Origin of the sequence: Actinomadura hibisca NBRC 15177 (genome assembly GCF_001552635.1) — a bacterium.
In the GTDB taxonomy this organism is placed as follows: Bacteria; Actinomycetota; Actinomycetes; order Streptosporangiales; family Streptosporangiaceae; genus Spirillospora; species Spirillospora hibisca.
Genome location: NZ_BCRO01000078.1, coordinates 1 through 57671, shown reverse-complemented (window position 1 = coordinate 57671; position 57671 = coordinate 1). Strand labels below are relative to the sequence as shown.

47 protein-coding genes (1 of these 47 running past the window's edge) are annotated in these 57671 nt (G+C 73.0%); 27 read left to right on the top strand and 20 right to left on the bottom strand.

Going from position 1 to position 57671, the window contains the following annotated elements:
- The 11 genes from sufB to AH6_RS31730 form a co-directional block, all read right to left on the bottom strand.
- Positions 1–1227 carry the 5' portion of a Fe-S cluster assembly protein SufB gene (gene sufB / locus AH6_RS31780; protein ID WP_067487571.1) on the bottom strand. The gene continues 186 nt to the left of window position 1, outside the view, so 1227 of the gene's 1413 nt are visible here — the first part of the coding sequence; it begins with the start codon at positions 1225–1227; the stop codon falls past the left edge of the window.
- Positions 1224–2003 (bottom strand): helix-turn-helix transcriptional regulator, encoded by a 780-nt coding sequence (locus AH6_RS31775; protein ID WP_083983666.1) that lies wholly within the window; start codon positions 2001–2003, stop codon positions 1224–1226. Before AH6_RS31775 ends, sufB begins: the two co-directional genes overlap by 4 nt.
- Before the next feature lie 80 nt (positions 2004–2083).
- Positions 2084–3556, bottom strand: coding sequence for an amino acid permease (locus AH6_RS31770; RefSeq protein ID WP_083983665.1), 1473 nt, complete (start codon positions 3554–3556; stop codon positions 2084–2086).
- Positions 3556–4476: a universal stress protein gene (locus AH6_RS31765; protein ID WP_067487569.1), complete on the bottom strand. Its 921-nt coding sequence runs from the start codon at positions 4474–4476 to the stop codon at positions 3556–3558. Before AH6_RS31765 ends, AH6_RS31770 begins: the two co-directional genes overlap by 1 nt.
- Positions 4473–5870: an amino acid permease gene (locus tag AH6_RS31760; RefSeq protein WP_373861830.1), complete on the bottom strand. Its 1398-nt coding sequence runs from the start codon at positions 5868–5870 to the stop codon at positions 4473–4475. The genes AH6_RS31765 and AH6_RS31760 overlap by 4 nt, the downstream gene beginning before the upstream one ends.
- Positions 5871–6169: 299 nt before the next feature.
- Positions 6170–7105: a carbamate kinase gene (gene arcC, locus AH6_RS31755; RefSeq protein WP_067487565.1), complete on the bottom strand. Its 936-nt coding sequence runs from the start codon at positions 7103–7105 to the stop codon at positions 6170–6172.
- A gap of 27 nt (positions 7106–7132) precedes the next feature.
- The gene (gene argF, locus AH6_RS31750; protein WP_067487563.1) at positions 7133–8134 is read right to left on the bottom strand and encodes an ornithine carbamoyltransferase; all 1002 of its coding nucleotides are present in this window, start codon (positions 8132–8134) and stop codon (positions 7133–7135) included.
- Between the two features lie 56 nt (positions 8135–8190).
- A complete protein-coding gene (locus AH6_RS31745; protein WP_067487562.1) occupies positions 8191–9432 on the bottom strand; it encodes an arginine deiminase in 1242 nt (413 codons plus the stop codon).
- 127 nt (positions 9433–9559) lie between these two features.
- Complete coding sequence (locus tag AH6_RS31740; protein ID WP_083983664.1) at positions 9560–11110, bottom strand: amino acid permease; 1551 nt, start codon at positions 11108–11110, stop codon at positions 9560–9562.
- 395 nt (positions 11111–11505) lie between these two features.
- Positions 11506–11811 carry a DUF3040 domain-containing protein gene (locus AH6_RS31735; RefSeq protein ID WP_067487561.1) on the bottom strand — a complete coding sequence of 102 codons (306 nt, stop codon included), beginning with the start codon at positions 11809–11811 and terminating at the stop codon, positions 11506–11508.
- Positions 11812–11935: 124 nt separating this feature from the next.
- Complete coding sequence (locus AH6_RS31730; RefSeq protein ID WP_067487597.1) at positions 11936–12847, bottom strand: F0F1 ATP synthase subunit gamma; 912 nt, start codon at positions 12845–12847, stop codon at positions 11936–11938.
- A gap of 156 nt (positions 12848–13003) precedes the next feature.
- Between AH6_RS31730 and AH6_RS31725 the strand changes: the two genes are divergently transcribed.
- The 5 genes from AH6_RS31725 (at position 13004) to polX (ending at position 18326) form a co-directional block, all read left to right on the top strand.
- Positions 13004–13930 (top strand): ABC transporter ATP-binding protein, encoded by a 927-nt coding sequence (locus AH6_RS31725; RefSeq protein ID WP_067487559.1) that lies wholly within the window; start codon positions 13004–13006, stop codon positions 13928–13930.
- 56 nt (positions 13931–13986) lie between these two features.
- Positions 13987–14703, top strand: a complete 717-nt coding sequence (locus tag AH6_RS31720; RefSeq protein WP_067487595.1) for an ABC transporter permease — start codon at positions 13987–13989, stop codon at positions 14701–14703.
- Positions 14704–14706: 3 nt separating this feature from the next.
- Complete coding sequence (locus AH6_RS31715; RefSeq protein ID WP_067487557.1) at positions 14707–15642, top strand: EamA family transporter; 936 nt, start codon at positions 14707–14709, stop codon at positions 15640–15642.
- A 70-nt stretch (positions 15643–15712) separates the two neighbouring features.
- Entirely contained in the window at positions 15713–16555 is an 843-nt protein-coding gene (prcB, locus tag AH6_RS31710) for a proteasome subunit beta (RefSeq protein ID WP_067487555.1), read from the top strand.
- A 49-nt stretch (positions 16556–16604) separates the two neighbouring features.
- Positions 16605–18326, top strand: a complete 1722-nt coding sequence (gene polX / locus AH6_RS31705; RefSeq protein WP_067487553.1) for a DNA polymerase/3'-5' exonuclease PolX — start codon at positions 16605–16607, stop codon at positions 18324–18326.
- A gap of 21 nt (positions 18327–18347) precedes the next feature.
- Here polX and AH6_RS31700 read toward each other — a convergent pair whose 3' ends face one another.
- The 3 genes from AH6_RS31700 to AH6_RS31690 all read right to left on the bottom strand — a co-directional run bounded on the left by AH6_RS31700 (position 18348) and on the right by AH6_RS31690 (position 21698).
- Positions 18348–19349 carry a COX15/CtaA family protein gene (locus AH6_RS31700; RefSeq protein WP_067487551.1) on the bottom strand — a complete coding sequence of 334 codons (1002 nt, stop codon included), beginning with the start codon at positions 19347–19349 and terminating at the stop codon, positions 18348–18350.
- A gap of 70 nt (positions 19350–19419) precedes the next feature.
- Positions 19420–20631 carry a PrsW family intramembrane metalloprotease gene (locus AH6_RS31695; RefSeq protein WP_067487549.1) on the bottom strand — a complete coding sequence of 404 codons (1212 nt, stop codon included), beginning with the start codon at positions 20629–20631 and terminating at the stop codon, positions 19420–19422.
- 89 nt (positions 20632–20720) lie between these two features.
- Complete coding sequence (locus AH6_RS31690; RefSeq protein WP_373861829.1) at positions 20721–21698, bottom strand: heme o synthase; 978 nt, start codon at positions 21696–21698, stop codon at positions 20721–20723.
- 708 nt (positions 21699–22406) lie between these two features.
- Between AH6_RS31690 and tkt the strand changes: the two genes are divergently transcribed.
- The 9 genes from tkt to AH6_RS31645 all read left to right on the top strand — a co-directional run bounded on the left by tkt (position 22407) and on the right by AH6_RS31645 (position 35770).
- Positions 22407–24536 carry a transketolase gene (tkt, locus tag AH6_RS31685; RefSeq protein WP_067487547.1) on the top strand — a complete coding sequence of 710 codons (2130 nt, stop codon included), beginning with the start codon at positions 22407–22409 and terminating at the stop codon, positions 24534–24536.
- A gap of 61 nt (positions 24537–24597) precedes the next feature.
- Positions 24598–25743, top strand: a complete 1146-nt coding sequence (gene tal, locus AH6_RS31680; RefSeq protein WP_067487545.1) for a transaldolase — start codon at positions 24598–24600, stop codon at positions 25741–25743.
- Complete coding sequence (locus tag AH6_RS31675; RefSeq protein ID WP_083983662.1) at positions 25740–27407, top strand: phosphoglucose isomerase-related protein; 1668 nt, start codon at positions 25740–25742, stop codon at positions 27405–27407. The genes tal and AH6_RS31675 overlap by 4 nt, the downstream gene beginning before the upstream one ends.
- Before the next feature lie 147 nt (positions 27408–27554).
- Positions 27555–29231, top strand: coding sequence for a phosphoheptose isomerase (locus AH6_RS31670; RefSeq protein ID WP_083983661.1), 1677 nt, complete (start codon positions 27555–27557; stop codon positions 29229–29231).
- 42 nt (positions 29232–29273) lie between these two features.
- Positions 29274–30950, top strand: coding sequence for a hypothetical protein (locus AH6_RS31665; protein ID WP_067487541.1), 1677 nt, complete (start codon positions 29274–29276; stop codon positions 30948–30950).
- A gap of 67 nt (positions 30951–31017) precedes the next feature.
- Complete coding sequence (gene zwf / locus AH6_RS31660; protein WP_067487539.1) at positions 31018–32550, top strand: glucose-6-phosphate dehydrogenase; 1533 nt, start codon at positions 31018–31020, stop codon at positions 32548–32550.
- Positions 32550–33650 carry a glucose-6-phosphate dehydrogenase assembly protein OpcA gene (locus AH6_RS31655; protein WP_067487538.1) on the top strand — a complete coding sequence of 367 codons (1101 nt, stop codon included), beginning with the start codon at positions 32550–32552 and terminating at the stop codon, positions 33648–33650. Before zwf ends, AH6_RS31655 begins: the two co-directional genes overlap by 1 nt.
- A complete protein-coding gene (pgl, locus tag AH6_RS31650) occupies positions 33647–34420 on the top strand; it encodes a 6-phosphogluconolactonase (protein WP_067487537.1) in 774 nt (257 codons plus the stop codon). Before AH6_RS31655 ends, pgl begins: the two co-directional genes overlap by 4 nt.
- 162 nt (positions 34421–34582) lie before the next feature.
- Positions 34583–35770 carry a L,D-transpeptidase gene (locus AH6_RS31645; RefSeq protein ID WP_245679548.1) on the top strand — a complete coding sequence of 396 codons (1188 nt, stop codon included), beginning with the start codon at positions 34583–34585 and terminating at the stop codon, positions 35768–35770.
- A 13-nt stretch (positions 35771–35783) separates the two neighbouring features.
- Here the strand turns inward: AH6_RS31645 and AH6_RS31640 are convergent, their stop codons facing one another.
- Complete coding sequence (locus AH6_RS31640) at positions 35784–37307, bottom strand: alpha/beta hydrolase (protein WP_067487535.1); 1524 nt, start codon at positions 37305–37307, stop codon at positions 35784–35786.
- An 8-nt stretch (positions 37308–37315) separates the two neighbouring features.
- Positions 37316–38425 carry a serine hydrolase domain-containing protein gene (locus tag AH6_RS31635; RefSeq protein WP_083983660.1) on the bottom strand — a complete coding sequence of 370 codons (1110 nt, stop codon included), beginning with the start codon at positions 38423–38425 and terminating at the stop codon, positions 37316–37318.
- 191 nt (positions 38426–38616) lie between these two features.
- Between AH6_RS31635 and AH6_RS31630 the strand changes: the two genes are divergently transcribed.
- The gene (locus AH6_RS31630) at positions 38617–39804 is read left to right on the top strand and encodes a histidine kinase (protein ID WP_157431848.1); all 1188 of its coding nucleotides are present in this window, start codon (positions 38617–38619) and stop codon (positions 39802–39804) included.
- An 18-nt stretch (positions 39805–39822) separates the two neighbouring features.
- On the opposite strand, the gene AH6_RS31625 is transcribed toward AH6_RS31630, so the two are convergent.
- On the bottom strand, positions 39823–41520 hold the full coding sequence (locus AH6_RS31625) for an adenine deaminase C-terminal domain-containing protein (protein ID WP_245679547.1): 1698 nt from the start codon (positions 41518–41520) through the stop codon (positions 39823–39825).
- A 13-nt stretch (positions 41521–41533) separates the two neighbouring features.
- A complete protein-coding gene (locus AH6_RS31620; protein ID WP_067487532.1) occupies positions 41534–42862 on the bottom strand; it encodes an NCS2 family permease in 1329 nt (442 codons plus the stop codon).
- 88 nt (positions 42863–42950) lie between these two features.
- Between AH6_RS31620 and AH6_RS31615 the strand changes: the two genes are divergently transcribed.
- The 5 genes from AH6_RS31615 to AH6_RS31595 all read left to right on the top strand — a co-directional run bounded on the left by AH6_RS31615 (position 42951) and on the right by AH6_RS31595 (position 47841).
- The gene (locus AH6_RS31615; RefSeq protein WP_169807949.1) at positions 42951–43931 is read left to right on the top strand and encodes a LacI family DNA-binding transcriptional regulator; all 981 of its coding nucleotides are present in this window, start codon (positions 42951–42953) and stop codon (positions 43929–43931) included.
- A gap of 9 nt (positions 43932–43940) precedes the next feature.
- Positions 43941–44609 (top strand): response regulator transcription factor, encoded by a 669-nt coding sequence (locus AH6_RS31610; RefSeq protein ID WP_067487529.1) that lies wholly within the window; start codon positions 43941–43943, stop codon positions 44607–44609.
- Between the two features lie 44 nt (positions 44610–44653).
- Positions 44654–46048, top strand: a complete 1395-nt coding sequence (locus AH6_RS31605; protein WP_218005980.1) for an amino acid permease — start codon at positions 44654–44656, stop codon at positions 46046–46048.
- Positions 46049–46123: 75 nt separating this feature from the next.
- A complete protein-coding gene (locus tag AH6_RS31600) occupies positions 46124–47044 on the top strand; it encodes an ABC transporter ATP-binding protein (protein WP_067487526.1) in 921 nt (306 codons plus the stop codon).
- Positions 47041–47841 carry an ABC transporter permease subunit gene (locus AH6_RS31595; protein WP_067487523.1) on the top strand — a complete coding sequence of 267 codons (801 nt, stop codon included), beginning with the start codon at positions 47041–47043 and terminating at the stop codon, positions 47839–47841. Before AH6_RS31600 ends, AH6_RS31595 begins: the two co-directional genes overlap by 4 nt.
- Here the strand turns inward: AH6_RS31595 and AH6_RS31590 are convergent.
- Complete coding sequence (locus AH6_RS31590) at positions 47810–49255, bottom strand: MDR family MFS transporter (protein ID WP_067487522.1); 1446 nt, start codon at positions 49253–49255, stop codon at positions 47810–47812. The genes AH6_RS31595 and AH6_RS31590 overlap by 32 nt on opposite strands.
- An 86-nt stretch (positions 49256–49341) precedes the next feature.
- Here AH6_RS31590 and AH6_RS31585 point away from each other — a divergent pair, with 86 nt between their 5' ends.
- From AH6_RS31585 to AH6_RS31575, 3 genes are read left to right on the top strand one after another with little or no spacing between them, the layout of a single operon-like run.
- Positions 49342–49800 (top strand): MarR family winged helix-turn-helix transcriptional regulator, encoded by a 459-nt coding sequence (locus AH6_RS31585; protein WP_067487520.1) that lies wholly within the window; start codon positions 49342–49344, stop codon positions 49798–49800.
- A gap of 44 nt (positions 49801–49844) precedes the next feature.
- Entirely contained in the window at positions 49845–50753 is a 909-nt protein-coding gene (locus AH6_RS31580; RefSeq protein ID WP_067487517.1) for an alpha/beta fold hydrolase, read from the top strand.
- 23 nt (positions 50754–50776) lie between these two features.
- The gene (locus AH6_RS31575) at positions 50777–51364 is read left to right on the top strand and encodes a HEAT repeat domain-containing protein (RefSeq protein ID WP_245679546.1); all 588 of its coding nucleotides are present in this window, start codon (positions 50777–50779) and stop codon (positions 51362–51364) included.
- A gap of 13 nt (positions 51365–51377) precedes the next feature.
- Here AH6_RS31575 and AH6_RS31570 read toward each other — a convergent pair whose 3' ends face one another.
- Positions 51378–51956: a TetR/AcrR family transcriptional regulator gene (locus AH6_RS31570; RefSeq protein WP_067487514.1), complete on the bottom strand. Its 579-nt coding sequence runs from the start codon at positions 51954–51956 to the stop codon at positions 51378–51380.
- A 96-nt stretch (positions 51957–52052) separates the two neighbouring features.
- Between AH6_RS31570 and AH6_RS31565 the strand changes: the two genes are divergently transcribed.
- The 4 genes from AH6_RS31565 (at position 52053) to AH6_RS31550 (ending at position 57554) form a co-directional block, all read left to right on the top strand.
- Entirely contained in the window at positions 52053–53486 is a 1434-nt protein-coding gene (locus AH6_RS31565) for an MFS transporter (protein WP_067487505.1), read from the top strand.
- Positions 53487–53555: 69 nt separating this feature from the next.
- Positions 53556–54512, top strand: a complete 957-nt coding sequence (locus tag AH6_RS31560) for a TIGR03885 family FMN-dependent LLM class oxidoreductase (protein ID WP_067487503.1) — start codon at positions 53556–53558, stop codon at positions 54510–54512.
- Positions 54509–56329, top strand: a complete 1821-nt coding sequence (locus AH6_RS31555; RefSeq protein WP_067487500.1) for a glycoside hydrolase family 15 protein — start codon at positions 54509–54511, stop codon at positions 56327–56329. Before AH6_RS31560 ends, AH6_RS31555 begins: the two co-directional genes overlap by 4 nt.
- Positions 56330–56450: 121 nt before the next feature.
- On the top strand, positions 56451–57554 hold the full coding sequence (locus tag AH6_RS31550) for a serine hydrolase domain-containing protein (RefSeq protein WP_067487498.1): 1104 nt from the start codon (positions 56451–56453) through the stop codon (positions 57552–57554).
- The last annotated feature ends 117 nt before the right edge of the window (positions 57555–57671 follow it).

Here is a 57671-nt window from a genome sequence, read left to right as displayed (position 1 = left end):
CTCGTGGCCCATCTCCACGTCGTCCTCGCGGACGTCCACGTAGGGGTAGGTGTCGGACCGGCTGATCTGGTCGACCAGCAGCGCGTCGCACTTGACGGTGGACTTGCTGTGGGTGGCGCCCTCCTGGACCTGGACCAGGCCCCGGTAGGAGGTGCGGCCGCCGCCGCGCGCCACCGACTTCGACACCACCGTGGAGGAGGTGTTGGGGGCGGCGTGCACCATCTTGGCGCCCGCGTCCTGGTGCTGGCCCTCGCCGGCGAACGCGATCGACAGCGTCTCGCCCTTGGCGTGCTCGCCGAGCAGGTAGACCGCCGGGTACTTCATGGTGACCTTGGAGCCGATGTTGCCGTCGACCCACTCCATGGTGGCGCCCTCGTAGGCCACCGCGCGCTTGGTCACCAGGTTGTAGACGTTGTTGGACCAGTTCTGGATGGTGGTGTAGCGGACGCGGGCGTCCTTCTTCACCACGATCTCCACCACGGCCGAGTGCAGCGAGTCCGACTTGTAGATCGGCGCGGTGCAGCCCTCGACGTAGTGCACGTAGGAGCCCTCGTCGGCGATGATGAGGGTGCGCTCGAACTGGCCCATGTTCTCGGTGTTGATCCGGAAGTAGGCCTGGAGCGGGATCTCCACGTGCACGCCCGGCGGCACGTAGATGAACGAGCCGCCCGACCACACCGAGGTGTTGAGCGCGGCGAACTTGTTGTCGCCGACCGGGATCACCGAGCCGAAGTACTCCTGGAAGATCTCCGGGTGCTCGCGCAGCCCGGTGTCGGTGTCCAGGAAGATGACGCCCTTCTCCTCAAGGTCCTCGCGGATCTTGTGGTAGACCACCTCGGACTCGTACTGGGCGGCCACGCCGGCGACCAGGCGCTGCTTCTCGGCCTCGGGGATGCCCAGCTTGTCGTAGGTGTTCTTGATGTCCTCGGGCAGGTCCTCCCAGGAGGCGGCCTGCTTCTCGGTGGAGCGCACGAAGTACTTGATGTTGTCGAACTTGATCTCCGACAGGTCCGAGCCCCAGGACGGCATCGGCTTCTTGTCGAACAGCCGCAGCCCCTTGAGGCGCAGGTCGAGCATCCACTCAGGCTCGTTCTTCTTGGCCGAGATGTCGCGCACGACGTCCTCGTTCAGGCCGCGGCGGGCCGAGGCCCCCGCGCTGTCGGAGTCGGCCCAGCCGAACTTGTACCTGTCGAGCCCTTCCAGCTCAGGGTGGGCTGCAGTAGTCATTGGGACGTCCTCCCGGACTCCTCGTTATCAGCGGTGTTCTGTCCGTCGGCCGGCGTTCCCTGGCACAGGGAGCGCGAGCTGACGTGGGTGGTGCAGACGCCGTCGCCGTGGGCGATGGTGGCCAGCCGCTGGACCGGCAGGCCCAGCAGGCGGCTGAACGCCTCGGTCTCGGCCTCGCACAGCTGCGGGAACTCCGCGGCGACGTGCGCGACCGGGCAGTGGTGCTGGCAGAGCTGCTCTCCGCCGCCCTGCTGGGGGGCCTTGGCGGCGGCGGCCGCGTAGCCGTCGCCCGACAGCGCCTCGGCCAGCGTGCGGACCCGCTGGTGGGGCGGGGCCGCCTGGACGACCGGGTGGTAGCGTCGCTCCAGGTCGGCGATCTGGCGCCGGGCGAACTCGGCGACCGCCTGCTCGCCCGCCGTCTCGGCAAGGAAGCGCAGGGCGCTGCTGGCGAGGTCGTCATAGGCGTGCACGAACGCGCTGCGCCCGGCGTCGGTGATGGCGAACCACTTGGCCGGCCGGCCGCGCCCGCGCTGGGTCTGCGGCCGGGCCCGCCGGACTTCGATCATGCCGTCGGCGAGCAGCGCGTCCAGGTGGCGGCGGATGGCGGCGGGGGTGAGCCCGACGCGGTCCCCCAGGGCGGAGGCGGTGATCGGGCCGCGTTCGAGAATGAGCCGGGCGACGCGCGCGCGGGTGTCCCGCTCGCCCTTGCCCGTCCCCGACGGCACGCCGGCGGGCCGCGCGGAGGCGGCCGAGGCGCTGGTCGGGTTCTCGCTCACGTTTTTCACAACGTCAGTGTGCCGTAATTCCTTCCCGGCTACCAACCGAATCCCGATGTCGTGCCTCACGTAGGCAAGGCTTACCTAACCTGCGGTTTCACCGTCCCGGAGGCCCCGCCGCGAACGTTCCGGCCGCCTGCCCGGACCACCGCTCGCCAGCGCATCCACACGTATACCGGAATCCCGGCCAGCACGAGCAGGACTCCCTGATAGACCGCCGCGTATCCGGCCCCGGCCACCAGCCAGAGCGTGAATGCCACCGCGACCAGCGCGATGATCACGTCGCGGGCGAGCCTGGCGGTGGACACCGGCCGTCCCTCCGGCCCCCGGTCGGTCAGCAGCCACAACAGCTGGGCGGCGGCGGAGAAGATGTAGGGGACGGCGGCGGTGAAGGTGGTCAGCAGCGCCAGCGCGGTGAAGGCCGACTGGAGGCCGCCGGTGTAGTTGGCCAGGGTGAGCAGCGAGGCCAGCGCGCCGGAGACCACCAGCCCGGCCCACGGCGCGCCGCGCCGGTTGACGGCCCGGAAGATTTCCGGGAACAGCCCGTCGCGCGCGGCGGCGTACGGCATCCGGGCGCTGACCAGGGTCCAGCCGACCAGGGTGCCCGCGCCGGAGATCACCGCGGCGGCGGCCAGCACGGTCCCGGCGGCCTGCCCGCCGCCGAAGATCGCGCGGGCGGCGTCGGCGTAGGGCGCGGTGGAGCGGGCCAGGTCGCCGTGCGGGACCAGCCCGAACACCGCGACCGTGCCCAGCAGGTACACCACCGCCGACACCAGGGTGCCGATCACGGTGGCGCGCATGACGTTGCGGCGCGGCTCGTGCACCTCCTCGGCGGCGACGGCGGCCGACTCCACGCCGAGGAAGCTGAACATCAGCACCGCGCCCGCGGCGGTCAGGGAGCCGAGGGCGTCGCCACCGTCGGCGACGAACGGCCCGAAGTTCTCGGCCCTGACGAAGAACAGCCCGACCACCGCCACCAGCACCAGCGGGACGAACTTCAGCACGGTGGTCACCACCGCGATCATGCCCGCGCCGCGCACCCCGGCCAGGTTGGCCAGCACCGCCAGCCACAACGCGCCCACGGTGACCGCGAGCGCCCGGCCGGTGCCGGGCAGCGGCACCAGCACGTTGACGTACCCGGCCCAGGCCACCACCAAGGCGGCGTTGCTGGCCCAGGCGGTGATCCAGTACGACCAGGCGGTGAGGAAGCCGGGCAGCTCGCCGAACGCCTCGCGCGCGTAGACGTAGGGGCCGCCGGTGTCGGGCAGCCGCTGCGCCAGCCAGCCGAACACGACCGCCAGCAGGATCGAGCAGGCGCCGATCACCGCGAACGCCACGATCCCGATCGTGCCGAAGCCCGCCACCGCCGCCGGGAGCTGGAACACCCCGACACCGATGACGTTGCCCATCACCAGCGCGGTGGCGGCGACCAGGCCGAGCCGGGCGGGCACCGGCGGTGGCGGCGCGACGGTCGGCGGCACGGGCCCGGCCCCGGGCGAGGCCCCAGACGAGGATCCGGGCGGCGCGCCGGACGCGGGGTCGGCGTGCGACATCAGGACACGACGTGGCCGCGCGGCAGCACCACGACCGGGCAGGGCGAGGCGCGCACCATCTTGCCGGAGCTCTCGCCGAGGAACACCTTGCGCAGCGGGCCGTCCTGGCTGGACATGACCGCCAGCACCTCGCCCGGCAACATGTCCACGTTGCCCAGCGTCTTGGCGATGCCCGAGCCCTGCACGGCCTCGGTGGTGACCTCGCCCTCGGCGGGGTCCAGCAGCCCGGCGGCGTGCCGGAGGTCCTTCTGCGCCTGCTCGAACTGGCGCTCCACGACGTCGTCGGCGCGCAGGAACTTGGCGGGCAGGCCCGGGGGCCGCAGCACCAGGGTGACCAGCCGCATGGGCAGGCCCAGCGAGGCGGCGATGTGGGAGGCCGACACCAGCGCGCCCTCCACGTCGCGGCGCCGCCAGTAGGCGACGGTCAGGCGCTCGAACTTCTTCGGCGCGTGCTCGGCGTAGCCGCGCGGGGCCAGCATGACCGGCACCGGCGAGCCGTGCAGGAGCTGGTCGGCGGTGCTGCCGATGGCGATGCGGTCGCGGCGGCCACGCGGTGCGGACCCCACGATGATCATGCCGGCGCCGGTCTCCTTGGCGACCTCGATCAGGCCGCGCCCGCTGCCGCGGTGGGCGTGCACCTCGAACGCCATGTTCTTGCGGGCCACCTTGAGCTCGGCCAGCTTCTCCCCCGCCTGCTCCAGCGCGGCGGCCGACTGCTCCTTGAGGTAGGTGACCCATTCGGCGTCCACCGAGCCAGGGCCGCGCGCGGGCCAGGCCGGCGGGTGGACGTTGGCCACCGTCAGCGGGGCCTTGGCGGTGCGCGCGACCAGGCTCGCCAGGGCCAGCGCGTCGTCGCCGCGGTCGTCGGGCGAGTACCCGACCAGCACGCGCAGCTGGCGCGGCGGGCTGGTGTCGCTCATCGGTGCTCCTTCGCGGTCGGTCCGGGACGGCCCGCCAGCCGGGAGTGGCGGTGGCCGTAGGCGAAGTAGGCCGCCAGCCCGGCCGCGGTCCAGATCAGGAAGACGATCCAGGTGATGGTGTCGAGGCCGTACATGAGGTAGATGCAGAACGCCACGCCCAGCACGGGGGTGACGGGGAACAGCGGCGTGCGGAAGCTGCGCGGCAGTTCGGGCTTGGTGCGGCGCAGCACGATCACGCCCAGGTTGACCAGCGCGAACGCGAACAGCGTGCCGATGCTGGTGGCCTCGGCGAGCTGGCCGAGCGGCACCACCGCCGCCAGCAGCGACACGAAGGTCGCCACGATCAGGGTGTTGGCGACCGGCACCGAGGTCCGGCCGACCTTCTCGAAGATCTTGGGGATGAGGCCGTCGCGCGACATCGCGAACAGGATGCGCGTCTGGCCGTACAGCACGGTCAGCACGACGGTGCCCATGGAGATGACGACGCCGAACGACAGGATCAGCGCGGGCCAGGTGGAGTCGCCGGTGGCGAGGTTCAGCACGTCGGCGAGCGAGGTCTGGGAGTCGAAGTCCTGCCAGGGCATGACGCCGACGGCCGCGACCCCGACCAGCACGTAGATGACGGTGACGATCAGCAGCGACAGCAGGATGGCCAGCGGCAGGTCGCGCTTGGGGTTCTTGGCCTCCTCGCCGGCGGTGGAGGCGGCGTCGAAGCCGATGTAGGAGAAGAACACCTTGGACCCGGCGGCGCTGATGCCCGCGAAGCCCATCGGCGCGAAGTCGGAGAAGTTGCCGGATCGGAAGGCGGTGAAGGCCACCACGCAGAAGAACCCGAGCACCGCCATCTTCAGGAACACCATGATGGTGTTGGCGGTGGCGCTCTCGGAGGTGCCGCGCAGCAGCAGCAGGGTGGCCAGCAGCACGATCGCGACGGCGGGCAGGTTGACGATGCCGCCTTCACTGCCGGGCGAGTTGCTGATGGCGTCGGGCATCCGGAAGCCGAACGCCGCGTTGAAGAACTCGTTGAGGTAGCCGCCCCAACTGGAGGCGACCGCCGACACCGACACCGCGTACTCCAGCAGCAGGCACCAGCCGCAGACCCACGCGACCAGCTCGCCCATGGTGGCGTAGGTGTAGGAGTAGGAGGAGCCCGAGACCGGGATGGTGCCGGCCAGCTCGGCGTACGACAGCGCCGAGAACAGGGCGGTGACGGCGGCGAGCACGAAGCCCAGCACCACCGCCGGGCCCGCGACCGGGACCGCCTGCCCCAGCACGAAGAAGATGCCGGTGCCCAGGGTCGCGCCGACGCTGAACAGGGTGAGCTGGAGCAGCCCCATGGTGCGTTTCAGCTCACCGCCCTCGCCCTGGCCGCCCTCGTCGGCGATCCGGCCCACGGGTTTGGTCCTGACCAAGCTCCGCAGGAACGAGGGCGATGAGCCGGACGGCTCGGATGCGGTGCTCGCCTGCACGGTGTGTCTCCCTGTTCCGGTCGGGTGCTAGAGGATGGCCGGGCCCGCCGGGCCCGGAGGCGTTCGGTCAGAGCGACGGCGGGCGGGGCGGGTCGCCCCGCCCGCCGGTCGGCCGTTCCGGTGTCCCGCGTACGGCTACCCGTGATCGTCGTTTCGATGCCCGCGGCGGCCGGGCGGCGCGCCGGGTGTCGCAGCGGGCGTCACATCGTGGGTCGCGCGGGGCGTCACAACGTGCTGGCCAGCGGCCAGGTCGCGTTCGGCGTGACGATGGTCCCGGCGGTGCCCTCCAGGATCTGCACGCACTGGTCCAGGCGGCCGATGGCCGCCATGTCGCCGGTGCGCTCGACGTAGCCCGCGACCGCCTCGACCTTGGGCCCCATGGACCCGGCCGGGAAGTCCTCGTCGCGCAGCTCCCACGGGGTGGTGTGCTTGATCTCCTCCTGCCGCGGCGTGCCGAAGTGGCGCATGACGCGCGGCACGTCGGTCAGGATGAGGAAGGCGTCGGCCTCCAGCGTCTCGGCCAGCATCGAGGCGGTCATGTCCTTGTCGATGACGGCCTCGACGCCTTCGAGCTGGCCGACGTCGTTGCGCACGACCGGGATGCCGCCGCCGCCCGCGCACACCACCACGGTGCCGTTGCGGACCATGGTGCGGATCAGCCGGGTCTCGATGACGCGCTGCGGCATCGGCGAGGGCACCACGCGGCGCCAGTGCTCGCCGTCGGGCTTGACCGTCCAGCCGTACTCCTGCGCCAGCTTCTCGGCCTCGTCCCTGGTGTAGACCTGCCCGACGAACTTGGTCGGGTCGGCGAACGCGGGGTCCACCGCCGACACCAGCGTCTGGTTGATCATCGAGATGACCTGGCGGCCGGGCAGGGCGTTCTGCAACGCCTGCAACATCCAGTACCCGATCATGCCCTGGGTCTCGGCGCCGATGGTGTCCAGCGGGTAGGGCCGCGACAGGTTGGGGTCGTTGATGCTCTCCAGCGCCAGCACCCCGACCTGCGGGCCGTTCCCGTGCGTGATGATCAGCTCGTGCCGTTCGGCCAGCGGCGCCAGCGACTTGACCGCGGTCATGACGTTGGCGCGCTGGATGTCGGCGTCGGGCTTGTCGCCGCGCCGCATCAGCGCGTTGCCCCCGAGCGCGACGACTACGCGCATCCTCTGCTCTCCTCCCGCCGCCATCGGTCAGGCCAGCGTCGCGACCATGACGGCCTTGATCGTGTGCATGCGGTTCTCGGCCTCGTCGAACACGATCGAGGCGTCGGACTCGAAGACCTCGTCGGTGACCTCCAGGGCGTCCAGGCCGGTCTTCTCGAAGATCTGCTCGCCGACCTTGGTGTTCCGGTCGTGGAAGGCCGGCAGGCAGTGCATGAACTTGACGTCGGGGTTGCCGGTCGCCTTCAGCACCTTGCTGTTGACCTGGTACTTCTTCAGCAGCTTGATGCGCTCGTCCCAGACCTCCGGCGGCTCGCCCATGGAGACCCACACGTCGGTGAGCACGAAGTCGGCGCCCTTGACGCCCTCGTTCACCTTGTCGGTGATGGTGATCGTCGCGCCGGTGCGGGCGGCGATCTCGCGGGCGGGCTTGACCACGGCGTCCTGGTCGGGCCACAGGCTCTTGGGGCCGACGATCCGCACGTCCATGCCCATCAGCGCGCCCGCGACCACGTAGGAGTGGCCCATGTTGTTGCGGGCGTCGCCGAGGTAGGCGAAGGTCACCTGGCTGAGCGGCTTGTCGGTGTGCTCGCGCATGGTGAGGATGTCGGCCAGCATCTGGGTGGGGTGCCACTCGTCGGTCAGGCCGTTCCACACCGGCACGCCGGAGTACTCGGCGAGCTCCTCCACCAGGTGCTGCGCCGAGCCGCGGTACTCGATGCCGTCGAACATGCGGCCCAGCACGCGGGCGGTGTCCTTCATCGACTCCTTGTGGCCGATCTGCGAGCCGCTCGGGTCGAGGTAGGTGACGTGCGCGCCCTGGTCGTGCGCGGCGACCTCGAACGCGCAGCGGGTGCGGGTGGAGGTCTTCTCGAAGATCAGGGCGATGTTCTTGCCGACCATGCGCGGCACCTCGGTGCCGGCGTACTTGGCCGCCTTGAGCTCGGCGGCCAGGTCGACCAGGAACGTGAACTCCTTGGGCGTGAAGTCCAGCTCCTTGAGGAAGCTGCGCCCGCGCAGGTTGAATGCCATCGGTTCGTCGTCTCTCTCGTTCTAGGGGTGGTCGCGGCCCGGTTCTCGAGGCCCGGTCAGGCCTCGCGCTCCAGCGGGCAGCTCATGCAGCGGGGCCCGCCCCGGCCGCGGCCGAGCTCGCTGCCGCGGATGGTGATGACCTCCACGCCGTTGTCGCGCAGGAAGTTGTTGGTGGTGGTGTTGCGCTCGTAGGCGACGACGACGCCCGGCTCGACGGCCAGCACGTTGGAGCCGTCGTCCCACTGCTCGCGCTCGGCGGCGAACACGTCCTGGGTCGGGGTGAGCACGTCGATGTCGTCCAGGTCCAGCGCGCCCGCGATGGCCTTGTGCATGTCCTCGGGAGCGTGCTCGCTGATCTTCAGCTCCTTGTCGTTGTCGCCCGGCTCGACGGTGAACGACGGGAGCATGCCCATGCCCGCGTACTTGGTGAAGCGGCCGTGGTCCACCATCGTCATCACGGTGTCCAGGTGCATGAACGCGCGCTTCTGCGGCATGCGCAGCGCCACGATCTTCTTGCAGGACTCCTGCTCGAACATGGCCTTGGCGAGCATCTCCACCGCCTGCGGCTGGGTGCGCTCGCTCATGCCGACCAGCACCGAGCCCTTGCCGATGACCAGCACGTCGCCGCCCTCGATGGTGGCGGGGGCCATCGCGGTGCCCGCGTTCCACACGTGGAAGCCGTCGTCCTGCGGCCTGTCGTAGCCGTCGGCGAACAGCGGGTGGAACTTGTAGATCGCCTCGTAGTTCACCGTCTCGCGCATGCGGGCCTTCATCTTCATCGCGTTGATGGAGACGCCGTTGTAGACCCAGCACGAGGTGTCGCGGGTGAACAGGTGGTTGGGCAGCGGCGGCAGGATGAAGTCGTCCATGCCGATGGCCGAGAACGCGATCGACTTGGGCTCGGCGATGCGCTCCAGCAGCTCGCGCTTGGTGATGCCGCCGATGAGGAACGAGCCCAGCTCGCGCAGGTCCATCGAGTCGAAGCCGTTGCGGATCGCGTCGGTGGACAGCGGGCCGAAGAACTTGGGGTCGATGACGTAGTCGAGGATGTGCTTCTTGGCCTCGGGGATCTCGATCGTCTCGCGCAGCAGGTCCAGCAGCAGGTGCACCTTGATGTCGCGCCCGCGCAGCACCTTCTGGAACTCCTCGTGCTCCTCGCCCGCGCGCTGCACCCACAGCACGTCGTCGAACAGCAGGTCGGCGGCGTTGGACGGGGTGAGGCGCTTGAGCGACAACTCGGGCTTGTGCACCAGCACCTGACGCAGCCTGCCGACCTCGGACTCGACGTGGAAAGTCATTCCCTAACCTCCTGGTGCCCTCCGGCACGCCGCCCGCGGCGGTGTCGTCGCGCTGCGGGCGGCGTGCCGGATGAGTGGTTTCTGAAAAGAGTCGTGCGATGGCGGCGCGGGCCGCCTGCGGGTGGGATCAGCCGGTGGGGCCGGTCCCGGTGGGTCCGGTCGTGCCGGGCCCGTATCCGGTGGGACCGGTTCCCGTGGGTCCGGTTCCGGTGGGGCCGGTCCCGCCGTGGCCGAGGCCGCCGTGGCCGGGCCCGCCGGGCTCGACCGGGACCTTCCGGGCGGTGATCTCCTTGGGGCCGTACTCGCCGCGCTTGGCCTTGGTCCAGATGTAGACCGGGACGCCGATCAGCATCGCGAGCATGCCGAGCATGACCGCCTGCTCGCCCGAGCCGTACACGATGGCGAAGGAGAACAGCAGCGCCAGCACGGCCATGAACATGTCCTTGGCCACCCGCCCCTTGTTGACCTGGCGTCCCCCGGTGACCAGCCAGAAGATCTGGGCGGCGGCCGAGAAGAAGTAGGGGATCGCGGTGGTGAAGGAGGCGAACAGCAGGATCGTGTTGAACGCGTTCTCCGAGGCGTAGGCGAACAGCAACATCAGCGAGCTGAGCAGCGTGCCGACGATGATGCCGACGACCGGGGCGCCCCGGCTGGTCAGCTTCGCGAAGCCGGCGGGGAACATGCCGTCGCGGGCGGCGGCCATCGGCATCTCGGCGACCAGCATGGTCCAGCCGTTCAGCGCGCCGATGCCGGACACGATCGCGCAGGCCGCCATCACGCCGCCCCAGATGCTGCCGCCGAACATGTTGTTGATCGAGTCGGCGAACGGGGCGCTGGAGTTCATCAGCGCGTCGTGCGGCACGGTCCCGAAGATGGCGACGGTGGCCAGCAGGTACAGCAGGCTGCACGCCAGCACGCCGTAGATGCTGGCCTTGCCGACGTTGCGCTCGGGGTCGCGGATGCGCTCGGCGACGATCGTCACGCTCTCCATGCCGGAGAAGATGAACAGGATCAGCCCGGCCGCCAGCCACGCCGCGCTCCAGGTGGACTCGCCGCCGGCGTTGAAGGGGCCGAAGTTGTCGGTGTTCATGAAGAACAGGCCGACGATCGCCACGAAGATCAGCGGCACGAACTTCAGCACGGTGGTGACCAGCTGGAACAGGCCGATGTTCTTGACGCCGGTCAGGTTGATCAGCGCCGGCAGCCAGAGCCCGACCAGCCCGATGACGATCTTGCCGGCGGTGCTGTCCCAGTGCAGGAAGTAGTTGACGTAGCCCACCCAGGCGACCGCGATGCCCGCGTTGCCGCCCCAGGCCGTCAGCCAGAACGACCACGAGGTCCAGAAACCGGCGAACTCGCCGAACGCGTCGCGGGCGTAGGCGTAGGGCCCGCCGCTCGCCGGGATGCGCGCGCCCAGCTTGCCGAACACGATGGCCAGGGCGATGGCGCCGACGGTGGTCGCGGCCATGATGGCGAAGCTGATGGTGCCGATGGCGGCGAGCGAGGCCGGCAGCAGGAAGATGCCCGTGCCGACGACGTTGCCGATAACCAGGGCGGTCGCCTGGGGCAGCCCGAGTTTGCCACCCGAATCGGTGTCGCTCTCTATGCTGTGCGGGTGTTCCGCTCCGGCTCTGGTCAGCTCACCGGCTTCCCAGGCCGTTGATTTCGGCTCTCCCATTCTTGTCCCCCCGACAGAAGTTAAAAGCCCCCTGGGCCACCGCCGACAAGCGAGTGACACGCAGGGAATTACCCGGGGTCTACCTGGTGAAACTCGGGCCGCTGTGACGCGGCTCCGCCGTTTTGCGAAAGATCGACACGGCGTTCTCGCCTTTTTCCACACATTGCCCGTCCTTGATCATCTGATGAATTGGGCGGGGCGCGGAACGGATTTCCCGGCCTCTGTCGAAACGATTCGCCAGGAGCAGGGAAAGGCCCGGATGATCAGCACGGGCCGGGAAATGGCGCTCGGGGCGGATCGCGGAAACATGGCGGGAACGCGGAAGGCGGCGGACCCGTTGGGGTCCGCCGCCTTTCGTGCGCGCGGTCCGGCGCGGTGGCGCGCCGGGAGGCGCGTCAGGGGTTCGGCCGCGCCTGCCCGGCGCCGTGTCCGGTGTCCGGGGCGGTCGCCGAGCCGGTGATCAGTCGGCCGGACGGCGCGTCGGCGTTCCGCGCGGTCGCGAGGGACGCCGCCACGAAGCCCAGCACCAGCAGCGCGCCGACGAGGACGAGGGGCAGCAGGGTCCACCGCGTCGGGAGGCCGAGGGCGCTGGCCTCGTAGCCGCCGAAGGTGTCCAGCCGCCGCGCGTAGTCGGGGTCGTCGGCGGCGGTGCGCCGCGCGATCTCTTCCAGCATCCGGCTCTCGGCCACCGACAGGCTCATCCCGTCCCCCTCGCTCGGTCCTCGCGGGCTGATCAGACGGTTTTAACCTATTTGGTGTTTAATGTCCAAGTTCTTGACCGAAGCATTACCCGGTCTCCGGCGGCGATCGGCGGCACGGCCCCGCTCAGCGCTCGCCGTCGCCCTCGCTCAGCGCGTTGGCGCTGCCCACGATCTCGCTCAGCTCCATCGTGATCTCCTCCTGGCGCGCCTCGTTGGCCTCGCGGGTGAGCCGGTCCACCAGCGCGTTGGCGTTGTCGGTGGCGGCCATCATCGCGGCGCGGCGGGCGGCGTGCTCGGCGGCGGCCGACTCCAGCAGCATGTGCCAGATGCGCCCGTTGACGTACTGCCGCAGCAGGCCGTCCAGCACGACGTCCGGGGTCGGCTCGAAGTCGAAGGCCGGGGGCACCCACCCGTCGCCCTCGCCGGGCTCGGCGTCCACGACCTCCAGCGGCAGGACGCGGCGCACCACCAGCCGCTGGGTCAGCATCGACTCGAACTCGGTGTAGACGACGTGCACGCCGCCGACGCCGCCCTCGGCGGTGGGGGTGTCGAACGCCTCGCGCAGCGTGCGGCCGATCTCCTCGGCCTGGTTGTAGACGGGCCGCCCCGAGAAGCCGCTCCACTGCCCGGCCGGTGTCACGCCCCGGAACCGGAACCTGTCGACGGCCTTCTGCCCGGTCAGGTAGAACACCGGCTCGCTGCCCTCGTCCCGCAGCCTGGCGGCCAGGTGCTCGCCCTGCCGCAGCACGTTCTGGTTGAACGCGCCGCAGAAGCCCCGGTCGCTGGTGATCAGCAGCACCGCCACCCGGGAGGCGTCGGGCCGCTCGTTCAGCAGCGCGTGGTCGAGCCGGACGTGGTGGGTCATCAGCGCCGTCACCGCCCGGGTGACCTGGGCGGCGTAGGGCGTGGCCGCCGCCAGCCGCTGCTGGGCGCCGGAGATGCGGGCGGCGGCGATCAGCTCCTGGGCGCGGGTGATCTTGGCGGTGGACTTCACCGAGCGGATGCGCGAGCGCAGCGCGCGCAGTTGGGCAGGCATGATCCCACGCTGCCACGGCCGCGTCACCGCGCCGTCACCGCCGGTGAGCGGCGGCGGGCGCATGGCCGAGGTTTTACCGCGCGATCACTCCGGACCGTTCCCGGGACGGGGACACCGCGCGCCGACCTGGTGACGGCCGGTCCTAAACTCGACGGCATGGCACCCCCCGGAGACGGCGCGCTGGCGCTGGACGACCTGGTCAAGCGGTACGGCGCGGCGACCGCCGTGGACGGGTTGTCGCTGCGCGCCGAGCGCGGCGCGGTGACGGCGCTGCTGGGCCCCAACGGGGCGGGCAAGACCACCACCATCGAGATCTGCGAGGGCTTCCGCCGCGCCGACGCCGGGACCGTCCGGGTGCTCGGGCTGGACCCGGTCGCCGACGCGCGCGCCCTCAAGCCGCGCGTGGGCGTGATGCCGCAGTCCGGCGGCGTGCCCGGCACCGCCAGGGCCGGGGAGTTCCTGAAGCTGGTGGCGTCCTTCCACACCGCGCCGCTGGACCCCGGGGCGCTGCTGGAGCGGCTCGGCCTCACCGAGCACGCCCGCACCCCGTTCCGCCGCCTGTCGGGCGGCCAGCAGCAGCGGCTGTCGCTGGCGGTGGCGCTGGTGGGCCGCCCCGAGCTGGTGTTCCTGGACGAGCCGACCACCGGCCTGGACCCGCAGGCCCGGCACTCCGCCTGGGAGCTGGTCGGGGACCTGCGCGCCGCCGGGGTGTCGGTGGTGCTCACCACGCACTACATGGAGGAGGCCGAGAAGCTCGCCGACCACGTCGTGATCGTCGACCACGGCCGGGTGGTGGCCGAGGGCGCCCCCGCCGACCTGACCGGCGCGGAACGCCAGCTGCGTTTCCGCGCCCGGCCCGGCCTCGGCCTGGACGAGCTGCTGGCGGCGCTGCCCGCCGGGAGCGCCGCCAAGGAGTCCCCGGCCGGGCACTACCTGGTGGAGGGCGACGTGCGGCCCGAGCTGCTGGCCACCGTGACCGCCTGGTGCGCCTCGCACGGCGTGCTGGCCGAGGACCTGCGGATCGAGCGCCGCACCCTGGAGGACGTCTTCTTGGAACTCACCGGACGGGAGCTGCGCGCGTGACCGCCCCGGCCTCCCTGGACCTGACGCCCGCGCCCGGCGCGGCGTCGTTGCCCCGCATGATCGCCGCGCAGACCCGGTACGAGCTGTCGGGCATGTTGCGCAACGGCGAGCAGCTCCTGCTCACGCTGATCATCCCGGTGGTGCTGCTCACCCTGTTCAGCGCGACCTCGCTGCTGGACCTCGGGCCGGGCCGCCGGGTGGACTTCCTCACGCCGGGCGTGCTCGCGCTGGCGGTGATGTCGACCGCGTTCACCGGCCAGGCGATCGGCACCGGCTTCGAGCGCCGCTACGGCGTCCTGAAGCGGCTGGGCGCGACCCCGCTGCCGCGCGCCGGACTCATCGCCGCCAAGACCCTCACGGTGCTGCTGGTCGAGGCGATCCAGGCCGTGGTGATCTTCGCGGTGGCGCTGGCGCTGGGCTGGCGGGCGCACGGCGACCCGCTGTCGGTGCTGGCCCTGCTGCTGCTCGGCACCGCCGCCTTCAGCGGGTTCGGGCTGCTGATGGCCGGGACGCTGCGCGCCGAGGCGACGCTGGCGGCCGCCAACCTCGTCTACGTCCTGCTGCTGGCGGTCGGCGGCGTGGTGTTCCCGCTGGAGAAGTTCCCCGCCGGGGTGCGCTCGGCGCTGGAGCTGCTGCCGATCTCGGCGCTGGCCGACGGGCTGCGGCAGGTGTTGCAGCACGGCGCGGCGCTGCCCGGCAAGCCGCTGCTGGTGCTGGCGGTGTGGGCGGTCGCCGGGCTGGCGCTGGCCGCCCGGTTCTTCCGGTGGGAGTGAGGCATGGCACTGGCTGAGGCCCCCGAGCCGCTGGGCGGCGCGGGGCGGTTGCCGCGCCGTCCGGCGTCGTGGTCGCTGGGCTCGGTGCCGCCGCCCGCGCTGGTGCTGCTGGGCATCCTGTCGGTGCAGTTCGGCGCGGGGCTGGCCAAGCATTTGTTCGACCGGCTGCCGCCCAGCGCGGTGGTGCTGCTGCGGCTGCTGGCCTCGGCGGTCGTGCTGGGCATCGTGGCGCGCAAGGCGCTGCGCACGGTGCTGCGCGACCACTCGCGGCGCGAGCTGGCCGTGGCCGCCGGGCTCGGGCTGGCCCTGGCGACGATGAACTTCTCGATCTACCAGTCGTTCTCCCGCATCCCGCTGGGCGTGGCGGTCACCATCGAGTTCCTGGGCCCGCTGACGGTGTCGGTGCTCGGCTCGCGCCGCCCGCGCGACCTGGTGTGGGTGGTGCTGGCGGCGGCCGGGGTGCTGATGCTGGCCAAGGGCGGCGGCGACCTGGACCTGGTCGGCGTGGCGTTCGCGCTGCTCGCCGGGGTCTGCTGGGCCGCCTACATCGTGCTGACCGCCGCCACCGGCAAGGGTTTCTCGGGGTCCACCGGCCTCGCGCTGGCCAGCATCCTGGCGTTCGCGCTGATGTTGCCCGTCGGCGTGGCCGCCGGTGGTACCGCGCTGCTGTCGCCCGAGCTGCTGCTGATCGGGCTGGGCGTCGGCGTGTTGTCGTCGGTGATCCCGTACTCGCTGGAGATGGAGGCGCTGCGCCGGATGCCCGCGCGGGTGTTCGGCATCCTGATGAGCCTGGAGCCCGCCGTGGCCGCGCTGATCGGGGTGCTGCTGCTGGACGAGGTGTTGTCGGGCCGCCAGTGGGTGGCGGTCGGCTGCGTGATGGCGGCCTGTGCGGGAGCCACGCTCGGCGACCGCAGGCCGCCGCCGGAGCCCGCCGGGTGAGTGGCGGGCGTGCGCCCGCCGTGCAAGGATCGATCGCGTTCGGGCAGGGTTCGGAACGGAAGGGGACGCCGTGACCGGCAGGATCGACGACCAGGGGCTGCCGCCCGAGTACTTCGACGCCGCGACGCCGTCGTTCGTGGACTTCCTGCGCGCGCACTCCCCCGACCTGCTGCCGGTCAACCGCGTCCCGGACGCCGGAGGCTCCCCCCTGGAACTGCCGCACGGCACCACCATCCTGGCGCTGACCTTCCCCGGCGGCGTGATGATGGCCGGCGACCGCCGCGCCACCCAGGGCCACCGCATCGCCTACCGCGAGCTCGACAAGGTGCAGCGCGGCGACGAGTACTCGGTCGTCGCCTTCGCGGGCACCGTCGGCCTGGCGCTGGAGATGGTCCGGCTGTTCCAGGTCGAGCTGGAGCACTACGAGAAGATGGAGACGGTGCCGCTGTCGCTGCCGGGCAAGGCCCGCCGCTTGGGCGCGGTGATCCAGGCCAACCTGGCGCAGGCGCTCCAGGGCCTGGCGGTGGTGCCGCTGCTGGCCGGGTACGACACCGACTCCGGCGTGGGCCGGATCTACACCTACGACATCACCGGCGCGCCGCAGGAGACCCGCGGCTACCACGCCGACGGGTCGGGCTCGCCGTACGCGCTCGGCTCGCTGAAGAAGTTGTACCGGCCCGACCTGACCGAGCGCGACGCGGCCGCGGTGTGCGTGCAGGCCCTCTACGACGCCGCCGACGACGACGCGGCCACCGGCGGCCCCGACCGCACCCGCCGGATCTACCCGACGATCGCGGTCGTGACCGCCGACGGCTTCCGGTTCCTGCCCGAGGACGAGGTGTCCGGCGTCGTGGACGAGGTCGTGCAGGCCCGCTTCGAGCAGCCCGACGGCCCGGTCGCGCCGCTGCGCTGACCCGCACGCGGTCCCGGGGAACGTCCGACCCGCCTCCTAGACTCGTGCCATGGCACGGGCGAACCACGAGGCTGCGGCCCTCATCCAGGAACTGGCCGACCTGCTCACGATCACGGGCGGCGACGCGTTCAAGATCAGGGCGTACGAGAAGGCGGCGCGGGCGGTCGCCGAGTACCCCGACGACATCGGCACGCTGAACCTGGCGGGCCTGAAGAGGATCCCCACGGTCGGCGAGGCGATCGCCAAGAAGCTCGTGGACTACAACACCACCGGCACCATCCGGCAGGTGGAGGAGCTGCGCGCCCAGATCCCCGCAGGCGTGCGGGCCCTCACCGAGATCCCGACGCTCGGCCCCAAGAAGGCCCTCACCCTGTTCCAGGAGCTGGGGGTGACCTCGGTCGCCGAGCTGTCGGAGGCCATCGCGGCGGGGCGGCTGCGCGGCCTCAAGGGCTTCGGCCCCAAGTCCGAGGACAACATCCGGCACGGCATCGAACTGCTGGAGCAGCAGGGCGGCCGGGTGCTCATCGACGTGGCCACCGGCCTCGCCGAGGACATCGTCGCGGCGCTGTCGGCCCTTCCCGGCTGCGAGCGCTGCACCCACGCCGGGTCGTTGCGGCGGATGCGCGAGACGATCGGCGACGTGGACGTGCTGGCCGCCTCGACCGACCCCGGGCCGCTGATGGAGGCGTTCACCGCGCTCCCCTACGTGACCGAGGTCATCGCCGGGGGCGACAAGAAGACCTCGGTGCGCACCACGCGCGGCGTGCAGGTCGACCTGCGGGTGGTGCCGCCGGAGGCGTGGGGCGCGGCGTTGCAGTACTTCACCGGCTCGCAGGCGCACAACGTGCGCGTCCGCGAGAGGGCGGTGCGGGCCAAGCTGAAGCTGTCGGAGTACGGCCTGTTCGACGCCGAGTCCGGCGAGCTGGTCGTCTCGGAGACCGAGGAGGAGGTCTACGAGCGGCTCGGCCTGCCCTGGATCGCGCCGCCGCTGCGCGAGGACGGCGGCGAGATCGAGGCCGCCCTCAAGAACGCGCTGCCGCGCCTGGTGACCGTCGAGGACCTCAAGGGCGACCTGCACACCCACACCGACCTGACCGACGGCACGGTCTCGCTGGAGGGCATGGTCGCGGCCGCCGCCGAACGCGGCCTGGAGTACTACGCCGTCACCGACCACGCGCCGAACCTGGCGATGCAGCGGATGACCGACGCCAAGATCCTCGCCCAGCGCGAGCAGCTGCGCGAGCTCCAGAAGCACTACCCCGACCTCGCGCTGCTGCACGGCTCGGAGCTGAACATCGACCCCGACGGCGGGGTGGACTGGGACGGCGACTTCCTGGCCGGTTTCGACGTCCTGGTGGCCTCGGTGCACTCGCACTTCACGCTGGACCCCGCCGCCCAGACCCGCCGCTTCGTCCGCGCCTGCGAGAACCCGCACGTCAACGTGATCGGCCACCCCACCGCGCGCAGCATCGGCCGCCGCGCGCCGGTGGAGGCCGACTGGGACGAGGTCTTCCGCGCCGCCGCCCGCACCGGCACCGCGATGGAGGTCAACTGCTTCCCCGACCGCCTCGACCTGCCCGCCGACCTGATCCGCCGCGCCCTGCGCCTCGGCGTCAAGTTCGCGATCGACACCGACGCGCACTCGGTGGGCAACTTCGCGAACGTGCGCTACGGCGTGGGCACCGCCCAGCGCGGCTGGCTCACCCCCGACGACGTGATCAACACCTGGCCGCTAGACCGCCTGCGCGAATTCCTGGCCAAGAAGGGCTGAGCGCGCGGGAAGAACAGACCGTCAGGCGTGTTGGGGGGTTCGCAGGGGTTCGGGGCCGGGTTCGGTGAGGGGGGCCGGGCCTCGGTCGCGGGTCGCGAAGATCACGCGGAGGGCGGCGATCCACATCAGGACCGCGCCCAGCATGTGCAGCACCACCAGCGGGGCGGGCACGCCGGTGAAGTACTGGACGTAGCCGATCGCGCCCTGGGCCAGCTCCAGGGCGAACAGTTCGGCCACGCGCCGCCGCAGGGCGGGCGGGGCGCCGGTGCGGTAGGCCGCCGCCAGCATCGCCACCGTCAGCGCGACGGTGATCCAGGCCAGCACGCTGTGCACGCGGGTGACGTCCTCGATGTTGAAGCCCCAGCGGCGCGAGTCGGCGTCCCCGGCGTGCGGGCCGGTGCCGGTGACGACGGTCCCGGCGACCAGGACCAGGCCGCAGGCCGCCGCCAGCGCCCAGGCCAGGGCGCGCAGCGCGGGGGCCACCAGCGGGCGGGGCGGGGCGTCGCCCTCGCCGGCGCGCACCCACAGGCCCACGCAGAAGATCAGCAGGGCCGGGGAGATCAGGAAGTGCAGGCCCACCGAGGCCGGGTGCAGCTTGGTCAGCACCACGATGCCGCCGATGACCGCCTGGGCGACCACGCTCATCGGCTGGGCCAGCGCCCACCAGACCAGGTCCTTGCGGCGCGGGCGCAGCCGCAGCGCGGCGACGAACACCAGGATGCCGATCGCCAGCACCGCGAAGGTGAGCATGCGGTTGCCGAACTCGATCGCCATGTTCAGCGCGGGGTGCTCGGGGCTGTGGGTGGGGACGAGGCTGTCGCCGGTGCACTTGGGCCAGGTGGGGCAGCCGAGGCCGGACTTGGTGACCCGGACCGCGCCGCCGGTCGCCACGATCCCCGCGTTGCCGATGACGCCGAGCAGCGCCAGCAGCCGCAACGAGCCGGGGGTGGGCCGCCAGACGGCGTCCCTGGCCTTCGCCAGCGGGTTACGGGAGGTCGGTACAGCTTCGGATCGCGTCGCCACGGCATTCATCGTATGGGCGGTCGCCGGTGACCTTGACCCGGCCCCCGCGCAGGGCGTGTCGGCCTGCGGATCAGCGGTTGTAGGGGCCGCCGGGCGGCGGGAAGCCCGCGGGGCCCTGCGCGGCCCACGGCATGGGGGGCGGTGTCGCCTGGCGTTGCGGGGCGCGCAGGAACGCCTGCCGGGCCAGGCCCATCAGGTTCAGCAGCGCGTCGCGGCGGGCGGCGAACCAGCGCGGCTCGGCCAGGCCGCGTTCGGCGCGCTTGTGCAGCAGCGCCAGCTCGGTCGCGGCGAGCTGGTAGTCGGTCATCGCGCGGGCGGCGGGCCGGCCGCCGACCGTGCGGGCCCAGCGGCGCGCGGCGCGGCGCGAGGGCAGGGTGCGCAACATCCGCACGTCCTGCGGGGTGACCAGGCCGGTGCCCGCGTAGCCGGGCAGGTAGGTCTCGATGCGCCGCACGGTGCGCTTGCGCTCCACCGTGACGATCACCACCAGGACGACCAGCACCACGAAGTCCAGCGCGTACACCGTGAGCAGCCCGCCCGCGCCCAGCGTCGTCGCGCCGTTCCACAACCCGTGCAGCACCATCGCCCCGGCCAGGCCCAGCAGCGGGGCCAGCACCTGGCCGCGCCGGTGGGTGGCGGCCCAGGCCACGCCGAGGCCGGTCATCGAGGTGAAGATCGGGTGGCTGAACGGGGCGACGAGGCCGCGCAGGATGAACACCCACTGCAACTGGTGCGCGCCGCCCTCGTCGAAGGCCCGCATGTAGTAGGTGACGTTCTCCATCATCGCGAAGCCCAGCCCGACCATGGCCGCGTAGATGATGCCGTCGGCGAAGCCGTCGATCTCGTTGCGCCGCCACCACAGCAGGCCGAACAGCACCGCGCCCTTCAGCGACTCCTCGATCACCGGGGCGCCGAAGGTGGCGCTGACGAAGTGCCCCTTGTCCTCGCCGAAGATCGGGACGGTGACGTAGAGCAGCCCGAGGGTGTTGAGCACCAGCGCGCCCAGCACCGCCACGCCCGCGCCCCACATGAACGAGAACACCAGCGCGCGGGGCGGCTCGGGCTCCAGCCGGTCCAGCGTCAGCACCAGCGCGACCAGCAGCGGGATGGGCAGGATCGCCAGCACGACGCCCGCCCAGAAGCCCGCGCCGCCGTACAGGGCGTCGACGCCGAGCGCCACCAGGGCGCACAGGGACGAGACGGTGAGACCGGCGATGAGGGCGAGCGGGGGACGTCCCGGAACCCGCCCCTCCAACACCGCCTTGGGATCTACGCGCGCCATTCAGTGAGCGTAACCGGCCCGTGCCCCCTCGTGAGAGACCGGGGTGGGCCACCGGGGGGCGGGATCGCCCGCTCCCCCGGCGCCCGGGGCTAGTGCAGCAGCGGGTCGATCGCCACGACGGTGAACAGCAGCGCCAGGTAGACGTTCGACAGGTGGAAGAACCGCATCGGCCGCAGGTGCACGCCGGTCACCCCGGCGCGGACGGCGCGGAGCAGGCGGTGCCCCTCGGCCAGGAACACCAGGCCGAGCACGATGGCGGCGGTCCCGTACAGCGGGCTCATCCCGGCCACCGGCCACAACACCAGCGAGCAGATGACGGTGGCGTAGGTGTAGACCAGGCTCTCGCCGATCACGCGCTTCTCGCCCGCCACCACCGGCAACATCGGCACCTTGGCCACCGCGTAGTCCTCGCGGTAGCGCATCGCCAGCGTCCAGGTGTGCGGCGGCGTCCACAGGAACACCACGCCGAACAGCACGAACGGCGTCCACGCCAGGCTCTCGGTGATCGCGGTCCAGCCGATCAGCACCGGCATGCAGCCGGCGATGCCGCCCCACACCACGTTCTGCGAGGTGCGCCGCTTGAGCAGCAGCGAGTACACGAAGATGTAGAACAGGATCGCGAACAACGACCCGGCGGCGGCCATGAGGTTGACCGTCAGGGCGAAACCGACGGTGGACACCACCCCCAGCACCACCCCGAACACCAGGGCGCGGGCCGGGGTCACCTGCTCGCGCGCCAGGGGGCGGCGGCGGGTGCGGCGCATCTTGGCGTCGATGTCGCGGTCGATGTAGCAGTTGATCGCGTTGGCCGCCCCGGCCGACATGGTGCCGAACGCCAGCGTCAGCAGCACGGTGCCGAGCGGCGGCACCCCCCCGGCGGCCAGGAACATCACCGGGATGGTGGTGATCAAGAGCAGTTCGATGACGCGGGGCTTGGTGAGCGCCACGTAGGCGCGCACGCTCGCGCCGACCGAGCGTTCGGCGGCCATCGGCTCCAGAACGGCCGCGGGCGCCCCCGGCACCTGGTCGTCGAGCTCGACCCCGAGCTTGTTACTGAGCACCGTCACAATCGGGTCCACGTCCAACTAGGCATGAGTAATCGCGATCACCTGACGGTGCCCCCGCGATTCGGTCCGCACCAGGGTCCGGTGCGACTTCGGCTTGCTGTAAACGACGAGCGGCCACTGTTGCCAACCGCGCAATCACTGTAGTCCGCCCCCTCCCAGGGTCGAGCACCGGGGCACCGGACGCGCCGGAAAGGCCCGCCCGGCGGCGTATCGCGCGTCCTTCCCGTTCGTCTGCGCGCGGGCGCGCACGCGATCCCGCACGCGCGAGCCGGCTCAGTGGGCCGGCTCAGTGGGCCGGCAGGGGGGTTGGCCGGGAATCACCCGGCGCTTCCCCCGGGCGGGGGGTTAGTCGAAGAAACGATCGGGCAAGGGTCCGACTGTGGGCGCCGCCCCGCCCCGCGAGGGGAGCCGGCGGCGGCCGTGCCCTTCCTGCGACGAGGTCAATAGAGGCGGTCCGCTGGTTCGATAGGCTCGGAGTGCACGGCATGATCTTCGCCGGGCCCCGGCGAGCGGCCGCCCGAGCGGCCGTCCGGGAGCGGTCCTCCGGCCGCTCCCCCGGTCCCCGGGACGGGGCGCGGAGCGGATCGGGGGTCCGGGCCCCGTCAGGGAAGAGACCCGGCGCCGGTCCCGTTGCGGTAAAGAGCCGCGACGACGGGCACGGCGACCGGCCATGACATCACATGTGGTTCGAGAGGAGCCTGGCGTTCCGTGACTGGGGACAACAGCACGTTTGAGTGGTCCGACCTGGACCGGCGGGCGGTGGACGTGGTCCGCGCCCTCGCCATGGACGCGGTGGAGGAGGCCGGTTCGGGCCACCCGGGCACGGCGATGAGCCTGGCTCCGGCGGCCTACCTGCTCTTCCAGCGCTTCCTGAAGCACGACCCGACCGACCCGAACTGGGCCGGCCGCGACCGGTTCGTGCTCTCCTGCGGGCACTCCAGCCTGACCCTGTACATCCAGCTGTACCTGTCGGGCTACCCGCTGACGCTGGACGACCTGAAGTCGCTGCGCAAGTGGGGCAGCCTCACGCCGGGCCACCCCGAGCACGGGCACACCGCGGGCGTGGAGACCACCACCGGCCCGCTCGGGCAGGGCGTCGCCAACGCCGTGGGCATGGCCATGGCCGCCCGCCGCGAGCGCGGCCTGTTCGACCCGGAGGCCGCCAAGGGCGAGTCCCCCTTCGACCACACCATCTGGGCGTTCTGCTCCGACGGCGACATCGAGGAGGGCATCAGCCACGAGGCCAGCGCGCTGGCCGCCCACCAGCGGCTGGGCAACCTGATCATGTTGTGGGACGACAACCACATCTCGATCGAGGACGACACCACGATCGCGCTGTCGGAGGACGTCCGGGCCCGCTACGAGGCCTACGGCTGGGACGTCCACAGCGTGGACTGGACCGTCGACGGCGACTACGCGGAGAACGTCGGCAAGCTGGCCGAGGCGTTCGCCGCGGCCAAGGCGGAGACGAGCCGCCCCTCGTTCATCGCGCTGCGCACCATCATCGGCTGGCCCGCGCCGAACAAGAAGAACACCGGCAAGATCCACGGCTCCGCGCTGGGCGCCGACGAGGTGGCGGCCACCAAGGAGATCCTCGGCATGGACCCGGCCGAGTCCTTCGACGTGCCCGAGGAGGTCCTGGCGCACGCCCGCGAGGTCGCCGACCGGGGCCGCGCGGCGCACGCCGAGTGGGACAAGGGCTACCAGGCCTGGCGCAAGGCCAACGCCGAGCGCGCCGAGGAGTACGACCGCATCGCCGCGCGTCAGCTCCCGGCGGGCTGGACCAAGGCGCTGCCGGAGTTCCCGGCGGGCAAGGAGGTCGCGACCCGCGCCGCCTCCGGCGACGTGCTGAGCGCCCTGGCCCCGGTGCTGCCGGAGCTGTGGGGCGGCTCGGCCGACCTCGCCGAGTCCAACAACACCACGATGAAGGGCGAGCCGTCCTTCGTCCCCGAGGAGTTCCAGACCAAGGCGTTCCCGGGCGGGCCCTACGGCCGCACGCTGCACTTCGGCATCCGCGAGCACGCCATGGGCGCGATCCTCAACGGCATCGCGCTGCACGGCGGCACCCGCCCCTACGGCGGCACGTTCCTGGTGTTCAGCGACTACATGCGCCCGGCCGTGCGGCTCGCGGCGCTGATGAAGCTGCCGGTCACCTACGTGTGGACGCACGACTCGATCGGCCTCGGCGAGGACGGCCCGACCCACCAGCCGATCGAACACCTGTGGGCGCTGCGCGCGATCCCGGGCCTGGACGTGGTGCGCCCGGCCGACGCCAACGAGACCGCCGTCGCCTGGCGCACCGTGCTGGAGCACACCGACCGCCCGGCCGGCCTGGCGCTGACCCGCCAGAAGCTGCCGACCTTCGAGCGCGGCCCCGGCGCCCTGGCCCCGGCCGAGAACGCGGCCAAGGGCGGTTACGTGCTGGCCGAGGCGAGCGACGCGCAGCCGAAGGTGATCGTGATCGCCACCGGCAGCGAGGTGCAGATCGCGCTGGCCGCGCGGGAGGCGCTGGAGGCCGAGGGCACCCCGACGCGCGTGGTGTCGATGCCGTGCGTGGAGTGGTTCGAGGAGCAGGACGACGCCTACAAGCAGCAGGTGCTGCCGCCGTCGGTGCGGGCCCGCGTGTCGGTCGAGGCCGGCATCGCGCTGGGCTGGCGCATCTACGTCGGCGTGCACGGCGAGACGGTCAGCCTGGAGCACTTCGGCGCCTCGGCCGACTACAAGACGCTGTACCAGCAGTTCGGCCTCACCCCCGAGCGGGTGGTGGCGGCGGCCAAGTCCAGCCTGATCAAGGCGGGCGTCGAGGACGCCGGGCGCGGCAGCACCACCGGCAACTGACCGGCCGACCCGCCGACCCCCGTCCGCGGCCGGGCCGCGGACCCCGACGATGGAGGAAGCGATGAGCGACAACCTGAAGAAGCTCTCCGACGAGGGCGTGTCCATCTGGCTGGACGACATCAGCCGGGAGCGGCTGCGGACGGGGAACCTGGAGCAGCTGGTCAAGGAGAAGAACGTGGTGGGGGTCACCTCCAACCCCACGATCTTCGAGAAGGCCCTCGGCAAGGGCGACGCCTACGACGACCAGGTCCGCGACCTGGCCGTGCGCGGCGTCGACGTCGAGGAGGCGGTGCGCGCCATCACCACCTACGACATCCGCTGGGGCTGCGACGTGCTGCGCCCGGTCTACGACCGCACCGGCGGCCTGGACGGCCGGGTGTCGATCGAGGTCGACCCGCGCCTCGCGCGTGACCGGGAGCGGACCACCGCCGAGGCCAAGGCGCTGTGGTGGATGGTGGACCGGCCCAACCTGTTCATCAAGATCCCGGCGACCGAGGACGGCCTGCCCGCCATCACCGAGACGCTGGCCGAGGGCATCAGCGTGAACGTGACGCTGATCTTCTCGCTGGAGCGCTACGGCAAGGTGATCGACGCCTACTTCGCGGGCCTGGAGCGGGCGCGCGAGAACGGGCACGACGTCTCCAAGATCGAGTCGGTGGCGTCGTTCTTCGTGTCCCGGGTGGACACCGAGATCGACAAGCGCCTCGACAAGATCGGCTCGGACGAGGCCAAGGCGCTGCGCTCCAAGGCGGGCGTCGCCAACGCCCGGCTCGCCTACAAGCTGTACGAGGAGAAGTTCGCCTCCGACCGCTGGAAGGCGCTGAAGGACGCGGGCGCCCGCCCGCAGCGCCCGCTGTGGGCCTCCACCGGCGTGAAGGACCCCGAGCTGCCCGCCACGCTGTACGTGGACGAGCTGGTCGCGCCCGGCACCGTCAACACCATGCCCGAGGCGACGCTGGAGGCCGAGGCGGAGAAGGGCGAGGTCCGCGGCGACACCGTCACCGGCAACTACGACGACGCCCGCGCCCACATGGCGGCGCTCAAGGACGTCGGCGTGGACTACGACGACGTCGTGAAGGTGCTGGAGGAGGAGGGCGTGGAGAAGTTCGAGACTTCCTGGACCTCGCTGCTCGGCACCGTCGCCGACGAGCTGAAGGCCAAGGCCAAGGACAAGTCGAAGGCTGAGTCGAAGGCCACGTCCGCGTGACCTCGGTGGTGACCGCGGGGGGAGCATCGGTCACCGTTCGCGGCGTCGTCGTCGACGAGAGCGAGGCGGTCCTGGACCGCCTCGTCTCCGACGGCGTGCCGCGCTCCCTGGCCACCGGCAACGCCAAGCTGTGGGGGCCGGACGCCGCGCCGGAGGCGGCGCGGCGGCTGGGCTGGTTGCGGCTGCCGGAGACCTCGCGCCCGCTGGTGGAGCGGCTGGCGCGGCTGGCCGGCGAGGCGCGCGGCGCCGGGCTGGACCGGATCGTGCTGGCCGGGATGGGCGGCTCGTCGCTGGCCCCGGAGGTGATCGCCCGCAGCGCCGGGGCGGAGCTGACGGTGCTGGACGGCACCGATCCCGGCCAGGTGGCGGCCGTGCTGGCCGACCGCCTGGACCGCACGCTGGTGGTGGTGTCCAGCAAGAGCGGCACCACCGTGGAGACCGACGCGCTGCGCCGGGTCTTCGAGCACGCCTTCTGGGAGGCGGGCTTGTCGGGGGACGAGCTGGCGCGGCGGTTCGTGGTCGTCACCGACCCCGGCACGCCGCTGGAGGGCCTGGCCGCCGACGCCGGGTACCGCACGGTCCTGGCCGACCCGGAGGTGGGCGGCCGCTACAGCGCGCTCAGCGCGTTCGGGCTGGTCCCGGCCGCGCTGGCGGGCGTGGACGTGACGCGGCTGCTGGACGAGGCGGCCGCGCTGGAGCCCGCGCTCCAGCAGCCCTACGAGAACCCGGCGCTGTCGCTGGGCGCGGCGCTGGGGGCGTCGGCGCTGGCGGGGCACGACAAGCTGGTGCTGGCCGACCAGGGGTCGGGCCTGCCCGGCTTCGGCGACTGGGTGGAGCAGCTGGTCGCCGAGTCCACCGGCAAGGACGGCAAGGGCATCCTGCCGGTGGTGCTGGAGAACGCGCAGGCCCCGGGCTTCGAGCTGACCGAAGACGTGCGGCGCGTGGTGCTGGGCAGCCGTCCCGACGAGGACGCGCCCGGCGCGGAGGCGGGGCTGAGCGTCGCCGGTCCGCTGGGCGCACAGTTCCTATTGTGGGAGTACGCGGTCGCGGTGGCGGGGCGGGTGCTGGGCGTCAACCCGTTCGACCAGCCCAACGTGGCCGAGTCCAAGGACAACACCGCCGCGCTGCTGCGCGCCGAGGAGGGCACCGCCCCGACGGTGATCCGCGCCGCGCCCGCGCTGGTGTGCGGCGCGGTGGAGGTGCACGCGCCCGAGGGGCTGCTGAAGGGCGTCAAGGACCTGCCCGGGGTGCTGGACCGGCTGCTGGAGACCGTGCCGGACGGCGGCTACCTCGCGGTGATGGCCTACCTGGACCGCGACGGCGACGCCGCGGCGGCCGGGTTGCGGGCCCGGCTCGCGGCGCGTGGAGCGCGGCTGCGCAAGCGGCCCGCGCCGGTCACCTTCGGCTGGGGCCCGCGCTTCCTGCACTCCACGGGCCAGTACCACAAGGGCGGCCCGCAGAACGGGGTGTTCGTGCAGGTCACCGGCGAGAACGCGGCCGACATCGCGGTGCCGGGCAAGCCCTACAGCCTGGGCCAGCTCCAGCTCGCGCAGGCGTTCGGCGACCTGCGGGCCCTGCGCGGGCGACGCCGCCCGGCGGTGCGGCTGCACCTGCACGACCGCGCCGAGGGCGTCGCGCAACTGCTGGCGGCGCTCCCCGGTTAAAAGAAACGACACGCCGGACGCCGGTCACCGCCCGCACGGGCGGTGACCGGCGTTCTTGTGTGAACTTTTGGCACCATTCCTGCGGAAGATCGAGCAGATGGTCGCGAATGCCCACATCCTCCTGAAACGATGGGGCCAGGAGGAACGGTGTCCGGATTCGACGTACTGACGCGCGGCGACGTGCTGCACGCGGCGCTACAGGCGCGCGACTACCTGGTGGACTGCGGCGTGCCCGGCGCGCTGGCGGCCAAGGACCCGCGGTTGTGGGGGCGGCGCGCGGTCGACCACAGCAGGCTGGGCTGGCTCGACCTGCCGGCGGCCTCCCGCGGCCTGCTGGACCAGATCGACGGCCTGGTGGCCGAGGCCCGCTACTCCGGCCTGGACCACATCGTGCTGATCGGCGTCGGCGCCGAGGCGCTGGCGGCGCAGGCCATCGTCGAGGGCCAGGCCGCCGCCGCGCCCGCGCTGGCGGGCGGCCCCGGCGCGCAGGAGGGGCCCCGCGGCGAGCTGACGGTGCTGGACGGCGCCGACAGCGCCGCGCTGGCGTTCGCGATGGAGCGCCTGGACCGCACGCTGGTGGTGCTGTCCAGCAAGGCCGGGGTGTCGCTGGAGGGCGACGCCTACCGGCGCGTGTTCACCGCCGCGTTCCGCGAGCACGGCCTGTCCGACCGCGAGATCGCCGGGCGGTTCCTGGTCATCACCGACCACGGCAGCCCGCTGCACGACTTCGCGCGCCAGTGCGGCTACCGGATCGGCCTGACCGACCCCTACCTGCCCGGCCACTTCGGCGCGCTGTCGGCCTACGGGCTGGTCCCGGCGGTGCTGGCGGGCGCGGACGCGCACCGGCTGCTGGACGAGGCGGCGACGCTGGTGCCGGTGCTGGGCCGCAACGACGACAACCCGGGCCTGCTGCTGGGCGCGGTGCTGGGCGGCTGCGCGCAGCAGGGCGCCGACGGGCTGGCCCGCGACAAGCTGGTGCTGCGCGAGCCGGGCGGCTCGGGCGCGCTGTCGGCGTGGATCTCCCAGCTGCTGGCGGTCGGCACCGGCAAGCGCGGCCGGGGCGTGCTGGCGTTCGAGCCGCCGGGCATCCCCGACGGCTGCCCGGACGTGCACGGCGTGGCGATCAACCCGCGCGCGGCGGCCTCCGACGACGCCGACACCTCGGTGTGGGCGCCGCTGGGCGCGCAGTTCCTGCTGTGGGAGTACGCGACGGCGGTGTCGGGGTGGCTGCTCGGCGTCAACCCGTTCGAGCCGGGCGGCACCGCCGTGCAGGAGGCCGAGGACGACGCGGCGGCGCTGCTGCGCACCTCGGCCGGCCGCCCGCTGCCCTCCGGCGACCCCGTCCTGGTGGACGGCGGCGTCGAGGTGCACACCGACCTGCCGTGCGGCGGCGACCTGCCGTCGGTGGTGGCGGCGCTGCTGGACCGCGTGCCGGGCACCGGCTACCTGACGGTCGTGACCTACCTGTCGGGCGAGTTCTCCGGCCGCTACCTGGCACCCGCGCTGGCGCGCGGCGCGCGGCGGCCGGTCGGGTACGGGCCGGGCCCCGGGCACCTGCACGCGACCGGGCCGGTGCACAAGGACGGGCCGGGCACCGGCGCGTTCCTGGTGGTCACCGGTGACCCCGCGCCGGGCGACGCGTTCGCCGACCTGGCGGTGCCGGGCCGCTCCTACGGCCTGGACCGGCTCCAGCTCGCGCGCGGCCTGGCCGAGGTGCGGGCGCTGCGGCGGCGCGGCCTGCCGGTGGTGCGGCTGCACCTGCGCGACCCGATCGAGGGCGCGGGACGGGTCGCCGAGGCGGTGCGCTCGGTGACCCGGGCCTGAGCGGACGTGAACCCGACGTGAGCGTGACGTGAGTGTGACAGCGTGACCGGCTTCACCGCCGTCGTCTCGGGTGGGACGACCATCACCGCGCGCGGCGCGGTCCGCGCGGCGGCCGAACGGGTGCTGGGGCGGCTCTGGATCGACCAGGTGCCGGTGCGGCTGGCCAGCGAGGACGCCGAGCTGTGGCCGTCGGCCGCCGCCGCTGCCGCCGGGGGCCGCGCGCTGTGCTGGCCAGGCCAGCCGGGTCCGGCGCGGGCGCTGCTGGAGCGGATCGCTGAGCTGCGTGCGCGGGCCCGCGCCGCCGGGCTGACCGAGGTCGTGCTGGTGGGGGCGGGCCCTGCGGTGCGCGCGGCGGCCCTGGTGGGCGGCTCCTCGCTGACGGTGCTGGACGGCCCGGAGCCGGGCCCGCCCGCGCGGCTGGCCGCCGACCGCGACCGGCTGTCCCGTACCCTGGTGGTGCTGGCCGGGCCGGACCCGGCGGGCGGCGCGCTCTACCTGGCCCTGCACCAGATGATGGCCGACCTCGGGCTGTCCCCCACCGAGCTGGCCGAACGTTTCGTGGCCGTCGCCGAGCCGGGTTGCCCGACCGCCGGGCGCGCCGTCGAAGGCGGGCACGCGCTGGTGGAGGCCCCGGCCGCCACCGCGTTCGGCGCGCTGTCGCCGTACGCGCTGGTGCCCGCCGGGCTGGCCGGGGCGGACGTGGCGGGGCTGCTGGACCGCGCGACGGCGGTACTGCCCGCCCTGACCAGGCCGGAGAACAATCCGGGGCTGGTGCTGGGCGCGATCCTGGGCGGCTGCGCCCGCGCGGGCCGCACCACCGTGGTGCTGGGCGGCTACCCGGCCGTCTCCCTGGACCTGCCGCCGGAGTCGTCGCCGGGCCTCGCCGAGTGGGTCGCGGCGCTGCTGGCCGAGGCGACCGGCGGGCTGATGCTGCCGCTGGTGCAGCGCGGGGGCCTGCCGGTGCGCCCGGCCGGGGACGTCTTCCTGATCACCCTGGACGGGCGGCCGAAGCAGGACGACGCGACGGTGACGGGCCCGCTGGCCGAGCAGCTGGTGATGTGGGAGTACGCGGCCGCCGTCGCCGCCTACCTGCTGGACGCCGACCCGCTCGCGCCGCCCCGCCACGAGCGTCCCGCCGAAGGTGCGGCCGACGAGGCCGACACCGGCGCTGACACCGGCGTCGACAGCGATGCCGGAACCGCCGCCGAACAGGCCGGTGACGGGCCGCCGGTGTTCGTCGAGGGCGATCCTGGGCAGGGGGTCGAGGTGCACACCGCCGACCCCGCCCTCGCCGCGGCCAAGGACCTGGCCGCGCTGCTGGCGGCGGTCGCCGACCGGGTGGCCGGGAACGAGCACCTCGCGGTGGCGGCGTTCCTGGACCCCGACGAGGCCCGCGGGCAGGGCGCGCAGGTGCGGCGGCTGGCGGGCCTGCTGGCCGCCCGGTGTGCCCGCCCCGTGACGGTCACCTGGGGTTGCCGTTACCCCGCGTTCGGGAATGATCGCCAGGAGAAGGGCGTATACCTGGTGGTGACCGGGAATGCCGTCCGCGACGTCCCGGTCCCGGAGCGGCGGCACGGGCTGGACCCGGTGCAGCGGGCCAGGGCGGCCGGAGCGGCCCGCGCGGCCCGCGCCGCCGGCCGGCCGGTGGTCCGGCTGCACCTGCACGACCGCCGGGCGGGCCTCGCCCGGTTGCTGGAGTCCGCGCGAGGAGGGGCATGAGCCCGCCGTCACCGGCGATAGGTAGTAGGGAAGAAGACGTCATGATGCGACAAGAGGGGACCGCCACGTGACCACCACACCCAATCCGCTGCGCGACCCGCGCGACAAGCGGTTGCCGCGGGTGGCCGGGCCCAGCGTGCTGGTGCTGTTCGGCGTCACCGGCGACCTGTCGCGCAAGAAGTTGCTGCCGGCGATCTACGACCTGGCGAACCGGGGCCTGCTGCCGCCGGGCTTCGCGCTGGTCGGTTTCGCCCGCCGCGACTGGGACCACCAGGACTTTCGCCAGATCGCCTACGACTCGGTCAAGGAGCACGCCCGCACCCCGTTCCGCGAGGACGTGTGGACGCACCTGGCCGAGGGCATGCACTTCGTGCCGGGCGAGTTCGACGACGCGGGCGCGTTCGAGGCGCTGGCGATGGCGGTGAAGGAGCTGGACGCCAGCCGCGGCACCGGCGGCAACTACGCCTTCTACCTGTCGATACCGCCCAAGTTCTTCCCCCAGGTCGTCGAGCAGTTGCAGACCAGCGGGCTGGCCGACCGCGACAACCACACCGGCGGCTTCCGCCGGGTGGTGATCGAGAAGCCGTTCGGGCACGACCTGGTCAGCGCCAAGGAGCTCAACGACACCGTGCACCGGGTCTTCCCCGAGGAGTCGATCTTCCGGATCGACCACTACCTCGGCAAGGAGACGGTGCAGAACATCCTGGCGCTGCGCTTCGCCAACACGATGTTCGAGCCGATCTGGAACCGCGGCTTCGTCGACCACGTGCAGATCACCATGGCCGAGGACATCGGCATCGGCGGTCGCGCCGGGTACTACGACGGCATCGGCGCCGCCCGCGACGTCATCCAGAACCACCTGCTGCAGTTGCTCGCGCTGACCGCCATGGAAGAGCCGACGTCGTTCAGCGCCGAGGCGGTGCGCGCGGAGAAGGCCAAGATCCTGTCGTCGGTGCGCGTGCCCGACGACCTGTCGCTGGCCACCGCGCACGGCCAGTACGCGGCCGGGTGGCAGGGCGGCGTGAAGGTCAAGGGGTACCTGGAGGAGGAGGGCATCCCCCAGGACTCGCGCACCGAGACCTACGCCGCCATCAAGCTGGAGATCGACAACCGGCGCTGGGCCGGGGTGCCGTTCTACCTGCGCACCGGCAAGCGCCTCAGCCGCCGGGTGTCGGAGGTGGCGCTGGTGTTCCAGCAGGCCCCCCACCTGCCGTTCTCGCACACCGACACCGAGGAGCTGGGGCAGAACGCCCTGGTGATGCGGGTGCAGCCGGACGAGGGCATCACGGTGCGGTTCGGGTCGAAGGTGCCGGGCACCTCGATGGAGATCCGCGACGTCAACATGGACTTCGCCTACGGCGAGTCGTTCACCGAGTCCTCCCCCGAGGCCTACGAGCGGCTGCTGCTGGACGTGCTGATCGGCGACCCGCCGCTGTTCCCGCGGCAGGAGGAGGTCGAGCTGTCCTGGAAGATCCTCGACCCGATCGAGGAGCACTGGGCCACCCAGGGCAAGGTCGACCAGTACAAGTCCGGCGGCTACGGGCCCGCCAGCGCCGACGAGCTGATGGCCCGCGACGGACGCGCTTGGAGGCGGCTCTGATGAACATCGACCTCACCAACACCAACACCCGCCGCATCCAGGAGGCGCTGACCCAGGCCCGGCACCTGATGGGCGGCCCCGCCGTCGGCATGGTGCTCACCCTGATCATCGTCACCGACGAGTCGGCGCAGTACGACGCGGTGCGCGCGGCCACCGAGGCGGCCCGCGAGCACCCGTGCCGGGTGCTGACGGTCATCTCCCGCGACGCGCGCGGCAGCTCCTCGCGGCTGGACGCCGAGATCCGCATGGGCGAGACCGGCCCCGGCGAGACGGTGCTGCTGCGCATGTACGGGCCGCTCGCCGAGCACGCCGACTCGGTGGTGGTGCCGCTGCTGATGCCCGACACCCCGGTGGTGACGTGGTGGCCGGGCGGCAAGGTGCCCAAGTCGCCGAGCGAGGACCCGCTGGGCGCGCTGGCGCAGCGCCGGGTGACCGACGCCTACGCCGCGCGCGACCGGCTCGGCACGCTGGCGCGGCTGGCCGAGGCGTACCGGCCGGGCGACACCGACTTCTCCTGGACCCGGCTGACCTCCTGGCGGTCGTTGCTGGCGGCGGCGCTGGACCAGGACCACGACGAGGTCACCGGCGGCGAGGTCGCGGCCGAGCCCGACTCCCCCAGCGCCGAGCTGCTGGCGGCGTGGCTGGCGGTGCGGCTGGGCGTGCCGGTGCGGCGCGTGGTGTCCGACGGCCCCGGCATCACCGGCGTGACGCTCGCCACCACCGGCGGCGACATCGAGGTGTCGCGGCCCGACGGGCGGGTGGCGACGCTGGCGCGGCCGGGCCAGCCCGACCGGCAGGTGGCGCTGCTGCGCCGGCCGATGGCCGACCTGCTGGCCGAGGAGCTGCGGCGACTGGACCCCGACGAGGTGTACCAGGACGCCGCCAAGCGGTTCGCCAAGGACCTGTCCTCCGGGCAGCCGACCGACGGCACGGCCGAGCGGGAGTTCGGCGGGTCGGGCGGCGGGAAGGCGGCGGACAAGGAAGAGAAGTCGGAGAAGCAGGACGACGGCGACGGCAAGCCCGCCGCCAAGTCGTCGGGCTCCTCGCGTTCCACCGCCGCCAAGAAGCCCGCCGCCAAGCCCAAGGCGGGCGACAAGTGACCGCGCCCACCGTCCTCGTCCACCGCGCCCAGGAGCTGCTGGCCCGGGCCGTGGCCGCGCGGCTGGTGACGCGGATCGCCGACGCCCAGGCGGCGCGCGGCACCGCGTCGGTCGTGCTGACCGGCGGCGGCGTGGGCACGGCGGTGCTGGCGGAGCTGGCGGCCAGCGGCGCGCGCGACGCCGTCGACTGGCGCAGGATCGACCTGTGGTGGGGCGACGAGCGGTTCCTGCCGACCGGCGACGACGAGCGCAACGAGACCGGCGCGCGCAAGGCGCTGCTCGACCAGGTCGACCTGGACCCGGCGCGCGTGCACGCCATGCCCGCCACCGACGGTCCCGACGGTGAGGAGGTGGCGGCGGCGGCCGAGCGCTACGCCGCCGAGCTGCGCGCCGCCGCGTCCGGCGGCGGCCCGGTCCCGGCGTTCGACGTCCTGATGCTGGGCGTCGGCCCGGACGCGCACGTCGCGTCGTTGTTCCCCGGCATGCCCGCGCTGGGCGACGAGGGCACGGTCGTGCCGGTGCACGACGCGCCCAAGCCGCCGCCCACGCGGATCTCGCTGACTTTCCCGGCCATCCGGGCGGCGCGCGAGGTGTGGCTGCTGGCGGCGGGCGAGTCCAAGGCCCGCGCCGTCCACCTGGGCCTGAGCGGGACCGATCCGGTGGAGGCGCCGGTGGCGGGCGCGCGCGGGCGCGAGCGCACCCTGTTCCTGCTGGACCAGGCGGCGGCAGCCGAGCTGCCCGACGGCCTGGAGCACGTTCTGACCCCCTGACCAGGGACTCTCTCCGAGGGCCGGATCCGCGTCGCGGGTCCGGCCCTCGTCTTTGCGCGGAAGCCGCATACTCTGGCGAGGCGGGGAACAACCCCCTTTCGACCGGCGCGGGCCGATCGAAAGCAAGCGGGACAAGCGACGGGACGAGCGACGAGGAGGACCGTGGTGCTGAGGGGTCGGACGGCGGCGGCGGGTGCGGCGATCACCGGGCTGGTGGTGCTGGGCGTGACCGGATGCTCGTCCGGCGACGGCGGTGGCGGCAAGGGTGGTGACGGCGGCAAGAAGGACGCCGCTCCCCCGGCGATCACGCCCGCCAACGGCACCCAGCAGGTCGCGCCCGACCAGCCCGTCACCGTCAAGAGCGCCAAGGGCAGGCTGACCGAGGTCACCGTCACCGACGCCAAGGGCGGCAAGGCCGAGGGCAAGCTCGCCGACGACGGCTCGTCCTGGCGCAGCACCTGGGGCCTGAAGCCGGGCACCACCTACACCGTCACGGCCAAGGGCGAGTCCGGCACCGCGACCTCCACCTTCACCACGCTGAAGCCCCGCGCCAAGCTGGAGAGCGGCATGTCGCCGCTGGAGGGCGAGAAGGTCGGCGTCGGGATGCCGGTGCAGCTCCTGCTCACCCGGCCGGTGACGACCAAGGAGGCCAAGGCCGCCCTGGAGCGCCGTCTCGAAGTGCGCATGTCCAAGCCGGTCGAGGGCGCCTGGAACTGGATCAGCGACAAGGAAGTGGACTTCCGCCCCAAGGAGTACTGGCCCAGCGGGCAGAAGGTGCAGGTCCGCGCGCACCTCGCCGGGTTCAAGGCCGCCGAGGGCGTGTACGGCATGAAGGACCGGGTGCTGAACTTCACCGTCGGGCCCCGCCACGTCACCACCATCGACGCCAAGACGCACCGCGCCACCGTCACCGACGGCGGGAAGACCGCGCGGACGATGAAGGTCAGCCTCGGCAAGCCCGGCGACGACAGCTACACCGGCGTGATGATCGCGCAGGAGAAGAACCCGGCGATGGTCATGGACTCGGCCACCACCGGCAACCCCGGCGCCTACCGCACCCCCACCAAGTGGAACGTCCGCATGACCTACAGCGGCACGTTCGTGCACTCCGCGCCGTGGTCCACCGGGTCGCAGGGCAGCGCCAACGTCAGCCACGGCTGCGTCAACGCCGCGCCCGACGACGCCAAGTGGTTCTACGAGTTCACCCAGCGCGGCGACGTCATCGAGGTCACCGGCACCACGCGCAAGCTCCAGTTCGGCAACGGCCCGACGCCGTGGGCCAAGTCCTGGGAGGGCTGGCTTGAGGGCAGCGCGCTGGGCGCCCCGGTGACCGGGACGCCCCTCGGCTGACGCGCTCCGATCGTTAGTCGCACACCACGTTCCGGGCAGGCAGCCGCCCGGTGACCTGGTAGCGGTTCACCACGTCGCTGACGCACGCGTTCCCGTAGTCGGCCTGGTAGGGCGCGTGCACGTCCGCGCCGCGCAGCGTCACCAGCCGCGAGCCCTTGAGCAGGCCGGTCAGGACGCGCGTGCCGGAGTAGGGCGTGCGGGTGTCGCCGGTCGCCCCGACCAGTAGCGCCGGGACGTTCGCGCCGATCTCGGTCGGCTTCTCCCGGGGCTTGACCGGCCAGAACGCGCACGGGTTCAGGTTGTGCGCGAGGGCCCCGAAGAACGGGGCGCTGCGCCGGGTGCGCCGGATGTCGCGCCAGTAGAACTCCGGGTCGGCGGGGGCGGCTCCGTCGCCGCAGATCAGAGCGCTCTGGCCGCTGCCGTAAGCGGCCTCCTCCCCGGTCAGCAGGAAGCCCAGGTTCTCCCCGAGCGCCCCGGTGGCCTGTGCCGGACGGCCCCGGGCGGCCTTGAGCAGTTCGGCGACCGCGGCGGTCAGGTCGGCGCGCGGCGCGTCGCGGTCGGACTGGATCATGCTGAACAACAACACCGGTGTGACGGTGTCGTCCACCCTGTAGGGGCCGACGCGCAGCGGCGACCGCCCCGACACCTTGATCACTTCCATCGTCGCGCCGAGCACCGCCGCACGTGTGGTGCCGAGCCCGTAGGTGGCGTCGCGGCGCGCGGTCCACTCCGCCCAGCGGCCGAGGGCCTGCTCGTTGACGCCCGCCACGCCTTTGAGTATCGGGCCGCCCCAGGTGGCCGGGTCGATGCCGCTGTCGAGCACGACACGGTCCAGGCGGGAGGGGAACAAGGTGGCGTAGACCCCGCCGAGGTAGTTGCCGTAGGACGCGCCGTTGTAGGAGATCCGCCGCTCCCCCAGCGCCGCGCGGACCACGTCCATGTCGCGGGCGACGTTGCGGGTGCTGATGTGCGGCAGCAGGTCGGCGTGCTTGCGGCGGCACCGGTCGGCCAGGTCGCGCGCCAGGGCCGCCGACCGCTCGAACGAGGCGCGGCTCAGCCCGGCCGAGCGAATCCAGGAGCCGGTCGGCCAGCCGCAGTCCACCGGCGTGCTGCGGCCGAGGGAGCGGGGGTCCATGGCGACCAGGTCGAACCGGGGCCCGGCCTCCTTCATGACGCCGCGCATGTAGGGCGGCATGTCGAGGGCGGGGCCGGGGCCGCCGCCGTTGAGGAGCATGGTGCCGATGCGGCGGCCCTTGTCGGCCGCCAGCCGGGAGATCGCGACCGTGATGGTCCGGCCGCCGGGACGGGCGTAGTCCAGCGGCACGGTGATGTCAGCGCACTTCGCGCCCGCTTTGTCCAGGGATTCGCCGATCTCGTCGCCGGGGCCCAGCGTGCAGTTCTTCCAGTGCACCGGCTGGTGGTGGAAGCGGGCGAGGGCATCGGCCCGCGCGGGGGCCGCCGGGGCGGCGGACGCGGGGACGGCGGCACCGACGGCGGCGAGCGCGGCCACCGCGAGCAGCGGGGCGGTCCGGAGCATGAATCCTCCTACTTCTCGCACAGCGCCGCGTCCACGAGGTTGATCTCGTCCGCAGCGGCCGCCTCGGTGGTGGTCATCGCGTTGAACAGGAACGAGACGCGGCGGCCGGCCGGCCCGACCGCGCCCATCGCGCTCCAGCCCTCGAAGTGCCCGCCGTGCCCGTACCAGGCGCGCTCCCTCGTCCCGCCCCCGCAGTTCAGCGGCAGCCGCATCAGGCCCAGCCCGTACCGGGTGCCGGGCCACGTCCGGTCCGGGTCGGCCGGGACGGTGCGCCGCATCTCCGCCAGCAGCGGCGCGGGCAGCAGCCGCCCGTCCGCCAGCGCTCCGAAGAACCGGTTCACGTCGCGCGGGCTGGAGATCAGCGCGCCGCCCGCTCCCCCGGCCGACATGTTCCACTCGGTGACGTCGCGGCCCTCGTGGTAGCCGCGCGGGTGCGGGCCCCGGATGGCGGCCCGGTCGCCGGGCCAGTAGGTGTCGCGCAATCCCAGCGGCCCGATGATCCGCCGCTCGACCTCGCGCTCGAACGGCCGCCCGGTGACCCGCGCCACGATCATCCCGGCCAGGACGTAGTTGGTGGTCGAGTAGTACCAGCCCGCCTCGGGCGGCGGCAGCGCCAGCGCGCGCCGCACCAGCTCCTCCGGCTCGAAGTGCGTGAACCGGTACGGCTCCAGGTCCGGGAAGCTGTCGGAGTGGTCGGGCAGGCCGCTGGTGTGGCGCAGCAGCGACCGCACGGTGATCCGCCGGCCGTCGTGGGCGGGGGTGCGGATCAGGCCCGGCAGGTAGCGGTCCACGGGCGCGTCCAGCGCCACCCGCCCGTCCGCGACCAGGCCGAGCAGCGTCGCGGCGGTGAACGACTTGCTCACGCTCGCGATCCGGCCCCGCATGTCGGCGCGCATCGGCCGCCCGGTCCGCATGTCGGCCACGCCGCTCGCGGCCGTCCAGGTCCCGCAGCGCGGGTCGTCCACGCGCACCGCCGCGCCCGGCAGCCCGTGCACCTTCGTCATCCGTTCCAGGACGCGGCGGGCCTCCCGGTAATCGCCGCAGCCCCGGGTCTGCGCGTGCGCCGGGGCGGCCACCGCCACCAGGCTTCCCGCCGCGGCCGTGAAGGCCAGCGTCATCGCTGTTGTTCTTGGCGTCATGCACATCGACGCTAAGCAGCCGGACGCGGCGGCACACTGCGGCCGTCTCCCGCGTCCGGGCTCCGGCTACCGCCAGTGGCGGCCTGAGGCCAGCCCCATGGACGAAAGTCGACCCCGCCCCCGACCGGCGGACGCTGCCGCGCGCCGCCGCCCTGGGTAGCGTTGGGCGGGTGGATCTCCGGCGCCCGGCGCGCGACTGGCTCTTCGACGTCCTGGTGACGGCCGTCGGGATGGTGCTGGGCGTGCTGGTCCTGCTCGGCTCACTGGAGGACTACCCCGGGGACCAGACCCACGTCGGCCGCGACCTCACCATCGGCCTGGCCTGCGCGGTGCTCCTGCTGCTGTTCCGCCGCCGCTGGCCCGGCCGGCTGGCGCTGCTGATGTCGCTGAGCATCGTGGTCTCCTCCAGCGGCATGGGCGTCGGCGCGATGGCGCTGTTCAGCGCCGCCTCGTTCCGGTCCTGGCGCGTGTCGGTCCCGCTCGGCGCCTGGTACGCGGTCATCGTGACGCTGGCGTTCACGACGGTGCCCGGCCAGAGCGACCTCGAATACCTCCAGTCGGTGGCGGTGTTCACGCTCGCCTACACCGTGCTGGTCGTCGTCGGGATGTTGTTGCGGTCGCGGCGCGAGCTGATCGACTCGCTGCGCGAGCGCGCCCGGCAGGCCGAGGAGGGCCAGCGCCTGCGCGTGGAGGAGGCGCGGCTGCTGGAGCGCGAGCGCATCGCCCGCGAGATGCACGACGTGCTGGCCCACCGCATCTCGCTGCTGGCGGTGCACGCCGGGGCGCTGGAGTTCCATCCCGACGCGCCCGCCGACCAGCGCGCCGCCGCCGGGGTGATCCGGCGCAGCGCCTACGAGGCGATGGAGGACCTGCGCGAGGTGATCGGCGTGCTGCGCGACGGCCCCGGCGACGGCGCAGGCGACGCCGCCCCCGACCGGCCCCAGCCCACCCTGACCGACCTGCCCGCCCTCGTCGAGCAGGCCCGCGCCGCCGGGGCGCACGTCGACCTGGACGACGGGGTGCCCGACCCCGGCGCGGTCCCCGACCGCGTCGGGCGGCACGCCTACCGGATCGTGCAGGAGGCGCTGACCAACGCCCGCAAGCACGCGCCCGGCGCGCGGGTGCGGATCGCCCTGACCGCGCCGGGCGACGCCGGGCTCGCCGTGGAGATCGTCAACGCGCTGCCGCCGGGCGCGCCCGCCCCGCGACTGCCGGGAGCGGGCGCGGGCCTGCTCGGGCTGCGCGAGCGCGCCGCGCTGCTGGGCGGGATGCTGGAGCACGGCCCGACCGGCGACGGGCGGTTCCGGCTGTACGCGTGGTTGCCGTTCCCGGTGGACAAGACGGTCGCGCCCGGCTGACCGCCTTTACGTTGTAGATCAGTGACAGCCGTCCAGGACCTGCGGGGCCCAGTCGCGGGCCAGCACGTCCACCAGCCCCAGGTCGGTGATCTTCACCGACGGCGAGACGGCCAGCGTCAGCGTGGACACGCTCATGAACGGGTTGCGGTGCCGCCAGCCCCATTCCCCCAGCTCCGCGCGGACCGCCCGGGAGGCGGCGGCGACGGCCCCGGCGGGCGCGGCCGACATCACGCCGCCGACCGCCAGCGGCAGCCGCGCGGTGACCGCGCCGTCGCGGGCGACCGCCACGCCGCCGTCGTCGGCGAGCACGGCCCGCGTGGCGGCCCGCATGGAGGCGCGGGTGGTGCCGAGGGTGACCAGGTTGTGGCTGTCGTGGGCGTAGGTGGTGGTGACCGCGCCGTCGCCCAGGTCCATGCCGGTGAGCGGGACGGCGGAGACGTGGTCGCGGCCGTGCCGGTTGCGCACCCAGCACAACGCCGCGCGCCCCTCCCACGCCACGACGCCGCCGCGCACGTCGAGCTCGATCTCGGCGGCCTCGGTGTAGGTGTCGACCGGGTTGACGCGCAGCGCGCGGAAGCGGTGGCGGCCGTCGGGCAGGTCCACCCGCCAGGCGTACTCGTCGTCGGGCAGGCCGTCCACGTGCACCGACCCGGTGAACGGGTGGTCGCCCGGCGCGGGCTCGGCGTAGGCGGCGCGGCCCCCGGTGGCCACGATCCGGCCGCCCGCCAGGACGGTGTCCACGGCGAAGTCCGCCAGCGGGCCGTCCAGCAGCAGCAGATCGGCGCGCTTGCCGGGCGCGACCACGCCCCGGTCGGGCAGCCGCAACCGCTGCGCGGGCGTCCAGGTGAGGGCGCGCAGCACGTCCACGTCGCGGAACCCGGCGGCGACCGCGACGCGGGCGATGTGGTCCAGGTGGCCGTGGGCGGTGATGTGGTCGGCCGCCAGGTCGTCGGTGACCAGGCAGAACGGCGGGAGTCGCGGCAGCGCCAGCAGCGCGGCGGCCACCTCCGGCTCCAGGCACTTCTCCTGGAGCATCACGGTCATGCCGAGCCGGGCCTTCTCGACCACGACCTCGGGGGTGTTCTTGGTGTGGTCGGAGTCGATGCCGGTGGCCATGTACCGGCTCAGCTCCTCGCCCGACAGGTTCGGGCAGTGGCCGTCCAGGACCACGCCCCGGTCGCGGGCGGCCGCGATGATCGAGGCCATCCGGGGGTCGCCGGAGACCACGGCGCGGTAGTCCATGACCTCGGCGAGGGCGCGGACGCCGTCCCATTCCAGCAGGTCGGCGACGTCGGCGGCGTCCAGGTGCGCGCCGGAGTGCTCGAACCCGGCGAGCGCGGGCACGCACGAGGGCACGCCCCACAGCTGGGTCTGCGGGGTGGCCGCGCCCGCGTCGACCATCCAGCGCATGGCGGCGCGGCCCGCGACGTTGACGATCTCGTGCGGGTCGGCCAGCACGGTGGTGGTGCCGCGCGGCAGGGTCAGCCACGCGAAGGCGGCGGGGGTGAGGAAGGAGCTCTCGACGTGCATGTGCGCGTCGAGGAAGCCGGGGACGACCAGCCGTCCGGTCGCGTCGATCTCGCGGGCGGCGTCCCCGCCGGTGCCGGGCGGCACCACGCCGCTGATCTGCTCGCCGGTGACCAGCACGTCGGCGGCGAAGACCTCGCCGGTGAAGACCGAGACGACCTGTCCCCCGCGGATGCGGATGTCGTGCACGCTGATCCCCCGATCAGTGGACGGAGTTGTAGAAGAAGTACAGGAGGAACGGCAACATGGCCCACATGCCGGCGTGCACGTCGCGGAAGCGTCCCGACACGGCCTTGACCAGCACGTAGGCGGTGAGCCCGGCGGCGATGCCGGTGCCGAAGTTGCCCCAGAACAGGGTGCAGGCGACCGTCAGGGCGGCCGGGATCGCGTCGGTGGGGTCGCTCATGTCGACCTTCTGGAGGCCCTTGAGCATGCCCAGCCCGATGAAGATCAGCACGGGCGCGGTGACCGCCTGCGGGATCATCGTGGCCAGCGGGGTGAGCAGCAGCAGGACCGCGAACAGGCCGCCGGTGACCACCGAGGTGAGCCCGGTGCGGCCGCCGGAGTCCGACCCGGCCGCCGACTCCAGGTAGGTGGTGACGCTGGGGCCGCCGATGGCCGAGCCGCCGATGACGCTGACCGAGTCCACCAGGAACGGCTTGTTGACGTCGGGCAGCTCGCCCTTGTCGTCGGCCAGCCCGATGCGCTCGCCGACCGCCAGCACCACGCCGGTGGTGGAGAAGAACTCGGCGGCGAACAGCGCGAACAGGAACGGCAGGTAGTGCGGCTGGAGCGCGCCCCAGACGTCGACCTCGAACGCGATGGGGCCGAGCCCGGCGGGCAACTCGAACCACGAGTCGGGCAGCTCGGCCACGCCCAGCGGCACGGCCGCGACCGTCAGCACCACCATCGTGATCAGCAGCGCGCCCGGCACCTTGCGGGCGCTCAGCGCGGTGACCAGGACCAGCCCGGCGATCGCCAGCAGCCCGGCGGCCGAGCCCAGCTCGCCGAGCTTCATGCCCTTGGGCCCGAACTCGATCAGCCCGGCCGAGCGGAAGCCCAGCATCGCGATGTAGAGCCCGATCGCCGCGCCGATCGACAACCGCACGGCGTCGGGGATGACGCGGGTGACGAGCTGGCGCACGCCGAGCAGCGTCAGCGCCAGGAACGCCACGCCCGACCAGAACACCATGCCCATCGCGACCGGGTAGGGCACCTGGTCGTGCTGGATCAGGGTGACCGCGACCAGCGCGACGCCGCCCAGCCCCGGGGCCAGCACGAACGGCAGGTTGGCGTACAGGCCCATGAACAGGGTCGCCAGCACCACCGTCACGATGACGCCGGTGGTCGCGGCCGCGCGGGGCACGCCCGCCCCCGCCAGCATGCCCGGCACGACCACGACCACGTAGGCCGCGGCGAGGAACATGCTCACGCCCGCGAGGACTTCGGTGCGGACGGAGGTGCCGCGCTCGCTCAGCCGGAAGAACCGGTCGAGCCCGGTGGGCGCCCTCGTCTCGGCATCTATGGACATCGCCGCTCCTCAGTGATGCAACCGCTTGCAAAAGATGATCTGCAAGCGCTTGCACGATAGGATATCCGCAGGAGAGGGGGCAAGTGTGGTGCGACTGGAGGATGTGGCGCGCGCCGCGGGCGTCTCGGCGTCCACCGTGTCGCGCGCGCTGGCCCGTCCCGACATGATCTCGGAGGCGACGCGGTCGCGGGTGCTGGAAGCGGCCGAGCGGCTGGGCTACCGGCACCACCCGGCCGCCCGCGCGCTGGCCACCGGCCGGACCGGGCTGCTGGCCTTCGGCGTGCCGAGCCTCGCCAACCCCTACCACGCCCCGCTGATCGCGGGCGCGCAGCAGGCCGCCGAGGAGGCGGGCTGCGAGCTGGTCGTGGTGGTCACCGACGGCTCCCCCGACCGCGAGGCGGCGCTGTTCGCGCGGCTGGCCGACCGGGTGGACGGCTTCGCCGCCCTCATCCCGGGCTCGCCCGCCGCGCGGCTGGCGGAGGTGGCGGCGGGGCTGCCGCTGGTCACCCTGGACCGGCGGGTGCGCGGCGTCCCCTCCATCGTGATCGACACCCCGGGCGGCATGGCCGCGCTGGGCGCGCACCTGGCGGGCCTCGGCCACCGCCGCGTCGCCTACCTGGGCGGGCCCGCCGGGTCGTGGCTGGACCCGCGCCGCCTGGCCGCGCTGCGCGAGGCGGCCCCCGGCTGTGAGGTGCGTGCGCTGGGCCCCTACCTGCCCGAGTACCAGGCGGGCATCGGCGCGCTGGACGAGGTCTTGGCGGCCGGGTGCACCGCCGTCGTCGCCTACAGCAGCACGCTGACGCTCGGCGTGCTGTACGCGATGACCGCGCGGGGTCTGTCCGCGCCCGCCGACCTGAGCCTGGCCAGCGCCGACGACCTGTCGGCGGCGGGCCTCGCCGTGCCCGACGTGACGGCGCTGCGGGTGCCGTCGCGGGCGGCCGGGCGGCTGGCGGTGGAGCGGCTCGCCGACCTCGCCGCGCCGCGCCCGGCGGGCCCGGCCCACACGCTGCTGCCGGTGGAGATGATCGTGCGCTCCTCCAGCGGGCCGCCGCCCGACCGGGCCCCTTAGAGTGGCGGGATGGACTCACCCATCCGCGTGCTGATCGTGGACGACGACGCCCTGGTCCGCGCGGGCCTGACGATGATGCTGGCCGGGGCCGAGGACCTCGCCGTGGTCGCCGACGTCGCCGACGGGGCCGAGGTGGTGGCGGCGGTCAACGAGCACCGCCCCGACGTGGTGCTGATGGACATCCGGATGCCGCGCGTGGACGGCCTCGCGGCCACCGAGCGGTTGCGCGCCCGGCGCGAGCCGCCGGAGATCATCATCCTCACCACCTTCGACAGCGACGAGCACATCCTGCGCGCGATGCGCGCCGGGGCGGGCGGGTTCCTGCTCAAGCACACCCCGCCGCCGGAGATCATCCGGGCGATCCGGCAGGTGGCGGCGGGCGAGCCGATGATGTCCCCGGCGGTGCTGCGCAAGATGATGGGCTACGTCGCCGACACCGGCGTGGACCCGCGCCGCGACCGGGCGCGGGCGCTGCTGGCCCGGCTCAGCGAGGGCGAGCGGGCGGTGGCGGCGCTGGTGGGGCGGGGCCGCACCAACAGCGAGATCGGCAAGGAGCTGTCGCTGAGCGTCGCGACGGTGAAGGCGTACGTGTCGCGGCTGCTCACCAAGCTGGAGCTGAACAACCGGGTGCAGATCGCCCTGCTGGTGCACGACGCGGGCGAGAACGCGCAGGACTGACCGCCCGCCCGTTTCGATCTCGCCGGGCGGGTAGACCGCCGGCCATGGCCGAGCGGCTCCAGCCGGGTCTGCGGGACCGGCACGTCAGCATGATCGCGATCGGCGGGGTGATCGGGGCCGGGCTCTTCGTGGGCTCGGGCGCGGGCGTCCACAAGACCGGGCCGGGCATCCTGGTGTCCTACGCGCTCGCCGGGCTGCTGGTGATCCTGGTGATGCGGATGCTGGGCGAGATGGCGGCGGCCCATCCCGACACCGGCTCGTTCTCCGCCTACGCCGACCGGGCGATCGGGCGCTGGGCCGGGTTCACCATCGGCTGGTTGTACTGGTGGTTCTGGGCGGTGGTGCTGGCGGTCGAGGCGACCGCCGGAGCCAAGATCGTCCACGGCTGGGTGCCCGCGCTGCCGCAGTGGACGGTCGCGCTGGTGCTGATGGTGCTGCTGACGGCCACCAACCTGTTCTCGGTGGCCTCCTACGGGGAGTTCGAGTTCTGGTTCGCCGCGATCAAGGTGGCGGCGATCGCGGTGTTCATCCTGCTGGGCGGCCTGGCGATCTTCGGGCTGCTGCCGGGGACCGACGCCGTCGGCACGAGCAACCTGGTCGGGCACGGCGGCTTCCTGCCCAACGGGCCCGGAGCGGTGGTGACGGGGCTGCTCACGGTCGTGTTCGCGTTCATGGGCAGCGAGATCGTCACGATCGCGGCGGCCGAGTCGCGCGACCCGGGCCGGGCGGTGACCAAGGCCGTCAACAGCGTGATCTGGCGGATCATCGTGTTCTACCTGGGGTCGATCGCGGTGGTGGTGACGCTGCTGCCGTGGGACTCGGCCGACGTGGGGAGCAGCCCGTACGTGGCGGTGCTGGACGAGATCGGCATTCCCGGCGCGGGGCCGATCATGGACGTGGTGGTGCTGACGGCGGTGTTGTCGTGCCTGAACTCCGGCCTCTACACCGCCTCGCGGATGGCGTTCTCGCTGGCCGGGCGGGGCGACGCGCCGCGCGCGTTCGCCCGGACGACGCGGCGCGGGGTGCCGTGGGCGGCGATCTGGGTGTCGGTGGCGTTCGGGTTCGTCGCGGTGGTGTTCAACTACACCAGCCCCGACACGGTGTTCCTGTTCCTGGTGAACGGGTCGGGCGCGGTCGCGCTGTTCGTGTGGCTGGTGGTGGCGTGCTCGCAGCTGCGGATGCGGCGGCGTCTGGAGGGTGACAAGACCCGCGCCGACCTCCCCGTGCGGATGTGGCTGTTCCCGTACCTGACGATCGCGACCATCGTCGCGATCCTGGGCGTGCTGGTGACGATGCTCTTCGACGACGCCGGACGCCCGCAGGTCCTCTGGTCGCTGGCCGTGGCGGCGGTGGTGCTGGTGGCGGCGTTCGTACGGCACGGCCGGTCGGGGCCGCGCGCGCCCGCGCGGGAGACGGCGGAACGTCCGGTCGGCCACTGAGGCATCGACTTCGGTCGCCGCGCGGGCGACCATCGGCCGACGCGGGGCCGGGGCCCGGCGGGCGACGCTGGACCCATGATTGACGTGAAGGGTCTGAGCAAGCGGTACGGGGACGTCCCGGCCGTGGAGAACGTGACGTTCCACTGCGCGCCCGGCACGGTGACCGGCTTCCTCGGCCCCAACGGGGCGGGCAAGTCCACCACCATGCGGATGATCTGCGGGCTGACCCCGCCGACCGCCGGGTCCGCCACCGTGCAGGGCGTGCCCTACGCGCGCATCGCCAACCCGGGGCGGCACGTCGGCGTCCTGCTGGACGCCGCCGCGCAGCATCCGGGCCGCACCGGCCGCGAGACGCTGGCGCTGACCGCGCAGACGATCGGGGTGGACCGGCGGCGGGTCGGCGAGCTGATGGAGGCCGTCGGCCTGCCGCCCAAGGCCGCCCGGCGGCGGGTCGGCGGCTACTCGCTGGGGATGCGGCAGCGGCTCGGCATCGCCCAGGCGCTGCTGGGCGACCCGGGCGTGCTGATCCTGGACGAGCCCGCCAACGGCCTGGACCCCGAGGGCATCTTCTGGATGCGGTCGCTGCTGCGCGACTTCGCCGACCGGGGCGGCACGGTGCTGCTGTCGTCGCACCTGCTGCGCGAGGTGGAGGCGGTCGCCGACCGGTTCGTGGTGATCGCGGGCGGCCGGATCGCGGCGCAGGGCGGCAAGGACGAGCTGCTGGCCGCGCCCGGCGGCGTGCTGGTGCGGGGGCTGGACCCGGCGGCGCTGGGCGCGGCGCTGGCCGCCGCCGGGCTGGCGGCGACGGCCGACCGGACCGGCGCGTTCACCGTGCGGGCGTCCGCCGAGCAGGTGGGACGGGCCGCCGCGCGGGCCGGGACCGTCCTGCTGGAGCTGCGCCAGGCCGGCGGGGGCGGCCTGGAGGAGCTGTTCCTGTCGCTGACGTCCGCGCCCGCCGCCCCCTCCCCCGTCGCGCCCGAGGAGGCTCTGCGATGACCGCCGACCTGACCGCCGAGACGACCGCCGCGCCCACTCCGGCGGCCCTGCTCGACCCGCCGCGCCCGCCGATCGCGCGCTTGGCGCTGGTCGAGTTGCGCAAGATGACCGACACCCGCGCGGGCCGCTGGTTGCTGGTCCTGATCGCGCTGGTGGACGTGGCGATGATGCCGGTCATGTTGTTCGCGGTGCCGGGCGAGGACCAGACGCTCTACGACATGGTCAGCGCGGCGACGACGGGGACGGCGCTGCTGCTGCCGATCCTGGGCGTCCTCGCGGTGACCTCCGAGTGGTCGCAGCGCACCACGCTGACCACCTTCACGCTGGTGCCGGGGCGGCACCGGATCGTGGTCGCCAAGGTGGCCGCCGCCTGGGTCCTGGCGACGGTGTTCACGGCCGTCTCGGTCGTGACCGCCGTGCTCGGCCGCGCCGTGGGCGAGCTGCTGGGGCGCTCGTCGGGGAGCTGGGAGCTGCCGCCCGAGTACGTCGCGAAGATCCTGCTCATGGCGGTGATCTCGGTGACGATCGGCGTGGCGTTCGGGATGGTGTTCATGAACACCCCGCTGGCGATCGTCCTGTACTTCGTGTTGCCCATCGCGTGGACGACGCTCGGCGAGACGGTGGACAAGCTGCGCGGCGCGGCCGGGTGGCTGGACACCAACCGCACCATGGAGGCCCTCAACCAGACGAGCGTGTCCGGCGAGGACTGGGCGCGGCTCGGCGTCTCCCTCGCCGTCTGGCTCGTGCTGCCGCTGGTGGCCGGGGTCATTCGGCTGACCCGCCGCGAGGTGAAGTAGCCAGCGGCACGTGCCGGAGCAGCAGCGCGGCCGCCAGGCCCGCGACCAGCAGCGGCACCGCCGACAGGAACACCGCGTGGAACGCCTCCGCCATCGCCTCGGCGGGGGCCTTCCGCGCGGACTCGGCGGCGAACCGGCTCGCGAGCAGGCCGCCGAAGACCGACATCCCGGCGGCGGTGCCGATCATGCGGGAGGTGAAGACGGCGGAGCTGGCCGCGCCCAGGTCGCGCCGGGGCGCGGCGTTCTGCGCGATCAGCATGACGACCTGCTGCGACAACCCCGCACCGAAGCCGAGCACGGCCATGTACGCACCGGCGGCGACGCGGCTGGTCCCGGCGTCCATGGTGGCCAGCAGGACGACGCCGACCAGGCTGACGGCCATGCTCGCGGCGGGCAGCCGGTGGTAGCGGCCGGTCCGGGCGATGTGGCGGCCCGCGCCTATGGAGGAGGCCAGCAGTCCCAGCATCATCGGCAGGAGCAGCAGCCCCGAGTTGGTCGCGCCGGTCCCCTCGACGCGCTGGAAGAACATCGGCAGGTACGTCGCCAGCCCGAACCCGGTGGCCCCGCCGACCAGCGCCACCGCGCACGCCACGCTGAACGACCGGTCGCGGAACAACCGGAGCGGGATGACGGGCTCGGCCGCGCGCCGCTCGGCCAGCGCCCACGCCGCCGCCAGCACCGCCGTCCCGGCCGCGAGCCCGAGGACGGCGGGCGACGTCCAGGCGTACTTCGTCCCGGCCCAGCTCGTGAGCAGGGTGAAGCAGGTGACCGCCGCCGCCAGCAGCACGATGCCCGGGTAGTCGATGCGCGGCCTGCCCTCCCGCTCGGGCAGCTTGAGCAGGACGGCGCTGATCCCGAGCGCGACCAGCCCGAGCGGCAGGTTGACGTAGAAGGCCCAGCGCCAGGAGGCGTGCTCGGTGAGGGAGCCGCCGACCAGCGGCCCGGCGATGCTGGAGACGGCGAAGATCAGCGCGGAGTAGCCCTGGTACTTGGCGCGCTCGCGGGGCTCGAACAGCTCCCCCGTCAGCGCGAACATCGAGGCCATCAGGCACCCGGCCCCCGCGCCCTGCGCGACCCGGAAGGCGATGAGCCAGTCCATGGAGGGGGCCGCCCCGCAGGCCGCCGACCCGGCGAGGAAGGCCACGAGCCCGATCAGGAACACGGGCTTGCGGCCGAACTGGTCGCCCAGCCGCCCCGACAGCGGGAGCGTGACGCCGGTGGCCAGCACGTAGGCGGTGGAGACCCAGGCGAGCCGGTCCAGCCCGCCGAGGTCGGCGACGATCGCGGGCAGGGCGGTGCTGAGGACGGTCGCGTCCAGCGACGACATCAGGCCCGCCAGCATCAGCCCCCCGAACACCAGCAGCCGGTGCCGGCGGGACATCGCCGGGGCGGGGGCCGTGCGCGGCATGGTCATGTGCACCTCGCAAATAGATGACTTAGGCATATAGATGCTAAGAGCACATACATGTGCGGCGCAACAGCGCCGCTAGGATCGGGGGCATGACGGGCGAGAGGTCCTTGGACGAGATCGAGCGCGGCATGGTGCGGCTGCGCCGGGGCATGTCCCGCCAGCGGCTCGGCAAAGCGACGCTGCGCGAGCACGACCTCGCGGTGGACCTCCAGGTGCTGCACGTCACCGACGTGATCGACGAGGGCCCCGACGAGCCCGGCCAGGAGATGAGCGTCGGCCTGGTCGCCGCGCGCCTCGGCGTGGACGCCTCGCGCGGCAGCCGCGTGGTGGCCGAGGCGGTGAAGGCGGGCTACGTGAAGCGGGTGGCGTCGCAGGCGGACGGCCGCCGCATCCACCTGGAGCTGACCGACGCGGGGCGCGAGGTCGTCGCGGCCGCCCGCGAGACGCGCCGCCGCCACTTCGCGGCGGCCATGGCGGACTGGAGCGACGCCGAGCGCGCCGAGTTCGCGCGCCTGCTCGGCCGCTTCCTCGGCTCCTACGACGGCTGACCAGCGCGGCGTTTAAGATCCGCGAACCCGGCCATGCAGGCGATATGGCACATGTCGTTCGACACCGCCGCACAGAACTGGACGGATACGGGGTCTTCTACCGGGAGGCGGGGCCCGAGGACGCGCCCGTCGTGCTGCTCCCCCACGGCTATCCGTGCTCGTCCTACCAGTACCGGGGGCTGATGCCCGCCCTCGCCGACCGCTGGCGTCTCGTCGCGCCCGACTTCCCCGGCTTCGGCCACAGCGACACTCCCGACCCGTCCCGCTTCTCCTACGACTTCGACGGCTACGCGGCCTTCCTCCAGCGCTTCGCCGACGCGCTCGGCCTCGACCGCTACGCCCTCTACCTGCACGACTACGGCTCGCAGATCGGGCTCCGGCTCGCGATCGCCGCGCCCGAGCGCGTCGCGGCCCTCATCGTCCAGAACGGCGACATCTACGAGGACGAGCTCGGCCCCAAGTACGGCTACCTGAAGGACTACTGGGCCGACCCGACGCCCGAGCGCCGCGCGGGCCTCGCCGAGGCCGTCAGCCTGGAGGGGTTCCGCGAGGAGTTCCTGAACGACGTCGGCCCCGAGACCGCCGAGCGCATCAGCCCCGACCTGTGGACGCTGAACTGGGCGCTGCTCAACACCCCGCGACGGCGAGAGATCATGGTGGGCCTGATGGAGGGCCTGCGCGAGAACCTCGACTGGTTCCCCCGCTACCAGGACTACCTGCGCAAGCACCGCCCGCCGACGCTGATCGCGTGGGGCCCGCGCGACGGCTACATGCCCGAGGGCTCGGCCCGCGCCTACCTGCGCGACGTGCCCGACGCCGAGCTGCACCTGCTGGACACCGGCCACTGGGCGCTGGAGACCCACCTCGACGAGATCGCCGCATTGGTGCGGGATTTCCTGGGCCGGGTCCACTCCGGCGGGCACGGGTTGCCCCGTTCCAGTGGCGGCCGATGACCTGGCACAGCACAATGCCCCGCATGGCCCGCACTGATGATCTCTACCAGACGCAGCGGCGCGTGTTGCGCCCCGGGACCAGCGTCGAGGACCTGGACACCTTCGCGGCCGGCCGCGGCTGGCCCATGGACGAGGTGACCGAGCGCGACCGCGCGTCCGGCACCGACGGCCGGGTGACCTGGCACGTCGACAAGGACCACGACGTCGCGCTGCACTACGTCGAGGACGCGATGTTCGGGATCGGACACTACGTGTTCACGGGCCGCGCGCCGCAGACGCTCAAGGAGCTGTCGGCGGCGGCGTCGCAGGCGCTGGCGCCGTGGACGGTCAACGACCTGTGCGCGGCGTTCGACGAGGCGGGCGACGCCAGGGCACGCGGCCTGGCGGCCCTGCGCCTGGGCCTCGCCGCCACCTCCGGGACCGACGACGAGGTGGTGGTGCGGCTGTCGGTGACGCTGGAGGACGCCGACCCGCGCGTGCGGTACGCGGCGGTGTGGGCGGCGTCCTACACCGGCTACCGCGGCCTGCTGCCCTCCGTGCGGGCGATCGCCGAGCACGACCCCGAGGGCTGGCTGCGCGAGAAGGCCGCCGCCGTCGCCCGGTCCTGGTGACCGGCGGCCCGGCTCACGGGCGCGGCGGGCGCAGCCCGTCGGTCACCACGCCCACCAGCCGCCCGCGCTGGTCGGGCGTGCGCTCGATCGCCCAGGCCATGGCGGCGATGAGCGAGTAGAGGGTGGCCGGGTCGACGTCGTCGCGGACGGCCCCGGCCCGCTGGGCGCGGACGAGCAGCTGCTCGCCGCCGTCCTTGACGTCCCGGCAGGTGGCGTGCAGCTCCGACGCCGGGTCGGAGATGCTGTCCATCAGGGTTTCCACCAGGCCGCGATAGGCGGTCGCGTGATCGACGGCCGTCTCCAGCCAGACGGCGAGTCCCCGCGCCGGGTCCTCGTCGGTGAGAAGCGCGTCGGAACGCGCGCGTAGACCGCGCAGGCTCTCGCCCAACAGGGCTTCGAGAAGTGCTTGGCGCGTCGGGAAGTGCCGGTAGAGGGTCACGTTCCCCACGCCCGCCGTGCGGGCGATGTCGTTGAGCGACGCGCCGACGCCGTCGCGCGCGAACGCCTCCTCGGCGGCGGCGAGCAGCCGCTCCCGGTTCCGCCGCGCGTCCTTGCGGCCCGTGGGCTGTGCGGCGGCCTGCTCCGCGGTCATCGAAAACCTCCGTCGGTTGCAAAACGAGGAACCTCCTCATATCTTACCGGACGTGAAGTGAGGAAGGTCCTCGTTTCCGTGTTCCGGGAGAGTGCCATGGCCGAACGACTCCAGACGACCCCTGCGGAGAAGGCCGGAGCGCCGCCGTCGCACGCGCCCCACCGGCCCCGCCTCGTGCTCCTGGTGGTGCTGCTGTGCCAGACGATGTTCATCCTGGACACCAGCGTGGTGAACATCGCGCTGCCCGCCGTCCAGCGCGACCTGGGCTTCTCCCCCGCCGGGCTGTCCTGGGTGCTGAACGCCTACCTGCTCGCGTTCGGCGGGCTGCTGCTGCTCGGCGGCCGGGCCGGGGACATGCTCGGGCAACGGCGGGCGCTGATCATCGGCGTCGTGGTGTTCACCGCCGCCTCGCTCGCCGGAGGGCTGGCCACCTCGCCGGGGCTGCTGCTGGCGGCGCGGGCCGGGCAGGGCGTCGGCGCGGCCCTCGCGGCTCCGACCGTGCTGGCCCTGATCACCACGAGCTTCCCGGCCCCGGCGGAACGGGCGCGGGCGCTCGGCGCGTACGCCGCTGTGTCCGGCTCCGGCGCGGCCCTCGGGCTGATCGCCGGAGGGGTGCTGACCGACTGGTTGTCGTGGCGGTGGGTGTTGTTCATCAACGTGCCGATCGGCGCGGTGCTGCTGGCACTGGCGATGGCGTTCGTCACCGAGACCGAGCGGCGGGCGGGCCGCCTGGACTACGCCGGTTCGCTGACTTCGACGGCCGGGATGAGCGTCCTGGTGTTCGGGCTGATCCGCGCCGCCGAGGAGGGTTTCCGCGACGGCGTCGCCCTGGCCGCGCTCGGGGCGGGCGCGGTGCTGCTCGCGCTGTTCCTGGTGGTGGAGGCGCGCAGCGCGCACCCGATCATCCCGCTGCGGCTGTTCGCCGACCGCAGCCGCGCCATCGGCTACCTGGGGCTGCTCTTCCAGATGGCGGCGGGCAACGGCATGTTCTTCTTCCTCACCCTGTTCCTCCAGGAGGCGCGCGACTACCGGCCCCTGGCGGCCGGGCTCGCCTTCCTGCCGCTCACCGCCCTGATCCTGGCCTCCTCGAACCTGGCCGCCCGGCTGGTGCCCCGGACGGGTCCCAAGCCCCTGATCGCCGCCGGGGCGGCGGTCATGACCGCCTGCCTGTTCTGGCTCACGCGACTGACGCCGGACTCCGGGTACGCGGTGGCGCTGCTGGGCCCGCTGGTCCTCATCGGCGCGGCCATGGGGGTGTTGCTGGTGGGCATCACCACCGTGCTCATGACGGGGGTGCGCGCCGAGGACGCCGGGGCGGCGTCCGGCCTGCTCAACGTGATGCAGCAGCTCGGCGGGGCCCTCGGGCTCGCGATCCTCATCACCGCCTTCGGGGCCGCCGGGCGCGGTGCCCACGGCTCCTCGGACGAGGTGCTGACCGAGGGCGTCACCACGTCCTTCGCCGTGGCGGCGATCCTCACCGGCGGTGCCCTGCTGCTGTCGCTGCTGCTGCCGAAGCGGGCGGCCGAGTAACCCTCCGTCACGGACGATTCAGTTCCGTGACGGAGGGCAGACCTATATGGATCAGTTTCGGGGGGAACTGTGTCCATCGGATTTCACGCATCGCACGAGCAGTTCGGGGCCAGAGAGCTGCTCGACCTGACGCGCCACGCCGAGCAGGCCGGGTTCGCGGCCGGGATGTGCTCGGACCACTTCGCGCCGTGGAGCACGCGCCAGGGCCACTCGGGTCACGCCTGGGCGTGGCTGGGGTCGGCCCTGGCGCTCACGTCGTTCTCCATGGGCTTCGTGTCCGCGCCGGGGCAGCGCTACCACCCGGCGCTGCTCGCGCAGGCGGTGGCGACGCTGGCGGAGATGCACCCGGGCCGGGTCTGGGTCGCGCTCGGCACCGGGCAGGCCGTCAACGAGCACATCACCGGGGACGTCTGGCCCGCCAAACAGGTACGGGCCCGGCGGATGCGCGAGTGCGTCGAGATCATGCGGGCGCTGCTGGCGGGCGAGACGGTCTCGCGGGACGGGCTGGTGCGGGTGGACCGGGCGAAGTTGTGGACCCTGCCCGACGAGCCGCCCGCGCTGCTCGCCGCCGCCGTCACCCCGGCCACCGCCGCCGAGGCCGCCGGGTGGGCGGACGGACTGATCACCATCAACCAGCCCGACGGCGCGCAGGCCCGCACGCTGGACGCGTACCGGGAGGCGGGCGGGCGCGGCCCCGCGCTGCTCCAGGCGCACGTGAGCTGGGCGGACGACGAGGACACGGCGCTGGCCGCCGCGCACGACCAGTGGCGCGAGGCCCTCATCGGCGGCGACGTGGGCTGGGAGATCACCATGCCGGAGCACTTCGAGGAGGTCGCGCGCTTCATCACGCCCGACCAGATCACCCCGTTCGTGCACGTGTCGGACGACCTGGGGCGGCACGCCGCCTGGCTGGCCGACCAGATCGACCGGGGGTTCGAGCGGGTCATGGTCCACCAGGTGGGCCGCGACCAGCGGGGGTTCATCGACGCGTTCGGCGAGCACGTCCTGCCGCAGGTGAACCGGTGACCCCGCCCATCGGCTCCTACGGCTTCCTGTCGGACTGCCGGACGGCCGCGCTCACCGGCCCGGACGGCGCGGTCGAGTGGTGGTGCGCGCCCCGCTTCGACGCGGCGGCGGTGTTCAACCGCATCCTGGACCGCGACGTCGGCGGGTCCTGGGAGATCGAGGTGGCGGACGCGGGCGAGCCCGAGCGCGCCTACACCGGCAACACGCTGGTGCTGGAGAGCCGCTGGAAGAACGGGTCGGCCACGCTGGTCGCCCGCGACTTCCTGGCGGCGGGTCCGGCCGGGGAGGACGACGATCGCGGCATCGTCCCGCGCGGCGCGCTGGTCCGGCTGCTGCGCTGCGAGCGGGGCGAGGCCACCGTGCGCAGCCGCGTGCGCGCCCGTCCCGACCACGCGCGCCACGCCCCGCGCTGGCGCGAGGACGGGCAGGCCGTCGTAGAGGAAGAAGCGGGCCTGCGCCTCACCGCGACGGTGCCGCCCCGCATCGACGGCGACGACGTCGTCATCACCACGACGCTGCAAGCGGGCCAGACCCTGGTCATGGTGCTGGGTTACACCGACGAGCGCTTCGAGCCCGACCAGGGCGAAAAGCTCCTGGAACAGACACTGCTCGCCTGGGACCGCTGGTCGGACCGGTACGTCTACGACGGCTACGGGGCCGAGCACGTGCGGTTCAGCGCCGTGGTGCTGCGGGGCCTGATGCACAGCGAGAGCGGCGGCCTCATCGCCGCCCCGACCACCTCGCTGCCCGAATGGCCGGGCGGCGAGCGCAACTGGGACTACCGCTACGTCTGGCACCGCGACGCCGCGCTGATGGTGCTGGTCCTGCTGCGGCTCGGCCACGACCAGGAGGCGGGCAAGTACCTGCGGTTCCTGCTCGACAACTGCGCGCTGGAGGGCGACCGCCTCAAGCCCATGCTGACGCTGGACGGCGGCACGCACGTCGCCGAGGAGTCGTTGGACCACCTGGCCGGGTACGACGACTCGCGGCCGGTGCGCATCGGGAACAAGGCGTTCGAGCAGTTCCAGATCGACGTCTACGGGCAGGTGCTCGACGCCGCCCTGGTCTTCCAGCAGGCCACCGGGAAGTTGTCGCCCGACCACCGCGCCGGGCTGTACGAGATCGTCGAGGCCGCCGCGCGGGTCTGGCAGGAGCCCGACGACGGTATCTGGGAGGTGCGCGACGCGCAGCGGCACTGGACCAGCTCCAAGGTGTACGCCTGGGTGTGCCTGGACCGGGGCATCCGGATGGCCGAGCTGTGCGGCGACGACGCGCCGCTGGAACGTTGGCGGACCGAACGCACCCGCGTCCACCAGGAGGTCCTGGACCGTGGGTATGACGAGGGGGCCGACGCGTTCGTGCAGTCCTACGGCGCGGGCAACCTGGACGCCTCGTTGCTGCGGCTGCCGCTGCTGAACTTCCTGCCCGGCACCGACCCGCGCGTGCTGGCCACGTTGAAACGGGTGGACGAGTGGCTGAGCAGCGACGGCCTGCTGATCCACCGCTACGACCCCGAGCAGACCAACGACGGCGTGAACGGGCCGGAGGGCGCGTTCCTGATGTGCTCGTTCGACATGGCGTCCGCGCTGGTGCTGGCCGAGCGCCCGGAGGAGGCGCGCCGCCGCTTCGAGGAGTTGTGCGAACGCGGCGGCCCGCTCGGACTGTTCTCGGAGGAGATGGACGAGGACGGCGTCATGCTGGGGAACTACCCGCAGGCGTTCACCCACCTGGCGCTGATCGAGGCCGCGATGAACCTGGATGTGTCGGGTGACAAGGAGGCCCTGCACTCCTGGGCCGAGCGCAACCCCTCCGGCTGATACCGGCGGGCCCCCTCCGCTGGCTCCGGAGGTGCGGTCTCGGGATGGCTCCCGTGGGCGAGGCCCGTTCGACGTGCGCGCCCCTAGATTTCTGGGCATCCCGAGAGGTCAGGAGGGCGACATGTCACGTCGCTGGTCGGTGGTGCTGGGTGCGGGCCTGGTCGTGGCGGGGCTGGCGCAGCCCGTCCACGCGCAGGACCGTACGGAACTGGGCAAGGCGCTGGAACGGTTGACGGCCGAGGGCGGCGCGCCGGGCGCGCTGGTGGAGGTGCGCGACCGCAACGGCCGCCGCACGGCGCTGACCAGCGGGACGCGGGACGTGCGGACCGGCGCGCCGGTGCAGCGCGGGAGCCACTTCCGGATCGGGAGCCTGACGAAGCCGTTCGTGGCGACGGTGATGCTCCAGCTCGTCGGCGAGGGCAAGATCGACCTGGACGCGCCGGTGGAGCGTTACCTGCCGGGCGTGGTGCGGGGCAACGGCAACGACGGGCGGAACATCACCGTGCGGCAGCTGCTCCAGCACACCGGCGGGCTGCCGGACATCATGCGCCACCTGAACCCGCAGGACCTCATCAAGGACCCGTTGCGGCACTGGGAGCCCGAAGAACTGGTGGCGATCGCGCTGCAACATCCCAACACGCTGCCGCCGAGCGGTGAGCCGAAGTTCGCGTACTCCAGCACCGGCTACCTGCTCGCCGGAATGATCATCAAGAAGGTGACCGGCCACTGGTACGGCGACGAGATCCGGGACCGGATCATCAAGCCGCTGAAGTTGCGCGGCACGTCGGTCCCGGCCGACTCCCCCGAGATCCCGAAGCCGCACCCGCAGGGGTACGCGCCGGTGGGCGGGCTGCTCGACATCACCCGCGTCAACCCGACGGTCGCGGACGCGGGCGGCTCAATGATCTCCAGCGCAGCCGACCTGAACCGCTTCCTGGCCGCGCTGGTGCGCGGGAAGTTGCTGAAGCCGGCGCAGTTGCGCGAGATGAAGCGCACCGTCCCGACGGGCCGTTCGTCAGGCTCGACGTACGGGCTGGGCCTCGAAAGCGTGCCGCTGGGGCCGGGCTGCAAGGGCTCGTACTGGGGCCATGGCGGGGACATGCTGGGCTTCGCGACGATCAGCGGCATCAAGGCGGACGGCAGGAGGGCGACGGTGATGTCCACGCTGAACCCGGGCGCGAATGATGAGGTGATGGAGGCGGCGTTGAAGACGGCGCTGTGCTAGACGTCCTAGGTTGCTGGGCTCCTAGGGGTTGCTGGGTTCTTAGGGATTGTGTGGGAAACCGGTGCGGGCGGGTTGGGGTTGGTGGGGGCGTGTACCAATGCACCGACCCGGCGCGGG

What these genes read in the sequence shown, in the direction of transcription:
- AH6_RS31770 (WP_083983665.1), bottom strand. Translation starts at nt 3,556, where the DNA reads ATGTCGCACGCCGACCCCGCGTCCGGCGCGCCGCCCGGATCCTCGTCT.
- AH6_RS31765 (WP_067487569.1), bottom strand. Translation starts at nt 4,476, where the DNA reads ATGAGCGACACCAGCCCGCCGCGCCAGCTGCGCGTGCTGGTCGGGTAC.
- arcC (WP_067487565.1), bottom strand. Translation starts at nt 7,105, where the DNA reads ATGCGCGTAGTCGTCGCGCTCGGGGGCAACGCGCTGATGCGGCGCGGC.
- argF (WP_067487563.1), bottom strand. Translation starts at nt 8,134, where the DNA reads ATGGCATTCAACCTGCGCGGGCGCAGCTTCCTCAAGGAGCTGGACTTC.
- AH6_RS31745 (WP_067487562.1), bottom strand. Translation starts at nt 9,432, where the DNA reads ATGACTTTCCACGTCGAGTCCGAGGTCGGCAGGCTGCGTCAGGTGCTG.
- AH6_RS31740 (WP_083983664.1), bottom strand. Translation starts at nt 11,110, where the DNA reads ATGGGAGAGCCGAAATCAACGGCCTGGGAAGCCGGTGAGCTGACCAGA.
- AH6_RS31735 (WP_067487561.1), bottom strand. Translation starts at nt 11,811, where the DNA reads ATGAGCCTGTCGGTGGCCGAGAGCCGGATGCTGGAAGAGATCGCGCGG.
- AH6_RS31730 (WP_067487597.1), bottom strand. Translation starts at nt 12,847, where the DNA reads ATGCCTGCCCAACTGCGCGCGCTGCGCTCGCGCATCCGCTCGGTGAAG.
- AH6_RS31725 (WP_067487559.1), top strand. Translation starts at nt 13,004, where the DNA reads ATGGCACCCCCCGGAGACGGCGCGCTGGCGCTGGACGACCTGGTCAAG.
- AH6_RS31720 (WP_067487595.1), top strand. Translation starts at nt 13,987, where the DNA reads ATGATCGCCGCGCAGACCCGGTACGAGCTGTCGGGCATGTTGCGCAAC.
- AH6_RS31715 (WP_067487557.1), top strand. Translation starts at nt 14,707, where the DNA reads ATGGCACTGGCTGAGGCCCCCGAGCCGCTGGGCGGCGCGGGGCGGTTG.
- polX (WP_067487553.1), top strand. Translation starts at nt 16,605, where the DNA reads ATGGCACGGGCGAACCACGAGGCTGCGGCCCTCATCCAGGAACTGGCC.
- AH6_RS31695 (WP_067487549.1), bottom strand. Translation starts at nt 20,631, where the DNA reads ATGGCGCGCGTAGATCCCAAGGCGGTGTTGGAGGGGCGGGTTCCGGGA.
- tal (WP_067487545.1), top strand. Translation starts at nt 24,598, where the DNA reads ATGAGCGACAACCTGAAGAAGCTCTCCGACGAGGGCGTGTCCATCTGG.
- AH6_RS31655 (WP_067487538.1), top strand. Translation starts at nt 32,550, where the DNA reads ATGAACATCGACCTCACCAACACCAACACCCGCCGCATCCAGGAGGCG.
- AH6_RS31640 (WP_067487535.1), bottom strand. Translation starts at nt 37,307, where the DNA reads ATGCTCCGGACCGCCCCGCTGCTCGCGGTGGCCGCGCTCGCCGCCGTC.
- AH6_RS31635 (WP_083983660.1), bottom strand. Translation starts at nt 38,425, where the DNA reads ATGACGCTGGCCTTCACGGCCGCGGCGGGAAGCCTGGTGGCGGTGGCC.
- AH6_RS31620 (WP_067487532.1), bottom strand. Translation starts at nt 42,862, where the DNA reads ATGTCCATAGATGCCGAGACGAGGGCGCCCACCGGGCTCGACCGGTTC.
- AH6_RS31610 (WP_067487529.1), top strand. Translation starts at nt 43,941, where the DNA reads ATGGACTCACCCATCCGCGTGCTGATCGTGGACGACGACGCCCTGGTC.
- AH6_RS31605 (WP_218005980.1), top strand. Translation starts at nt 44,654, where the DNA reads ATGGCCGAGCGGCTCCAGCCGGGTCTGCGGGACCGGCACGTCAGCATG.
- AH6_RS31600 (WP_067487526.1), top strand. Translation starts at nt 46,124, where the DNA reads ATGATTGACGTGAAGGGTCTGAGCAAGCGGTACGGGGACGTCCCGGCC.
- AH6_RS31595 (WP_067487523.1), top strand. Translation starts at nt 47,041, where the DNA reads ATGACCGCCGACCTGACCGCCGAGACGACCGCCGCGCCCACTCCGGCG.
- AH6_RS31590 (WP_067487522.1), bottom strand. Translation starts at nt 49,255, where the DNA reads ATGACCATGCCGCGCACGGCCCCCGCCCCGGCGATGTCCCGCCGGCAC.
- AH6_RS31585 (WP_067487520.1), top strand. Translation starts at nt 49,342, where the DNA reads ATGACGGGCGAGAGGTCCTTGGACGAGATCGAGCGCGGCATGGTGCGG.
- AH6_RS31580 (WP_067487517.1), top strand. Translation starts at nt 49,845, where the DNA reads ATGGCACATGTCGTTCGACACCGCCGCACAGAACTGGACGGATACGGG.
- AH6_RS31575 (WP_245679546.1), top strand. Translation starts at nt 50,777, where the DNA reads ATGGCCCGCACTGATGATCTCTACCAGACGCAGCGGCGCGTGTTGCGC.
- AH6_RS31570 (WP_067487514.1), bottom strand. Translation starts at nt 51,956, where the DNA reads ATGACCGCGGAGCAGGCCGCCGCACAGCCCACGGGCCGCAAGGACGCG.
- AH6_RS31565 (WP_067487505.1), top strand. Translation starts at nt 52,053, where the DNA reads ATGGCCGAACGACTCCAGACGACCCCTGCGGAGAAGGCCGGAGCGCCG.
- AH6_RS31550 (WP_067487498.1), top strand. Translation starts at nt 56,451, where the DNA reads ATGTCACGTCGCTGGTCGGTGGTGCTGGGTGCGGGCCTGGTCGTGGCG.